We start from the raw sequence: 57,671 nt of genomic DNA, 5'->3' as shown, positions 1-57,671 counted from the left end.
GGTTTTAAACATCTTGCTATACAAGTGCATTTAATATTTAATTTTTAATTTTTCTGAAAATTTTTGATCAATTTTATTATATATAATTTTTTATTAAAAGTCAATATTTTTTTAATTGGAATTATTATTTAATTTCAATTACCTCATAGCCAGCTTCTGTAACTGCAGTTGACAGAACATCATTCTTTATATCTTTATTTAACTCAACAACTGCAGTTTTGCTGTTTAAATCAACTACTGCATTGTCAACACCGTCAATTCCTTTTAATGCTTTTTCTACTGCGGCTTTACAATGACCACAGCTCATACCTTCTACTTTTAATGTTTTTTTCATGTTATTTCCTCCATTATTTTTATTATTTTTACTATTTGAAAAGTCTTTTTTAATATTCGCATTTTCTTCATTATTTATAGCTATTGGTTCAAGTTTTCCTGATTCTATATCCTTTACCATTTTAGTAGGTTTAAAAAATTTAAGTCTCAATGCATTAGATACTACAGAAACTGAACTTAAACTCATTGCTCCTCCTGCAAACATAGGGTTTAGTTTCCAACCTAATATAAAATAAAATACACCTGCCGCTAAAGGGATGCCTACTGCATTATAAATAAATGCCCAGAATAAATTTTCTTTTATATTTCTTATAGTGGCCTTGCTCAATTGTACTGCAGTTACAGCATCTAATAAGTCGCTTCTTATCAACACTATATCTGCTGATTCAATGGCCACGTCCGTTCCTGCTCCAATGGCTATACCTACATCAGCTCTTGCTAATGCTGGTGCGTCATTTACACCGTCACCAATCATAGCTACTTTTTTACCTTGCTCTTGAATTTTTCTTATTTCTCTTTCTTTATCTTGAGGTAATACTTCTGCAATAGCTCTTGATATACCAAGTTGTTTTCTTATTGCTTTTGCTGTTTTTTTGTTATCTCCAGTAAGCATTACGACTTCTATACCCATAGCTTCGAATTCTCTTATAGCTTTTTGGCTAGTAGACTTAACTACATCGGCAACTGCTATAATACCCAAAACATCACTTTCATCCGCGAAATAAAGTGGTGTTTTACCCATTTCTGCAATCTTAACACTTTTTTCTTCAAAGTCATTTATGTTAATATTCTTTTCATTAACTAACTTTATATTACCTAAATAATATTTTTTATTGTTGATAACTGCCTCCAGTCCTTGACCAGGTATCGCTTTAAAATTTTCTACATTATATAAATCTAATTTTCTATTTTTTGCTTCTTCAACTATTGCATCTGCTAGAGGATGTTCAGAGCCCTTTTCTGCTGATGCAGCTATCTTTAATATTTCTGTTTCGCTTATTCCATTTGTCAATATATCAGTAACTCTTGGTTTACCTTCTGTAATTGTTCCTGTTTTATCCATTACAACTGTTTGTATTTTATGAGCAATTTCTAATGATTCTGCTGATTTTATTAATATTCCATTTTCAGCCCCTTTGCCTGTTCCAACCATTATAGCTGTAGGTGTTGCAAGTCCGAGTGCACATGGACATGATATAACTAAGACAGCTATCCCTATTGAAAGAGCAAATTCAAATGTTGCTCCTAAAATCAACCAAACTATTGTAGATACTACCGCAATTATAATTACAACTGGAACAAATATGCCACTAATCTTATCCGCGAGCTTTGAAATTGGCGCTTTAGATGAACTTGCTTCTTCAACTAATCGTATTATTTGAGAAAGTGTAGTGTCATCTCCTACATTTTGGGCTTCGAATTTAAAATACCCTGATTTATTTATACTTGCACCTATTACCTTATCTCCTACTTCTTTTTCAACAGGTATACTTTCTCCAGTTAACATTGATTCATCAATTGATGTCGTTCCAAATACAATAACTCCGTCAACAGGTACCGACTGACCTGGTTTAACAACTATTATATCTCCCTTTATAACATTTTCTACTGGAATTTCTTCTTCAATTCCTTTTCTTTCTACTAATGCTGTTTTTGGCGATAAGTCAATAAGCTTTTTAATTGCATCAGATGTTCTTCCTTTTGCCCTTGCCTCTAAAAACTTACCCAATGTAATAAGAGCTAAAACAATTGCAGCTGATTCAAAGTATAAATCCATAGAATATTTCATTACTAAATCCATATCCATATGTCCTAGCCCATATCCAATTTTATATATAGCATAAACCCCATATACAAAGGCAGCAGAGGTTCCAATTGCAATTAGTGAATCCATATTTGGTGAACCTTTAAATAATGTTTTAAATCCTACAATATAATACTTTTTGTTTATAATCATTACAGGTAAGCATAATAAAAACTGTGTAAATGCGAAGGTTAATGCATTCTTTGTACCATGAAATATACTTGGCAAAGGCATATTAAGCATGTGTCCCATAGCTATATAAAGAAGTGGAATAGCAAATATAAATGATACAATAAGTCTTTTTTTCATTTCCTTGAACTCTATATCAGAATCTGTCTTAACATCCTGACTTATATTAGATGAACTTTTACTATCTGCTAAACGTGCATCATATCCTGTATCCTGCACAACCTTTATTATATCATTTTCACTTATTATTGAATCATCATATTCTATCATCATGCTGTTGCTTAACAGATTTACATTTGCCTCTTTTATACCTTCAGTTTTATTAATATTTTTTTCTATTCTACTTGAACATGCTGAACATGTCATACCAGTAACATTAAATTTTTGGGATTTCATATATCACAACTCCTTTATTTCGAAATTTTATCTATTAGAGAAATTACTTCTTCTATTTTTTGAATTTCATTACCTTCTACAAAAGCTTCCTTAATGCAACCTTCCATATGTGCTTTAATAATTTCCTTATTGGCTTTCCTAAGAATAGATTGGACAGCTAAAATTTGATTAGAAACATCAATACAGTATCTATCATCTTCAACCATTTTTATTATTCCTTCTATTTGCCCTGACGCTGTTTTTAATAAACGATTTATACTTATTTTATCAGCCTTCATTGTATCCTCCAAACATATTTAAATTACTCCCCCCTACCGGGGGGTGTAGTATAATTGTAACCTCATTAACTTGTTTTGTCAACATACTAAATATTTTTTCTCATAAAATTATTTATTCATTATACATAATTCATTTACCCATGATTTATGTAAATAATCATTTAATTTGTTTTGTTTTATGCTATAATATATATTATTATTGTTAATTTAACTAAAAATATTAAGGAAAGTGGTGTTTTTTATGAATAAAAGGTACATAGAAAAACTTGGCATTGAAATTCCTCTATTAGCTTTTGGATGCATGAGATTTCCAACTATAGACAACAAAATTGATTTTGATGCTTCTAGAAAATTGATTCATCATGCAATGACTAATGGTTTAAATTATTTTGATACTGCATATCCTTATCATGATGGCGAATCTGAAACTTTTTTAGGAAAAGTTTTGCTTGAATTTCCAAGGGAAAGCTATTTTTTGGCAGATAAATTACCTATTTGGAAAATAGAAAGTGAAGATGATGCAGAAAAATATTTTAATGAACAACTTGAAAGGTGCCAAACAGAATATTTTGACTTTTACTTGCTTCATGCTATGGGATCTAAAAGATTAGAAATAATGGAGAAATTTAATTTATATGATTTTATTAAAAAGAAAAAGACTGAGGGTAAAATTAAATATATAGGATTCTCATTTCATGATACGAATGATGTATTAGAAAAATTAGTTTCTAATTACGAATGGGATTTTATCCAGCTTCAAATTAATTATTGGGACTATTCCGAAGATGATGCTAAAGAAGCATATGAAATCATTACAAACAAAAATATACCTTGTTTTGTTATGGAACCAGTAAGAGGTGGATTCCTATCTTCTTTTGCACCACAAGTTGAGAAGTATATGAAAAATTATGACCCAGATAAAAGTATTGCTTCTTGGGCTATACGGTGGGTTGCATCTTTACCTAATGTAGCAGTAGTATTAAGCGGTATGTCAAATATGGAACAATTAAAAGATAACTTAAAAACAATATCAAGTTTTAAACCTATAAATAGTGATGAGCTTAAAGTTATTGATACTGTTATCGAAGATCTCAGAAAAATAAAACCTGTTCCATGTACAGGATGCCGTTATTGTATGGATTGTTCATTTGGAGTAAATATCCCTCAAATTTTTGAAATATACAACAACTATAAAAAAACTGAAAATAAAGATTTAGCTTATAATGCCTATTTCGATTTTCTTTCGGAAAAATCTCAAGCACATAATTGCACAAAATGTGGTGAATGTATTCCAAAGTGCCCTCAACATATTAATATTCCAGAGGAACTCGAAAAAATTGAAAATGAATTATCTAAATTAATTCCAAATTAAGTTATTAAGAACATAATATAAATATTAAATTTAATAAATCCATCAATTATGGGACGTCTATGACGTCCCATTTATATTACATATATTTACCGCATTTTAATTGTATTATTAGCATATTATTATATGAAGCTACAATTAGAGGTGCACTATGAAAAAGGAAAATTTAATTTTAGGTACATTAATTTTAACGGTCGCTACAACAATAACTCGAATAATTGGATTTATATTTCGCATATATTTAGCAAATGTTTTAGGTGCTGAAGGTATAGGTCTATTTCAACTTATTATCTCTTTTTATATTTTAATGGTTACATTATCTACATCTGGAATTAGAATTGCTGTTTCAAGGCTAATGTCAGAAGAAATTGCTATGGGACATTATTCAAATGCAAAGAGGGTTTTACGTCAATCTATTGCTCTATCTTTTTTTACGGGTTTTTTTGCAGCATTTTTGATGTATTACTTCTCAAATTATGTAGGAACGAATATTTTAAAAGATGAAAGAACTGTATTGTCATTATTGTATTTAGTGCCTAGTTTGCCCGTAATTGCAGTTTCGTCTTGCTATAAAGGTTATTTTTATGCTGTTGGAAAGGTAACAAAACCAGCAAGTGCACAAGTATTAGAACAAGTAATACGAGTTTTTGTTATTTTCTCAATAATGAATTACTATTTACCAAAGGGACTTGGTTACGGATGTGCTGCAGTTTCAATAGGTATGACCATTGAAGAAATCTTTTCGCTAATATACATTTGGTTTTTATACATAACAGATAAAAAACCATACTCAAATAAAACCAAAACTAAACCAGATAATATGATTTTTAAAATTTTAGGAATAGCAATCCCCCTATCTGCTACAGCTTATGTTAATTCAATTCTACGAATGGTAGAGAATATTTTAATACCATCTAGACTCATTATTTACGGTTCTTCAACAGTTCATGCTATGAGTCTCTATGGTATGGTTAAGGGAATGGTTTTACCTTTATTATTTTTCCCATCTTCATTTTTAACTTCACTTGCTTCTATATTGATACCCTCTGTGGCCGGTGAAAATGCCATCTCTAATGAGAAAAAGGTAACTTACACCCTATCAAAAGTGTTACACTTTACTGCACTTTCAGGAATTCTAGTTGTCAGTATATTTCTATGTTTCCCCAATGAAATAGGGATGACTGTCTATAACGACCCACAAGTATGGGTTATGCTTAAAATTATTTCATTTGTATGTCCATTTATGTACTTAAATATGGTTATAGCTTCTATGCTTAATGCTCTTGGTGAACAGGTAAGTTCTTTTAAAATCAATATAGTAGAATCAATATTGAAAATTTCAATTATTTATTTTCTTATTCCACTATATGGATTTAACGCTTATATATTTGCACTCTTTATAACAACATTACTAAATACAATATTATATTTAATTAGACTTTTACAAGTGTCATGTATTATTTTTGATATTTCAAATTGGATTTTCAAACCTGTTATTGCAGCAATAATATCATCTATAGTTTCTAGAATTTTATTTATATTATTTTTATCGAACACTTCATCTGAAATGTTTGTTTTAATATCATCAATAATAATACTTTGTTTTCTCTACTTAATATTTTTAATTTTACTTAAAAGTATTAACACAACAACCATGAAAAATGTTAAAACATTAGTAAAACATTGAAAATGTATGCAGATATTTTATTGTATTTCTGAACAAATATTGGCATTTATATTTATATTTCTAAAGCATATTTTTATAAATTCTCCAAAGAATATCAGAACAAAGACAGCAAAAGTATCAGTAAAGGAGATTTAAAATATGCAATATAGTTTAATATATTTTATAATGTTTTTTTTAATATATGGGTTTGGAGGATTTATTTTAGAAAGCACATTTGGTACTATAATAAATAAAAAGAAAACAAGAAGAGAAGGATTTTTAACAAATTACTTTTGTCCATTATATGGTTTATGTGGAATTGTTATAATTCAATTATTCACAATATCTGAAATTTCATTAACTAATAGGTTTATCGCTATACTTACAGCTACAATAAGCTCAATAGTAGTGGTAACATTTTTTGAATATGTGGTAGGTTTTACTCTTGATAGAGTTTTTCATCATAAAATGTGGGATTATAGCAAAAACTATTTTAATCTGCATTCCTATATATGTTTAGAATTTTCTCTGATGTGGGGAATAGTTGCAATTGTTCTTTCAAGTTTTATACACCCCATAATTGAAATAATTGTCTTATCTATTTCCGAAACAGTAGCATACTTTATAGTTTCATTATCTATTTCAATTATTATAATAAATTCATCCTATAATTTACGTAAATTTTTTCACTTTAATAATATAATATTATAATATATGTGGTGCGCATTGTATACGCACCACAACAATATATATCACCCTTTTAATAAGAGTTCATCTATTGATCTGCCAGGAGGCACAATTGGATAAACACTGCATTCTGGGTTAACTTTACATTCTATAAAAATTGCTTCATCAATATTACATGTTTCTTCTAGTATGTCACTAAGCTCGATAAGTGATTCTGCTTTGTAACCTTTTATACCATAAGCTTCAACAAGTTTTTGATAATTTACATCATCATAATTATCTGTTTCTGAATACCTTGCTTGGCTAAACATCCTTTGCCACTGTCTAACCATGCCAAGAGTATTGTTATTCAACATAATAATTATTACAGGAATCTTATATTTTGAAATTGTAACAAGCTCTTCACAAGACATTCTAAAACTTCCATCACCAGTTATAAATATAGTCTTTTTATTTGGATTTCCTATCTTAGCACCAATAGCAGCTCCAAATCCAAATCCCATAGTTCCAAGTCCACCAGACGTTATGAACTCATTTGATTTATTGAATTTCCAAAATTGTCCCGTCCACATTTGATGTTGCCCTACATCAGTCACTACAATTGCATTTTCATCATATACCTTATTAATATAACCTAATATATTTTCTGGAACAAATTGTCCCTCTATATCATATTTTACTTTACAAGATATTATTTCATTTAACCAATTAATTCTGTCTTTTTTATCTACATTTTCTATAAGCTTAATTAAAATATCCTTCATATCTCCAATCAATGGTATACACTGAGAAGTATTTTTATCTACCTCTGTAGAATCTATATCTATGTGTATTATTTTAGCGCTTGGTGCAAATTTATTAGGATTTCCAATGACTCTATCACTAAATCTAGCTCCAATAGCTATTAACAAGTCACAATTTGTAACTGCCATATTGGTTTCTTTGAATCCATGCATTCCTACAAAGCCAAGAGACAAATCATTGCGCCTTGGAATTGTTCCAAGTCCCATAAAACTATTTGCAACTGGAATACCAGCCTTTTGTGCTAATTGTAACAAAAGGTCATCATTTTTAGATATTCTAATTCCACCTCCCGCATATATAATTGGTTTTTTAGCTTCATTTATTAACTCAACCGCTTTTTTAATTCTATCTTCATCTGGTACAAGTATATCACCATCATATTTTCTTGGTTTTCCTTTATACTCATATTGACTTACAAACACATCCTTAGGTATATCAACTAAAACTGGCCCAGGTCTTCCATTAACAGCAACATCAATTGCTTCTCTAATTACATCTTCTAAATTTTCAATCTTCCTTACTAAATAATTATGTTTTGTAATGGATAATGTTATTCCAGTAATATCAACTTCTTGAAACGAATCTTTCCCAATTAGCGTATTTGCAACCTGTCCAGAAATCACCAACAATGGTGTAGAATCCATATATGCATTTGCAATACCTGTTATAGTATTTGTTGCACCTGGACCTGATGTTGCTACAAAAACACCTAATTTACCTGTGCTTCTAGCATATCCATCGGCTGCATGAACACCATTTTGCTCATGAGCTGGTCTATACATTTTAAAGTAATCAAGCTCATCATACAGAGCATCAAAGAATGGTATCACTGCACCACCTGGATATCCAAACAAAGTGTCTATTCCTTTTTCTCTTAATATTTTTAAAATTATTTGTGAGCCTGATAGCTTCATATCTTCACCTTTTCTTAATTATTTTTCATCATCTTGAGCATTGTTACTTATCCAAGTCATCATGCCCCTTAACTTCTTACCTGTTTCTATTATTGGATGCTCTAACTCCATACTCTTAATTGCATGATACATAGGTTTACCTGCTTGGTTTTCTGAAATCCAATTGCTTGCAAAACGACCAGTTTGAATTTCTGAAAGAACTTTCTTCATTTCTTTTCTTGTATCATCATTTATTATTCTTTTACCTATCATGTAATCCCCATACTCAGCAGTATCTGATACAGAATATCTCATATTTTCAAAACCACCGTCATAAATTAAATCTACGATAAGCTTCATTTCATGTAAGCATTCGAAATATGCTATTTCTGGTTGATATCCAGCTTCAACCAATGTGTCAAAACCCGCTTTAATAAGTTCTGTAACACCGCCACAGAGTACAGCTTGTTCTCCAAATAAGTCTGTTTCCGTTTCTTCCTTAAATGTTGTTTCTATAACACCTGCTCTAGTTCCACCAATTCCCTTTGCATATGCTAAAGCTATGTCTTTACATTTTCCTGTATAATCTTGGTGAATAGCAAATACATCCGGAACTCCTTTACCATCTCTATATGTTCTTCTAACTAAATGACCAGGTCCTTTTGGTGCAACCATAAATACATCTACATTTGCAGGTGGTACTATTTGTTTGAAATGAATATTAAATCCATGTGCAAAAGCTATAGCATTACCTTCCTCTAAATTTGGAGCTATGCACTCATCATATATTTGTTTTTGAGCTGTATCAGGTGCTAATATCATTATTATATCAGCTTCTTTGGCTGCCTCGGATACACTTTTAACAGTTAATCCAACAGATTCTGCCTTTGCTATAGACTTACTTCCTTCTTTCAACCCAACTACAACTTCTACTCCACTTTCTTTTAAATTTAAAGCATGTGCGTGACCTTGGCTTCCATAACCTACTATGGCTACTTTTTTTCCTTCTAATAATTTTAAATCTGCATCCTTATCATAATACATTGTTCCCATCTTCTTTTTCCTCCTAGAAAATTTTATAGTTTTATTTATTTTAGATATAAAAAAACTTCTATCTCTATATATAAAATAATTTATATATAGGGACAGAAGTTGTTATCCGTGGTACCACCCTACTTCGCGGTAAAACCGCCTCATTGACCATTAACACAGGTCTGTGCTCTGCTTCAAAATTAAAATAATATCAGCAGAGTGCTCCGGAGCCGAGTTATTCATACAAATTAATATATCAGCTCTCACCAACGCTGACTCTCTTGAAAATTATATCTGTATCTTTATTCTCCATCATAGCTTTATAATAAAATATATTTTTCTTATTATAGTTACACAAATGTGTTTTGTCAAGACAACTTTTCTAAAAATGTCCCTTTTTTTTCATTATTCAATTTTTGTATATCTGTATTCCCATAATGTATGATGTCTTTATATTAAAAACAATATATGCCCATTGTTGTTATAAAGCAACCGTTTGTTATGATATTATTGCTGAACTTCCATTACATCATAAACATCTACAAGTTTTTTCATTTGAAGTATTGCTCTATCCAAACCTAAATTCTTCTCGTCAAATAAAGTTACCTTAAATTCAGATTTATTTGAATCAATCTCTATCATAGAAAAACCCCTGATGTCGAATTGCTTTCTTCTTAGTGTTGTTAAAACTCTAACTGCTGAATCCATGCCACTTGATACTTTAAAACTAACTACTTTACACACTTTATTTACCTCCCAATATTATTTTTACAGTTTTTTTCATACAAAAAATCAAGACCCCTCATCTCTATATACATGATATACATATATATAGGGACGAAAGGTCTTTCGTGGTACCACCCTATTTTACGATAAAAAAATATCGCCTCATTCAAGTCGAAAAAACATTGTTTTTTGAACTCTATCCTTATAACGCAGGAATACGGCCTCATCTACTCTATTTCGACTTGGAAGCTCTGGAGTGATCATTTTATACCCTCTAACACCGATTTTCACCAAACATCGGCTCTCTAAAGTTATTTCGGATATTTTTGTCTCCGTCAAAGCTTTTTGATTTACTTTGTATCAGTATACATAAATCTGATTTCTTTGTCAACAACTTTTTATTAAAAATAATAATAAAATTTTTATTGACAAACTTATTTTTTCGATATACAATCATAAACAAATTTAAAAAGCTATTTCATTGACGGAGACGGGTGTATTATATATACTTACAGAGAGCTGTTGATTGGTGTAAAACAGCAGTATAATTATTCACATATCACTCCTGAGAGCATTTCTGAATAATATATAACAAAAAAATATTAACTAAGAAATTGCGTTTGGCACCGTTAAAATGCCTATGTTTATTTGAACAGATAAAGAGGTGTTTTACACAACTAAGGTGGTACCGCGGGTTTTCTCGTCCTTTAAGGAAGAAGACCCGCTTTCTTTATGCCCAAAATAAAACTATTAATGGAGGAACTATAATGTCAAATAAATTTGATTTTGAAAATATGAATCATGAAGAAAAAATAAGAAAGGCCGCAAAGAATCTTAAAGGAACTATTAAAAAAACAGACTTAATATACAGCGATTTTTTTAGCAAGGAATATGGTAATGATGTTTATATTAAACCTGAAAGCTTACAAGTTACAGGCTCATTTAAAGTAAGAGGTGCTTATAATAAAATTGCAAATTTAACAGAAGAAGAAAAGACAAGAGGAGTCGTAACTTCTTCTGCAGGAAACCATGCTCAAGGTGTTGCTCTGTCAGCACAAAAATCAGGTATAAAATCAGTTATAGTTATGCCAAGTGTTACTCCGCTTATCAAAGTCGAAGGAACACGTTCGTATGGTTCTGAGGTTGTTATACATGGAAATGTGTATGACGAATCATACAAAGAAGCTTTAAGATTATCAAAAGAAAAAGGATATACCTTCGTACATGCTTTTGATGATTATGATGTAATCTGTGGACAAGGTACAGTTGGTCTTGAAATAATTGAAAAACTACCAGATATCGATGAAATATTGGTTCCTGTTGGTGGTGGTGGATTAATAAGTGGAATTGCACTTATAGCAAAAAGTCTAAAGCCTTCAATTCGAGTTACAGGAGTCGAACCATCAGGAGCACTTACTATGAAAACATCCCTTCACAAAGGACATATTGTAGAATTAGATTGTTGTAAAACAACTGCAGAAGGTGTAGCTGTAAAAAGACCAGGTGACTTAACATACAGTATAGTTAATAAATATGTAGACGGAATAATTGAAGTAACAGAAGAAGATATGACTGAAGCTTTATTAATGCTTGTAGAAAAACATAAACTCATAGCAGAAACTTCTGGAATTTTACCTCTAGCAGCATTAAAAAAATTAAACATAAAAAACAAAAAAGTTGCATGTATAGTCAGTGGAGGCAACATTGATGTTCTCACAATCTCTTCCTTAATAAACAAGGGACTCGTATCAAGAGGTAGAATTTTTTGTTTCTCTGTGGATCTGCCTGATACCCCAGGACAATTAATGAAAATTTCTCAAATATTAGCTGAAGCTAGTGCAAATGTTATAAAGCTTGAACACAATCAATTCAAGGCAATGGATAGATATATGAATGTTCAACTTGAAGTAACAGTTGAAACTAATGGCGAAAAACATATAAATCAAATATTAGCGCTCTTAAAAAAAGACAATTTCCATATAAAAAGAATTTATTAAGAAATATTAAGGTGATAAGAGAACAATTAGTTACAATTGTTCTCTTGTCATTACCCTATTGTTCTAATAGCATTTATTACACTTGGAACAATTTGTTTTTTCCTTGATACGCATTTATCCACATATATTCCTTCATAAACATCCTCTTTTTTAAATATAGTACTTACCAACTTTTCTTTAGTTGAAGTATAAAAAATATATGAACCTTCATTTACAATATCAGTCACAGCCATTATAAATACATAATAATCTTTATCTCCTGTAATTTTATCGATTAACCTTATATAATCGCTTTTTTTATTCATTATTTCATTTATATCCATTGTAAATACTTGTGAAATACCAACACTTTTATATTCTAAGTTAAATTTTTTAAAATCTTGGTAAATAATTTCCTCTATTGTTTTTGATTTTAAAGATGTCCCAACTTTAAACATTTCCATAGAATATTCATGTAAATTTATTCCTACTATATTTACAAGTTCTTCAACTGCAGCTCTATCTTTATCTGTTGAAGTAGGTGATTTTAAAAGCATGGTATCTGAAATTATTCCTGATAGCATAAGACCAGCTATATTTTTATCTATTTCAATATTATTTTCTTTGTACATATTATAAATAATTGTATTTGTACTTCCTAATGGAATGTTTCTAAAACTAATAGGTATTGCCGTTTTTATATCGCCGATTTTATGATGGTCTATTACTTCTAAAATCTCAGCTTCCTCGATTCCATTAGCACTTTGTCCTAGCTCATTGTGATCTACTAATATCACTTTTTTCTTTGAAGGATTAATAAGATGACCTCTACTAAGTAACCCTAAATACTTTTTATCCGCAGATATAATAGGGAACTTAGAATGCTTAGAATTTTCTATGTCCTCTTTACAATCATCAATGTAATCATCCTCTTTAAAACACATTAAGTTTTCTGATTTCATAGTGTAATTTACATATTTAGATAACCCTATATTCCTTGCAGTATGATAAGTATTATACGGAGTCCTAATAATATTAACTTTGTTTTGAAAAGCCATTTTGACTAAATCATGCGGAACATTTAAATCACCAGTTACTATTATAAGTTTTACACCAATTTCTATAGCATATTTAATTATATCATATCTATCGCCTACGATAACAATAGAGTTATTATTTAATACATCGGCCCGCCTTAGAGTTTTTTCTTCAAATGCCGCTACTGTAATTTTTCCATCTATTAGTTCATCAAACCTTATAATTTCCTTACCTAAAAGTGTTTCAATAATATTATCATAGGAAGTATTTAAATTTTTTTGATCTGTATTAATCAAACTCATCGCAATATCCTTCATTGTTATAATACCTACAAGATTATTTTCATCATCTACAATAGGTAATGTTCTCAACTTATTTTCGTTCATGAAAAAATAAGCGAAATGAATAGATTGTTCAGCTTTAAAAGGTATGATCTTATCATAGTTTAAATCTTTAATTTGAACCTTAACATTATCTAATTCTTCCGGAACATCTACATTGAAATATTTAAGTACAAAATCTGTTTCTTTATTGATTTTACCCAATATATATGGTTTTGACTTCTCATTTAGTTTATTTTTTAAATTAGCAAGCGTTATTGCTGAACACACACTATCTGTATCAGGCGTTTTATGTCCAAAAATTAAATTGTGTTTCATAATTATTTTATCCTTTAATTTATTTCATATTTTGTTAATTGGTTTATCTAGCTTCCCATCTTAAATCTTTACCATAAAATTTATGTGCAATATAGTTATTAAAAACTCTAGACATTATTCTATCAGAATATGTTTCTGCCAACTGCTCTAGGGATAAATTAGTAGAAATTATTGTTTTTTTATCAGAAATTAGTCTTTCATTAATAATATTGAATAGCTCTGCATTAGTAAATGAATTATTAAACTCTGTACCTAAATCATCAATAATAAGAAGCTCACTTTCAAACATTAAATTATAATTGATTCTATTTTCTTCTGTTTCATTTACTCTATTAAATTTATGATTTTCTAAAATTTCAAATAAATTAAATGCTGTTTGATACAAAACCGTCTTTTCTGAATCTATAAGAGCTTTAGCTATACAATTACACATAAAAGTTTTTCCTAAACCAGTCCCACCATAAAAGAGTAAATTCATATTAACTCTATCAAAATTATTACAAAAATCCTCACAGGTTTCCAATATATTGTACATATTTTGTTTAGGTGTATATATTTCGTTATTATATGGTTCATTACTAAATACGTTTATATCGAAATTATCAAAATTTTCTTTATTTAACATATGAACTATATTAGACATTTTATATAAATAATTAATAATTTGTTTATTAAAGCACTTACACCTCTTTCCATCAGTTGTATATCCCGTATCATTACATTTCTTACATTCATAATCATATTCTAAAAAATTTTCAGGAATACTATATTTTTTCAACATTTCTTTCTTTTCTCTTTTAAAATTCTCTATATTTTCACGCAATTTTATTACTTCTTTATTCATATTTTCATTATTAGACAATATTAATTTTGATAATTTTATACTTAAAAGCTTTATTTGTTTATCTGTATTTTCAAAATTAGGTACTCTTTCATATAGTTCTTCTTGTCTAACTTCAGCATCCTTTGCAGCTTTAAGCCTTTTTTTATTATAATTAGTCATAATATTTTCAATTATTTGCTTTTTCAACTTTTACACCCTCTTCTTCACCAGACGTTGAAAGCCCAAATTTATCTAATTTTTTATTAAGCCTTTTTTTGACAATCTGTTCTAGTTCTTGCTCAGAATAATTCTTAATTTTTTGTTCAAAATTATGAAACTTATTTGTTTTAGGTATTTGTTTAATTTTTTTATTTTCATCACTTTTTGTTTCTTTTTTATCATTTTTTAAATCTTCTATAGTTTTATAACCTTTTTTATGCCATTTATTCAAAATACTATCAAAGTAGTTTATGTTAGGGTTAGATATTTTAGTTGAATTCTCCAGGCACTTTAAAATCATTTCCATGGAAAAATTCATTTCATCAATCCATTTATCTATTGTTTTCATTTCAGCTTCTGTTAATATTCGATTGTTAAAACCTAGAGATTTACTTATCCTAGAATAAACAGAAAACCTATCATTTCTCTTTTCCAAATATTCAACCATTGACTCAACATCGCAAACACCTTCATCATACCAAGAAGAAACAACAGATTCTATATAGCTAAACTTCTTTATCTTTTTGTTATTAATACAATAACTAAAAGCTTGTGTCATAATTTCAGGTTTCATTTTATAATTGTTCATCCATGATACAATTTTCTGTTTTTCATTAATCTTAACAGGTCTTCCAAACATTTCTTCAATTTCTTCCATCATTTTTTTGTTATCTGCATTCCTATTAGAGTTTATTAACTCATCATTATCAATATAATCATCCTTTTCAACAGGAGAATTTGAAATGTGCTTATATACATTATCTATATACAATTGCTTAAGATTAACAAACTCGACTATATAATTATACTCATCCTCGATGTCCCGTCTAACAATAATCCCTTCATTTTCCCAGTAAATCCAAGCATTCAATACATCAGACAATGGGATTTTAAGGTTTCTTGCAATTGTTTCATTATTAAAATTTCCTTGTTTATCTTTCGCATATTTGTACCCTAAAAGATAGACCTTTACATAAGTTCCATCTGCTATAGGCATGTAATCAGTTATAAATATATTTTCAATAGGGGTATCTCCTAAATCAATTTTCTGTTCCTGTAAAATAAAATTCATATTTTACTCCTTTTTGTAAATAATATGTTGTAATATGTTTGTAATATATTTGTAATAAAGTTATTATGATTTTGTGAAAACATTTTTCTGTAATTTTGTTGACAGAGTTTAGTAGTTATAATATAATGTTACAAGATGATTAAATTTTAACTAACATAATATCAAACTAATATTTATTATAACATCATTTCCTCAAAATGAAAATTACATTTTTGTTTTATTGTATATAATAAATTGACAAACGAAAAACAAAATAAGGAAGTATGCTATGGAAAAATTAATTAGACCGTTAATTGAAAAATTAAACAAGAAAAAAACTAATGAAATTTTTAAAAAGTTACCTGAAGAAAAAATTAGACAAGGTATAGCAGCCATTAATTCTAATTTTAAAGATCAGATAAGAGGAACTATTTCACTTATTTGTGCAACTGCATTAGTTTTAAGTGCATCTTACTCTATAAATTATTTAGAGACTCATGAAAATAACGTGTTTTCCACAGAAAGTTATTCCATATTAGTAGATGGAAATGAAATTTGTAAAGTAAGGCAGCATAATATAATAGGACCCACAATTAAAAAGATAGAAGCAGATATAGAAGATAGATCTAAACATGATATAGTTATAGAAAACAAATTTGAAGAAATACCTTCAAAAGCTAAAGACTCAGAAATTACATCAACAGAAGATTTATATGGTGTAATTAAATCAAAAATCAATTACTCCCTTTTAGCTTATTCAATTAAAATTAATGGTAAAAGCATAGGAATTGTTGAAACAGAAAAAGATGCGCAAAATGTAATTGATGGCGTTAAATCATATTTTACTAATGATATTGAAACTGAAAGTATAATAGAAATTAATACAGCTGAAGATGTTAAGATAGAACAAGTTAAGGTTGCAAATTCAGATCTTCAAAACCCAGAAGATATTGAAAACTACATAATTAAAGGAACAAACAAAGAAGAGAAATATACAGTAGAAGAAGGAGATACTTATTGGACTATTGCAGAGTACTTCAATATGTCGCTTGATGATTTAATATCAGCTAACCCTTCATCTGATCCAAATTTAATACAAATTGGTGATGAATTAAATTTAGTAGTTCCACACCCTTTTGTAAATGTCCAAGTTAAAAGAAAAGTAAAAAAAGAAGAAAAAATCGACTATGAAACAAAGTATGAATACGTATCATATATGTATAATGATGAAGAAACAGTTGATACATCAGGAGAATATGGTCTATCAGAAATAGAAGCTATCGTTACTGAACAAAACGGTATACAAATAGCTAAAGATGTTATTTCAGAGAAAGTTATAGAAAAACCTAAAACTGAAGTTATTATTACAGGTACTCAAGATCCACCACCAAAAAAAGGTACAGGATTTTTCATTAATCCATTACCTGGTTCAACAATTTCATCTCGCTTTGGATCAAGAAGCGGAGGTTTTCATTTAGGTCAAGACATGGCTAAGGCTTATGGATCTTCAATAAAAGCTGCAGATGGAGGAACTGTAACCTTTGCAGGATATTCAGGAAGTTATGGTAAAATGGTAGAAATAGACCATGGAGGCGGATTTACAACAAGATACGCACATTGTAGTACACTTTATGTAACTACAGGCGAAAAAGTTTATCAAGGTAAAATAATCGGTTTAGTTGGTATGACCGGTGTTACATCTGGTCCACACGTACATTTTGAAGTAAGAAAATATGGTAATGTAGTCAATCCCGCAAGTTATATTGGGGTACAATATAGATAAAATATAAAGTTCATATAGATCATGGATTAACTTCCATGATTTTTTTATGTCTATAATATCATAATCCTAAGCTTGTAATGATTGTACCCCAAATTATGTTATTCTAAACATAATTTTAATTGAATTTTAACTTGCATTTTGATTAAAATTATAATAACATGTAGTAGTATTATAAAAAATTAAAGTTAGGATGATTAGATGGAATTTTATGATTATAGATTTATGGAAATTGCTCGTCCGATTATTGAACATAAAGAATATCAACAAATGAAATATATAAAGCATCATGATGAAAGTGTTTATGAACATTCAGTTAAAGTGGCATACAGCTCATATCAAATAGCCTACAAGAATAATTTAGACTGGGTATCTACGATTAGAGGGGCCTTGTTACATGACTTTTTTCTATATAAATTTAAAAAGAGTTTAAGTCCTAGAATAATTACCGATTCAATCAAACACGCTATTACTCACCCGCTTATTGCATTAGAAAATTCAAAAAAATATTTTGATTTAAATGATAAAGAAAAAAACATAATAAAGGGTCACATGTTCCCATTTGGTTTACCAAAGTCAAAAGAAGCATGGATTGTTAGCTATAGTGATAAGTACATTGCTACAATGGAGTATTATTCAAATTTTAAGAAAATTACAAAAAGAAAAATACATGCATTCAATGCAGATTAGTAAAATTAGATGTTAAAAAACATCTTTTTTTATTTATTTATTTGTATTATACTTAATAATAGTAACAGAATATTAAATTTCTCACCCCACATTTTTAGATTACCAACCTTGTTAGGAATTGTAGGTAATCATTTTATTCAATACGTTAACTACAATAAACAATAAGTAAAAAAGGAGATCATATGCGTACTATAGATACTAAACAAATAAAAGAAAAAGTCACTTCTCTCCTATTAGAATCAAACTATAATATTGGAGAAGAAACCTTTAAAATCTTAAATCAAAGCTATGAATTAGAAACTAATCCCATTTCTAAATCAGTTTTAAATCAAATTATAAAAAATGATGAAATTGCATTAAATGAAAGCATACCCATGTGTCAAGATACAGGAATGGCAGTAATATTTTTAGAAATAGGTCAAGATGTTTATCTTACAGGCAAAAAACTATATGAATCGGTTAATGAAGGTGTACGAGAGGCCTATAGCATAGGGTATTTACGTAAATCTGTAGTTGATGATCCCTTATTTCATAGAACAAACACCAAAGACAACACCCCAGCTATAATTCATACAGATATAGTTTCTGGAAGCCAAATTAAAATTACAGTTGCTCCAAAAGGTTTTGGAAGTGAAAATATGAGTGCTATTAAAATGCTTAAACCTTCAGATGGAGTAATGGGAGTAAAAAACTTTGTTATTGAAACAGTAAAAAAAGCTGGACCAAATCCTTGCCCACCCATTGTTATAGGTATAGGAATAGGAGGTACCTTTGAAAAATGTACCTACTTGGCAAAGATAGCTTTAACGCGCGAAATAGGACAGCATAATACATCTGGTGATTATTCAAAACTTGAAAGCGAATTATTAGAAGAGATAAACAATTTAGATATAGGCCCTGCTGGGTTAGGCGGAATAACTACAGCGCTAGCGGTCCATATAGAATATTTTCCAACCCACATTGCAGGTTTACCTGTAGCAATTAATATATGTTGCCATGCGTACAGGCATAAATCATCAATAATTTAATATAATTAATATAACAAACTATAATAATAAAAGAAAGTTGAGATACATAGTTATGGAGATAAAAAAGGTGACATTGCCACTTAATAATGAAATAATTGAAACCTTACATACAGGTGATAATGTTCTCTTAACTGGTTATATGTATACAGGAAGAGATGCTGCACACAAAAGATTGTGCCAACTTATTGAAGATGACAAAGAACTCCCCTTCGACATTAAAAATGAAGTTATTTATTATGTTGGACCCGCTCCAGCCAAACCTGGTTATGTAATTGGTCCTGCTGGGCCAACAACTAGCTACAGAATGGATTCATACACTGTTCCATTGTTGGAAAAAGGGTTAAAAGGCATGATAGGTAAGGGTTTGCGTTCCCCTGAAGTAATAGATAACATAAAAAAGTATAAGGCAGTTTACTTTGCTGCAATAGGAGGAGCTGCTGCGCTTATTTCTAAATCAATAAAATCCATGGAAATTATTTGCTATGATGACTTAGGAACTGAGGCAGTTCGAAGATTATATGTGGAAGATTTTCCTGTAATAGTTGTCATTGATTCTAAAGGTAATAATTTATATGTAAGGTAATAATTTTTAGTTATGTGATTAGTGTATACTTTTTTGGGTATCATTAAAGTATATTACAAATTTAATAAACTTGAAAGGAGTTGATTGCATGAAAGTTAATATTTATGGGAAAAACATGCAACTCACAGAAGCATTAAAGGAAGCTACAATAAAAAAGGTTGAAAGACTTGATAAGTTTTTTCAAACAGATGTCGAAGCTAAAGTAGTACTTAGTATCGAAAGAAAAAATCAGAAAGTTGAGGTTACTATTCCTTTCAATGGTAGGATAGCACGTGTAGAAGAGTCTTCAGATGATATGTACAATTCAATAGACGAAGCAGTAGAATCATTGGAACAACAATTAAGAAAATATAAAACAAAACTACAAGATAAGAAACACTCAAGCGAATCAATAAAATTTGAAAATTTTGAATCATTAGATGAAGAAGATAATGATTTTAAAGTAGTAAAAACCAAAAAATTTGCGATTAAACCCATGAACATAGAAGAAGCTGTTTTACAAATGGATTTATTAAAACATAATTTTTTCGTTTTTCTAAATGCAGATTCTGAAGAAGTAAATGTAGTATATAAAAGAAAAGATAGCAACTATGGGTTAATTGAGCCAGAATTTTAATATTGCTTATTATCCAATTACCTTTGGTATGTATGTATATAAACTTGTTTACCTAAAAAACAAAAATACGTAATCAACCCTCATGATTACGTATTTTTGTTTTTCAATTGTCAACTTAAATACTTTATCATTTTTTCCGTTCTAATATTCCCCCGAATATTCCCTTATTTCATTATTGTAATAAATCTACCCTTACTAAGTTTACCGATCAAAAGTAAGTATATTCTATTATCAATTGCATTTTCCCCCAAATGTATTCTAGAACAATATTATTATATAATACATAAATGTGCATGTATGTCGAAAGATGTCATGATCATCCTAATAATTTATCCCTAATAATTATACTTAATATTCATTTTTTTAAAAATAAAAAGTTGTCCACAATAGTTAATAACCTGTTGATACTTTTCTTTTTATATGTATTTAATTTTCAACGAAAAATAATTTGACTAAATTATAAAAAAACCTTGACAAACTATACTGTTACAATTTGCAACTTTAAAAGTTGTTAACAATTCTATCCACAGCTGTGGATAACATTCATATTAAAGGAACAAATTTTCTATTTACCTTTAGTTGTTACGATATATTAACATACATAAAGTTTTATTAAATTATTACCTAATAAATTTTAAATAATGCATTTAGTTAAATTTCTCAATTGTATAAATAATTATTTTCATATTAAGTTTAGATTTGTTTTATATATTAATTATATGAATAAATAATTATTTATCCATATAATTAAATTTTTCTTATTTCATATAACTGTATTGTATTTTATAATTCATTATATATAAATATTTGAAATTTGTAGTAAGAAGTTGATTTATATGTTATAATGTAAAATGTTTGATTTAATTATATTATAGGAGAGTAAATATGTTATTTATTTCTAGGGAATATCTTAAGCCTGGAATGATTTTAGCAAAAGATATTAATTTATATAGTGGTGATAGTTTCACAACAATATTGCTAAAAAAAGGGCAAATACTAAGTAATTTATATATAAATAAAATTATATATCACGACATTCCAGGAGTATATATCAAAAGTGATACTTTTAATGATCTAATTATTGAGTCTAAAATAAACCAAAAACTAGAATCAGAATCTATATCTCAAATTAAAGATGTCTATCAAAAATTTAAAAATACAATGGGTAAAATTGATATTGAAACTATAAAACAAATTTCTATTGTTGTTAATAAATTAATCTCAGAAATATTATCAAAAGAAAGTTTATCAAATAATATTATTGATTTTAAAAGTTATGATGATTATACATATCAGCATTGTCTTAATGTTGCTGTTCTAAGTATTTCAACTGGAATTTCGCTTGGATTTAGTGAATATGAACTACATGAATTAGGTATGTGTGGTCTAATGCACGATATAGGAAAAATGCTTATACCTCTTTCTATAATTAATAAACCAGGTAAATTAACTAAAGAAGAGTTTGAAATAATGAAAACTCACCCTATAAATTCTGTTAATCAACTTCAATACCTTGTTTCTTCAGATGTTTTGAGAGGCATAGAGAGCCATCATGAGAAAATTGATGGTACAGGATACCCATATGGTAGAAAAGGCAATAACATACATCGTTATGGCAAAATCTTATCAGTATGTGATGTATATGATGCATTAACTTCAACTCGTTCATATAGAAAATCTTGCTTTCCAAGTGAGGTTATAGAATATATTATGGGTTGTGCTGATACACACTTCGATTATGAAATACTATCTAAGTTTTTAAAAAATATAGTAGCCTATCCAGTTGGAACTTTTGTTAAACTCAGCAATGATAAAATAGCGGTTGTGGTTAAGAATTATTCAGATAATATTATGCGACCCTTAGTTCGTATAATCAATGATGATAATACTATTGGTGAAGATATAGATTTACTAAATGATCATGAACATATGAACATAATTATAACTGGTATGGGATATAAATATGGGCACATAGATTATAATAGTATAACTAAGGCAAATCCAAAACAAGGTGACTTAGATGGAAAGTAGTTATGAATATATAATAAGCGCATGCTTATGCGGTGAAAAATGTCGTTATGACGGAAAAGAATTTACATTAGAACAAGCTAAAGAGTTAATAGATAACGGTAAAGCATTAATAATTTGTCCAGAAGTTTTAGGTGGAATGAGTGTACCTCGCCCTCCATGTGAAATAGTAGGCGATAAGGTAATAAACATAGATAAAGAAGACAAAACAGATAATTTCAAAGTAGGAGCAATAAAAGTTCTAGAAATTGCAAATAAGTATGGAATAAAAAAAGCAATATTAAAAGAAAAAAGTCCATCATGTGGAAGTAAATTTATTTATGATGGAAGCTTTAACAAAAAACTTATTCCAGGGGAAGGAATAACCACTAGTTTACTTAGAAAGAACGGTATTCACGTAATTAGTGATGAAGACTACATAAAATAATCATAGCATTAATATTTAGTTTGCTATTTAAGAAAAAGGCATTTAGTTTAAAACTAAATGCCTTTAAATTTTTATTACTAATTTAATTGTTTTTTATTTCCTTTATAACTTCATTATCTACCTTATCAAGGTTATCATCCCATAGATATTCCTTTGTTTCTTTTACTATTACACCACTTAATGCTATTAGTGAAATTAAGTTAGGAACTGCCATTAGTCCATTGAATAGATCTGCTAAATCCCATACAAGAGATAAAGACATTATAGCCCCAAAGAAAATTGCTATTGTATAACATACTCTATATGGAAATACTGCTTTTTTTGTTCCGAAAAGATATTCAACGCATTTTTCTCCATAATATGACCATCCAAGAATTGTAGAAAATACAAATGTTAAAAGACCAATTGTAAGAACTATAGGTCCAATAGTACCAATATTTGCAAACGCAGCATTAGTTAATGCTCCACCATCAAGTCCTTGATTCCAAACACCAGCATTTATAATAGTTATACCTGTTATAGCACATACTATAACTGTATCCCAAAAAGTACCTGAAGAAGATACAAGTGCCTGTCTAACACAGTTTCTTGTTTGAGCAGCTGCAGCTACTATAGGAGCACTACCAAGACCAGACTCGTTTGAGAAAAGACCTCTTGCAACCCCAAATCTTGCAGCCATCATTACAGTTGAACCTGCAAATCCTCCAACAGCAGCTTGACCAGTAAATGCAGATCTAAAAATTAATGCAATAGTAGCAGGTATTGTTTTATATGTCATGCCTAAAATTATTATACAGCCTATAACATAAAACACTGCCATGAATGGAACAAGCTTATCACATACACTAGCTATTCTTTTAACTCCACCTATTATAACTATACCAGTCAATATAGCTAAAGTAAGTCCAGTTATCCAAGTAGGAATACTAAATTGATTAAACATCATTGTAGATATTGAGTTTGCTTGAACTGTATTACCAATACCAAAAGCAGCAATACTTCCAAAAAGTGCAAACGTTATTGCAAGTGGTTTATTTTTGAGTCCATACTCCAGTACATACATTGGACCACCAGCCATAGTTCCATCAGCAGTTTTAACTCTGTACTTAACTGCTAGAAGTGATTCAGAATACTTAGTAGCTATACCAAATACACCAGTAAGCCATGTCCAAAGAACAGCACCAGGTCCACCAAGAGCAATTGCTGTCGCAACTCCAACGATGTTTCCTGTACCAATTGTTGCAGCTAACGAAGTTGCCAAAGCACTAAATTGACTAACATCACCAGCAGCTAGTTCATCTTTTGTTACCGAAAGTTTAATTGCAGTACCAATGTGTCTCTGGATAAATTTGAGTCGGAATGTTAAAAAAAGATGAGTACCAAAAAGTAAAATAAGTAGCGGCCAACCCCAAACCCAGCCATCAATTGTTGAAACAATTTTTGCAAAAGATTCCATTTACTTACCTCCAAAAATATTTGTAAACGTTTTTACACGCCTTGATATAATTATATCATTTTAACATATTTTTGCAATATAAATTTTTGTAAAATAATAGAAAATTATAAATTATCTAATTAATTAAATTTTGTAATATCAACATTTTATTAATTAGATTTTTATTACAATGCTAAATAACGTTTGTGATATATTTTTAACCAGGAACGATCGGACAATGGGGACGGTTATTTTTGATTGATGTTGTTATGCTTTTAACTTTTTGCCGATTTCCGATACTTTATAAAATGATAAATTACAAATCTCAGCTATTTCTCTATAAGAAATAATATTCAATTTAATTAATTTTTCTGCTAGTTCTTCTCTTTTATCAATAGTTGTTTGGCTTTGATCTATTATTCCATACTCAATTACAAATTTTTCTATTAAGTTATTTACTATATTTCTAGTATTTTCACTTTCTTCTTCTTTTGTATCTATATATAAATTATCATCATTAATGCTATGAAATGACAAAAATTCATTTTCATTTCTAAATAAATTTGCTATTTCCTTTATATATTTGTCAATTACTATTTCTGAATACATATTACTATAATCTTTGGCACTACTCCACGGGTAATCTAGTATATTCTTTGTTAAACCTGCTTTAACAGGATTATTGTGTATGTATCTTAATGCGCCTAGCAAATATTTATCACTTTCTACTGCTTCACTTCTAAATCTGTCCTGAAATACATGTCCGTACCTTTTTTCTATTTTATTGTAATAAATTGCATATTTGATATTCAATTTCTTCATTAATGTTTCAAGTTTATCTTCATCCGCCTTTATCAATAAATGTAAATGATTGTCCATTATGCAGTAAGCTATAACATCAAATTCTATATCATCTCTTATGTTTTTTATTATTTCTATAATCTTATTTTTATGTACAACTCTACTAAATATCCGTTCCTTATTTATACCCCTTATCATTATGTGGTATATTCCTGTAGAACTTTTTATTCTCGCTTGTCTTGGCATTCCTTATACCCCCAAACTTAATCTTTTAAACATTCTACTATAACTTCAAAGGTTTGTCAATCAAAAAGAACCGTCCCTGTTTTCTGTGCCTTTTTTCTATTTTATTGTAATAAATTGCATATTTGATATTCAATTTCTTCATTAATGTTTCAAGTTTATCTTCATCCGCCTTTATCAATAAATGTATATGATTGTCCATTATGCAGTAAGCTATAACATCAAATTCTATATCTTCTCTTATGTTTTTTATTATTTCTATAATCTTATTTTTATGTACAACTCTATTAAATATCTGTTCCTTATTTATACCCCTTATCATTATGTGGTATATTCCTGTAGAACTTTTCATTCTCGCTTGTCTCGGCATTCTTTATACCCCCAAACTTAATCTTTTAAACATCTTACTATAACTTAAAAGATTTGTCAATCAAAAAGAACCGTCCCCTTTTTCGTCCAATTCGCCTCTAACCTAACCGTCCCTGTTTTCTTGAATTTTCAAATAAAAAAACACCCGAAGGTGTTTTTTTATTTCTTAATATTATTCAAATATGAACAATACTTCTATTACATTGTCTTCAATATTGTCTTCATCAAATGCAAATCCAGCTATTTCAGCATCAAAGTAAATTGAAGAAGCATCTCCTACTGAATCAAATTCGCCATCATCTAAGATATATACTGCTACGTCATCTGCTAATGTATACCAAGTACTATTAGCTTCAAATCTATCACCCTTAACTTTTGTTATGTTATCAGTAACGATAGCTGAATGAGTAGCTACATCACCTGTAACAATATCACCATCTAATTCTAATTCAGTAATTGTAGCTGTATCTACTAAGTTAGAACCTATTACATTTAATTCGTCTGCTTCATAGAATACTTCAACTCCATCTACATAAGCTATTAAACTTTGAACCTCATCATCATCATCATTCCACATAGTTCCTTTATCTACTATATAAGCATAAGTTGCTGAAGAACCTAAACCTTTAACGAACATTAATTCTATTTCACCATTTTTGTTATCTTCTGTAGATAATATAACAACTTCATCGCCTAATTTATCAGCTGATACAACTTCTACATCATCTCCATCAAGGTTAAATATAACAGCATTACTTGCAAGAACATATGATTTTCCAGTTATATCTGTTTTATCATCTTCTGTAGTATCCACATCATCAACTATTGTTACTTTTGATATGTCACCTTTGCTGTTTACTGTGTACTTAATAACTTGGTATTGTTTTAAGTCCGTATTTATATCTATACTATCAGCATCTTCAGTTATTATTAAATCATCACTATTTGTTATTTCTGCATCTTCATCAAAATTATAAGTTATTTCTTCGCCTTTTGCATTTACTACTGACATTTCAGCATCTGCAAGAGTTCTTGTTCCAGAAATTACACCATTCAATAATTCTGTTATTACAGCATAATCTTTTGGCTCATCAGCATCATCTTCTTCAAAATCAACTAAATCACCTTTTTGATCTAAGAAATATGTTCCTTCTTCACCTACTTCAAATGTATAATCAGCATATACACTTGCTGCATAGTAAGTTCCGTCTATATAGAATTCATCATCTGAATTAGTTCTAGTAATTTTGCCTTCTACTGTATTTCTTACTACTTCAATAGTTAACTTTTCTGTATCTGCGTCCGTAGATACTTCACCAGCGCCTGCAAACAATACTATTACATCATCTTCTTGAATGTCTTCTAATTTATCAACTTCACCAGTAACTGTTAATTTTGTGTAGTCAACTTCATCATCATCATCTAATGGTAAAGCAAAACCTTCAAATTTTGTTCTTCCATTATATTCATTTCCTACTCTTCTAGCTTCTGTATATTTGTCAGCTACGATTCCAACTATTTCATCATCGTCGTTTAATACAAATGTTGCTGCTGCTTTGTGTAAATCTACTATTTCTTTAGTTTTGCTAGCATCTCCATCTTCTCTTCCTATTTCCATTTCTTTTTCACTCATAATTACTTCAACGCCATTATAGAAAACAGGTGTTTCAGCTGAATCTTTAAGTGTGTACAATTTATTTTTTCCATCTATTCTTACATTAACTTTATTTAAATCATCTGTAGCATTTCTAAACTCGCCTACTTTTACATCTGACTCAACGTCATTAACATAAACAACTTCATCATCATCATTTTCATATACTTCAATTTCTTGATACATATATGGTGCTAAGTCAACTATGTTTCCTGCATAAAGTTTGCTGTCTTCATCTAAATAATCAGGTGTAACTTTAGCTATAGTTTTTGATGTTGCTAATCTGCTTAATAAAAGTACATATTTTGTAACTACTTCATCATCTGAATTTGTAGCTGTTGTTGTAGCTTTTATTACATCACCATCTGTATTAACAGTTACTAAAGCAGTTTTTAAAGCATTATTTATTAACTGAGCAACTCCACCTCTATCTGCTCCAGTAGAAGATAAAGTTACATCTTTAGTAAGTTTTAATTCTGCAGCTTTTACTTTGAAGTTTGTTGGCCATGTCATGTTCTTAAGTTCATTACAAGTATCTGTATAACCTAATCCTCTAACTAACATAGTTATAGCTTCATCATATGATACGATAGCGTCAGGTCTAAATTTACCATTACCATCTCCTTGAACAATTCCTTTTCCAGCAGCTAGAGCTATATAAGCATCTGCCCAGTGTCCTTGAGTATCAGCAAAGTTACTCTTTGAACCTGCTACTAAGTCGCCATAACCAAGAGTTATAACCATTAATTTGGCCATTTCTGCTCTTGTTATTGTTTTTTCTGGTCTAAATGTTCCATCTTCATAGCCTGCAACGATACCAAGACCAACCAATGTGTTGATTGCATCTTCGTAATCATTATCAACTATGTCATTCAAGTTGCTTGCAAATGCAAAGCTCATGCTTGATAATACCATTGCTAGTACTAATACAAGTGATAATACTTTTTTCATTCTTTATTTCCTCCTGTGGATTTTGTTTTTTCGAGTGTTTAGGTCCCCGTACCCTTTCATTGTGTTAGCACAACGATAAGCTATTATAACACCTTGAGAATATGTAGTCAATAACCTTACAATGTCTGTAATGTTTTTGTAATATTCAAGGTGTAGTGCCAACGATGTTTCATGTATATAATATAACATAGGTTTTGAAGTTTAACATTACAGAAATGTTACAGGTTTGGACGGGATGATGAATCAACTGATGATGAGGCAACACCGGTACATGGGGACAGTCCCCATGTACCTAATGTGCACCCCCTACGATTTAGATCACTTCTTATTTTTCAACTTCTTCTGCATTTTCGAAGCGATATTCATCATCGTTATCTAAACTCATATGATTATATTTAACAAATTTATTTGATTTTCTGTTTATATCAAAAGTTTCAAATAAAATTAAACAGCCTAATATTACAAATGCTATTCCTATAACTATTACAACTGTGTTAAGAGCTGCTCTTGAATTTATTATACAGTAAATTGAAAATAAGGTTCCTAGGGAAGATAATGTTATCATTATCTTGTCTGAGTAATCTTTATTTTTAATAGCCTTATATATAATAGGTAGGGATAGGATCAACATCACTATTCCTATAATAAACATAGTAAACTGAGGTTTAATGAAAACCAGCAGTGTACCACACATACTCAGTACCATATACATTTTATCCGTTGTAGATGAAAATGGGTATGAAATCTTAAAGTTAAATAAACTTAGCATAAATATAACAATCATTGCAATTCTTATGGCTATATTGCCTACATAGTTAGATGCAAGAATAAATACTATACCTATAAATGTCAAAATTAAACTACTAATCCTCAATGTTTTAGTTTCAATGTTTAAATTTGTAAAAATCATCATGGTTCAACCCCTTTTCCTTTTTAATTAATTATATCATCACTGAATATTTTTATCAATGCTTGTATGTCTATATTTTATAATGACAAATTTTTTAACATTGTTTTTTAAATTATTGTATAAACAATTGGTTTTATATTATAATATATTTATGAACAAATGATGAGGTGATTTTTTGTGTAATTTTTTAGTTGATACATCTGATACTTACTTTTTAGATGATATTTATAGAGATATAGAAAGACTGTGTGAGAGATATAACGGCATATTGAAAAAAGAAATTATAGGTAAGTCTGTTGAAGGAAGAAATATTGTAGCCTTGAGATTGTGTAATTCTAACAAAGTGAAGGCATCCGTATTATTAACTGGTGGCATCCATGCTAGGGAGGACTTTTCTGTAATGCTTTGTATGAAGATGATAGATTACTATTGTTATTATTATAGTAAAGAGAATTACTTAGATGACTATAATGTTAAAAGTATTGTAGACTCTATAGATATTTGTTTTATACCTGTTTCTAATCCTGATGGTTTAAATATAGTTCATAATGGTCTGGAATCATCACAAAATTATGAAAAGTTGAAAGACATGAAAATATGGGGAGAAGATCATACCTATTGGAAAGCAAATGCTAATGGTGTAGACTTAAATAAAAATTTTGATGATGGTAACTGGGATATAAGGCTTTGTGTCCCCGGTACCGATGTTCCATGTTCTGATAGATTTAAAGGGTTTTCTCCAAACAGTGAACCCGAAACTAGGGCTTTAGTTGATTTTTGTAATAAGAATAGCTTTTCTATGATGGTTTCTTATCATTGTTCTGGCAATTGCACTTTTTGGGCTGATAGTGGAACTCATGATATGTTTGAAGGTTTGGATGAAAAAATAATGAATGAACTAGATGAAAAATATATTTATAGAAAGACTAAAATTAGTCAAGACCCCGCTGTTTATGGATGCGGTTTTGAAAACTGGTTTAGAGCTAAAATTAAAAGACCTGCGTTTTGTATTGAGTTATCTCCTTTTATTGAGGGAGGTAAACAGCATGAAGACAGTTTATTTGATGAGTTGGTATGGAAATATGCAAGGAGCACAGGTTTGTTTTTTGCTAAAAAAGCAAGGAAAATTAATGAGGAGATATATGGTGATGTTGAGCGGTATGCGGCATTGACTAAATAGAGGTATAAATAGTTTTGTTTATTTAAATACTGAGAGTTACGCATATAAACTTATACTATATGTTTTGGATAAAATTTGTTTTATATAGAAAAAATAGAAATTTCTCTTGTTTAAATTAATTTTTTGTTCTATATTGTTAATGTTGTATATTCTATAATTTGGAGGAAATGTTTTATGAATGCTGAAATTTTGTGTGTTGGTACTGAGCTTTTGCATGGAGACATAGTTAATACAAATGCTCAATATATAGCTAAGAAACTTGCCGAGATTGGGATTGATGTACATTACCAATCTGTTGTTGGTGATAATCCTAGCCGTATGAAAGAAGGATTTCATTTAGGATTTTCAAGAGCAGATATTGTAATATGTACTGGTGGTTTAGGACCCACTAAAGATGATATAACAAAGGAAATATTAGCTAATTTTTTTAATCTTGAAATGGTTTATGACGAAGCCAGTTATGAACATGTAAAAACCATGTATGCTCGTTTTAGAAAGGATATGCCTAAGAATAACATGAGGCAGACATATTTCCCTAAAGGAGCTAAAATTTTAAAAAATGATAACGGTACTGCTAATGCTTGTATTTTGAGAGAAAAAACTGATGGTGAACAATATAAGATAGGAATATTGTTACCTGGTCCTCCTAAGGAAATGAAACCTTTAATGGATGAACAAGTAATTCCTTATTTAAAACAATTTTCTAATGAAGTTGTGTTTGGCGAAAAGGTCGTTGTTGTTAATATTGGGGAATCTGCTGCTGAAGAGATGATAATGGACTTGATTGATAATCAGACTAATCCTACTATAGCTCCTTATGCTAGTGCAGGTAAGGTTATATTTAGAGTTACTGCTAAAGCTAAAAGCAAGGAAGAAGCTCTTGAAATAATTAAGCCTGTTAAAGAGGAACTCTTTAAACGATTCGGAAACAATGCATATGTTACTGAATCTGGGTTAGTTGAGGATAGAACTGCTGAGCTATTATTAGAAAAAAATCTTACAATTGCTATATCGGAATCATGTACTGGTGGAATGGTTGCTTCTAGATTGGTTGCTTATTCTGGTATATCCAAATCATTTAGGGAAGGTTTTATAACTTATTCTAATGAAGCAAAAATGAGAACTTTAGGAGTAAAGAAGGAAACTTTAGATAAGTATGGTGCTGTTAGTGAAGAAACTGCAAAGGAAATGGCTTTTGGTGCTGCTAAGGTTGTTGGTACTGATATAGGTGTTGCTACTACAGGTGTTGCTGGTCCTGATGGTGCTACTGAGGAAAAACCAGTTGGATTAGTTTTTGTTTGTGTTTACTATAAAGATGAATATAATGTATTAAAAATTAATGCTACTGGTAATCGCGATACTATTAGGGAAAGAGCTTCTACTTCTGTTTTAAATTTAATTAGAGAGAGTATTGAAGGTTAGACGTGACATATTCAGGAATCTGAGGAATCAGTTTAGTACGAGTAGGCGGGAATCTGGGGACAGTCCGCTTTTGTCCAAAAAAGACTGGACAAAAGGGACAGTCCCCATTTCCCTTTTCACTATCCCTAGTTATTTATATTAATTTTCTTTCTACTATTTGGTTTACTATAAATGTAGCTACGTGGTTTGCAAAACTTCCTGTTCCAAAACCTGCATCATAACCTAATTCTTGAGCTAACTCATGTGATAATCGAGGTCCACCACAAATTAACACAACTTTTTCTCTTAGTCCTTCTGCTTCTAACATTTCAACTAGTTGAGTAAGGTTTGGAATATGAACATCCTTTTGAGTTACTATCTGTGATACTAATATAGCATCTGCTTTCATTTCAATTGCTTTTGCTACAATTTCTTCATTTGGAACTTGACTTCCCATATTTAAAGCTACCATTCCTTTGTATCTTTCAAGACCAAAGTGATGTGCATAGCCTTTCATGTTCATTATAGCATCTATTCCTACTGTATGAGCATCTGTTCCTGTGCATGCTCCAATTACTACTACATCTCTTTTTATATTTTCTTGAATATAATCTTCTACTTCTTCTTGACTCATAAATTCCATATCTACTTTAGGAACTTCTATTGTTGTATAGTCAACAGTATGTGTACATTTACCATACATTACAAAAAATGTATAACCAATACCTAAGTCATTTGAATATACTACTGCTGGATTATCAAAGCCCATTTTTGATACAAGCTGTTTTGCTGCTTCATTTGCTTCATCACCGTATGGTATTGGCAATGTAAAGCTCATTTGAACCATTCCATCATTTAATGTATCACCATATGGTTTTACTTTGGTTAAATCTACTTTTTCTATACCTGCCATTACTTTGCACCTCCAAGCATTAATTCTATAAATGGATTGAAGTATCTTTCATCTTTTTCTGTTACTCCATCTAACCCTTTACCGCCTGTAAAACTTCTCTTAACTCCACCGAACTTTCCTTTTTCTATAGTGTCGAATATTCCTTCTTGCTCTATATCTCTTAAAAGTTCTTCTGCCTTTGAAAGTACTTCTTGAGCTCTTTTTTGAATGATACCGTCTTTTTTATATTCAACTTCATCTCCGATATTTTTAGCATTGTTGAAAATGTATTTTGCATTTTCTATTGAAAGCATTCTATCGTGAAGATGTGGTGTGTGTATTGCTTCTGTTGGCATTCCTAAAAGTTGCAATCCTTGATGTGTCCAAATTGATACTAAATTAAACATAGCATCTTGCAAATGTCCTCTAAATATATTTCCTGTCATGAATTTTGTAGGAGGCATATATTTTAATGGTGCCGTAGGGAATATTTCTCTAGCCATTTGTGCTTGAGCTAACTCAAATAAAAATCCATTTTCTAAATTCGGCTCCATTTCAAATGCATGACCAAGTCCCATCTGTTCTTCTGGCAATCCAGCTTTTAATGCAAATTGCTCATTGATAATCTGTGATGCTAAAACAGTGTGAGCTTCTTCTACTGCATCGGCTGTTGTAAGGTAATTATCTTCACCTGTGTTTATGATGATTCCCGCAAAGCCATTAATTATTCTTGAGAAATATTGATCAACTAATGTTCTTTGCATATTTATATCTCTAAACAATATACCGTATAGAGCATCATTAAGCATTACATCAAGTCTTTCTATAGCTCCCATTGCAGCAATTTCTGGCATACATAATCCTGAACAATAATTACAAAGTCTTATATATCTTCCTACTTCTTCTCCAACTTCATCCAATGCTTTTCTCATTATTCTAAAGTTCTCTTGTGTAGCAAATGTTCCTCCAAAACCTTCTGTCGTTGGCCCATATGGAACATAATCTAATAAACTTTGTGCTGTAGTTCTAATAACTGCTATTATATCTGCACCTTGTTTTGCTGCTGCTTGAGCTTGGATTACATCTTCATATATATTACCTGTTGCAACTATTACATATAAGTATGGTTTTTCACCTTCACCTAATGTTTTTAAATAGTTATCTCTTGTTGTTCTGTTATTTTTAATTCTATCTACCATTTGCTGTGCAACTGAATATACTGCATCCATTATTTTTTTATCATCAGCAATTGGTAATTTTGTTATATCTATTTCACCTGTACTAACTTTTTCTGCGATTTCTTGAGGAGTGTTGCCTGTTTGAACTATTGCATTCCCTATCCAAAATGCTGCACCTCTTGATAATCCTCCACCTTCGATTATATTATCAATCAATACATTTGGCAGTGGTTTTTCTATTTCATCCACCCCGTCTACTCCTAAAAGTCTAGCTACTGTTCTCTCTACAGTTACTGTAGTGTTTTTGTCTACAAACTCCTGCACATTTTCAGCTATGTTTCGTGCGGCTGTTCTTGCACTATCAATTAACTTGTGATCGAGATTTAATTTGCTTTGCATATAATTACCTCCTTTGTTTAATAGAGAGTGATACCCTCATATGTATTTTTCTGCATCTTTTATTATTATATCTTCAATTCCTGCCATTTTTGCTATTTTTAAAGCATCTTTTGGTATGAAATTTTCATTTTTTACTTCTATGAGCCTATAGTCCATGTATTTTGAAATTTGGTCAATGTTACTTATTTTCATTTCTCCATCATTCCAACTTGGAAAATTCAATCCTGCTACCTGCAAATTTTGTACTTCATGGTCATTTGCAACATTATCATAATGTGTCGTAAGTATTGTTATACAATCTTTATTTTTTAGATAATTAACTACTGCTTTTGTAATAGCATATCCTTCCTTAGGATTTGTACCGCCTGCCAACTCGTCTATTAGTATGAGACATCTTTCTTTGGAATTTTCTAGGGCTTCCTTTAAATTCATTATTTCTGCTCCAAATGTACTCAAACCTTTTTCTATTGACTGGTCGTCTCCAACTGATATGTGAATATGTTCAAACAAGCACAACTTTGCATATTCGCATGGTACAAACATACCATAACTTGCAGTTGATGCAATTTGTCCAATCATTCGAAGACTTACCGTTTTGCCTCCCATATTGGCACCTGTTATACATGTCACATTAGTTTTTAATGATAAATCTATAGGTACATAATCTTTATGTTTTTCTTTTAATGTCTTTTCTAGCTTTAAATTTCTTCCATTTTTTACTTCTATCTCAAGCTCCGTTGTAATATCTGGTTTAACAGATTTTGTTTTTTGAGCATAGTTTGCTTTTGCAATAATATAATCTATTCTACCTATAGTTTTAGTACTTTTTAATAAATCCTCATAATTGCTCTTTACTTCTCCTGAAATGTTTTGCCTAATAACATATTCTTCCTGTTCCTCTTCTGCTGTCAAAGATTCAAGTTTGTGTTCACACTCATCAATTTTTTTGCTATTTTTAATTTTAAAAATTATACTTAAGTAGTTTTCTGCTGATACTTTTAGGTTAATTTCTTTAGTAAGCTCATCTAACTTTTCTTTATCAGATTTACTTATTGTAACTTCATCTCTTAAGTTAAACTTAATATTATATTTTTCTTGAATGTTGTTTTTAATTTCTTTTTTTAACTGTCTAATAAGAATATCTGTTTCTTTCTTCTTTTGTCTTAAATTTTTTAATTTTTCTGAATATTCATCATAAATATAAAATGTATACATTTTTTCATTTGCAGGGTCTAATGCTTTATAAAGCTGTGGTAAGGGCGTCAATCTTAAATCTTCATATATGGATATTAAAGTGCCTCTTAAACTCTTTTCCATTCTTTCAACCTGCATTATGAAGTTTTTTATTTCAAATAACTCAACTTCATCTAATACCTGATTATTTTTTGCCCTCTCAATAGTTTCAACTATATTTTTAATGTGCTTTAGAACATCAATTGCATCTCTTCTTTCTTTCATGTCTAAGAAAGCTTCAATTTTATTGAATTCCTCTAGAAGTTCAGCCTCATGCCCTTTTGTGAAAGGCTTTGCTTCTTGTTTAGCTTTAATACCATATTCGGTTATTGGTCTTATTTCATTAAAAATATAATCAAAATTTATATTTCTCTTTGTACTTTCAGTCATAAACTTTTTCAATTTTCTTCACCGCCCGATACCACATCAATTATTTTTATATTAGAGAGATAATGCGAAATTTTTGTTTTAAACTCCGCACTATCAAAAAAATATCCTGCTGGTGAAACTGGATTTAAAGTTACAGCTATTACATCTATTGGATTTAACGACTGTAATTTAAGCCCCTTACGTTTCAAATCATTCCATACATTAACTTCTATAAATATTTTAGTTCCATCTTCTATTACTATTTTTATATTTTTTATAAATTCATTTTGGCATAAATCTTTAAGAATTTTAGAAGTCACTGCACCTCTAATAAACACATGGGTAGTATTTTCATCTATTTGTTCAACAATTTTTTTGCCACCAGTTATGCTAGTTTCTATATTAGGTATAATAACACTCTCTGAATTCTGTATAATACAGGTTTTGTTATTTTTTAATATAAGTTTTTTTATATTACTATCTACTTCTTCGAATGAATAGCATTCTACAGCATGAGCAGTACGCTCAATAACTATTTTCATATCTCTACTTATGACTGCACCCGTCGCTATTATACATGCATCCGTTATAACAGGAGATGATACAGCCCTTCTATCAATAGCGCCATCTACTAACACAACATCTGCACCAAAAAAGGTTAATCTTTTGCAAACATATTTCATGTCCATTGTACTGACAGGCCCTGCAATCTGTATATTGCCATCCTGTCTAACCTTGACTATAATTACTTCCCCCATAGGTGTTTGTATTCCTGTGGTTTCAAGAATCTCCACTTTCGCATCCGATAACATCAACGCCTTTTTAGCCGTTGCCACATACATTCCTTCTCTAACAAAAACAGATGGTTTTTGAGTATTTGTTACAAGGTCTATATTTTCTCCATCCCTGCCTGTAGAGGTTATACCTATTATAATATTACTATTATTTGCTTCTTCTATGAGATAATTGAGTGCTACTGTTTTTCCTGCATTTTTTGCAAGCCCTATAATTGATATAGTTTTGTAGTTTTTTTGTTTTATTGTTTCAATTAGTCTCATATTAAAACCTCTTTTTTTAGTCGTGATGTACTCTGTCTCTTCTTGCTAATTTTGTTGGTTCTAAAGCTAAATCATTTCCAGCTAACAATCCTGCAACTCCTGTCAATGGGTCTTGTTTCTTACCTTGACATACATCACATGTACACTCTAATTCTGGTAGATGTGGCTCTGTATATGTTGTAATAACGCCTTCAAAGTTTCTAAGAATTACCTTATCACTTGATTGAGAAATTAAATAGTTTGGAGCCACTGGAATTTTTCCTCCACCACCAGGTGCATCAACAACAAATGTTGGTACTGCATAACCTGAAGTATGACCTCTTAAACTCTCCATTATTTCTATACCTTTACCTACAGAAGTTCTAAAATGTTCAATCCCTAATGATAAATCACACTGGTAAATGTAGTATGGTCTAACTCTATTTTTAACTAATTCATGTACTAAATTTCTCATGATATGAGGACAATCATTAATTCCTCTCATTAATACTGATTGATTTCCTAAAGGTATTCCTGCATCAGCTAATTTTCTTAAAGCTTCTATTGCTTCTGGTGTAAATTCTTTTGGATGGTTAAAATGAGTATTAAGCCAAATTGGATGATATTTTTTAAGCATGTTTACTAAATTATCAGTAATCCTTTGAGGACAAACAACTGGTGTTCTTGATCCAAGACGAATAATTTCAACATGTGGTATTTCTCTTAATTTTTTGATTATATATTCTAATTTATCATCTGAAACTAATAGACAATCTCCACCTGATAGCAATACGTCTCTAACTTGTGGTGTATTTCTTACATATTCTATACACTTATCTATATTTTCCATAGATACATCATTATCAGCTTGACCTGCAAATCTTCTTCTTGTACAATGTCTGCAATACATAGAGCATTGATCTGTTATTAAAAGCAATACTCTATCAGGATATCTGTGTGTTAATCCTGGTGCTGGTGAATCAGTATCCTCATGTAATGGATCAAGCATATCTGCAGAGCTTATATGAGTTTCTGCTATTGTAGGAACTGCTTGCATTCTAATTGGATCTCTTGGATCATCCTTATCCATATGTGCAGCATAATATGGAGTTATACCCATTCTAAATTTTTCAAGAACTTTTGCAATATCCTCTTCTTCTTGTGTTGTTATGTTTATAATTTCTTTTATTTTTTCTACTGTATCTATTCTATTTTCTATTTGCCATTTCCAGTCATCCCACTGATCTGGTGTAACATCTTTCCATAGTTCAATCTCGTTGTAATAAGCCATTTCATTACCTCCATTTTATGATACCTTAAAAATTTTAATAGTACTTACTTTAGTATAAATAGGCAAAATACTAATTAAATATATTTAATTAGTATCATGCCTAAATTATTATGCGTATAATTTTGTATATAAGTCGCTCAATGCTTTACTTTCTCTCATGATTTGAAGTGCAGTATCTGCATGTCCCTTAGTATATCCATTACCTATAATCATGTTAACGTCTTTGCCAACACCCTCTGCTCCTAAAGCAGCTTTAGTGAAGCTTGTAGCCATACTGAAATAGTAAACTGTTCCGTCATCCTTTGTTGCAAGAATTGCCGACATTTCACAATTTGGTCTACTTACACAGCTTATAACTAAATCGCAAAGTTTACCATCTGTAACTTCCATAACTTTTTCATAAACCTCTATAGCATTTGTAGCATCTCCTGCAATATACACATCAGCAAGTCCTAAAGCCCTAACTTTATCTAGAGAACTTTCTCTATGTGCCATACAAATTACTTTTCCAGTAGGCCCAACTAATTTCTTTGCTTCATATAAGCAAAGTATACCTGATTTACCAGCTGCTCCAAGAACTAAAACTGTATCTCCTTCTTTAACAAGCTTAACTGTTTGTGCTGGTGCTCCAGCAACATCAAGAACTGACAATGCAAGGTTTTCCGGAATGTCTGAAGGTAATTTTGCATATATACCACTTTCAAACAATATTGCTTTACCTTTAATGTCTACTTGGTCAATTTCTTTTCTTACATCAAGTATTTCTTCAATTACTAATGGTGTTAGAGATAATGATACAAGAGTAGCTATTTTATCCCCTACTTTTAAATCTGTTTTTCCTTCTAACGCAGTTCCTATTTGTTCAATAGTACCGATTAGCATTCCTCCAGATCCTGTTACAGGATTTTGATGCTTTCCTCTCTCAGCAACAATTCCTTTCATTATTTCTTTTATTTTTTCTACGTCTCCACCAGCTTGGTCAGAAATTTGTGTAAAACTAGCAGAATCTACATTTAATGTTTGAACATTAATAAGTATTTCATTGTCGTATATTTCCATATTGTTGTCAATTTTAATAGCTGGTTGTGGTAAAACTCCTTTAGGTTCAATTACTCTGTGAGTTCCGAATGGGTTTCCTTTTTTCAATTTAACGCCTCCTAAAAATTTTTTGTGGGTTTAACTTTTGTTTGATTTTTTGGGTTTTTTTTGAATATATTTTGGGTTTATAATTATTCACTACTCTATAATGCAATTACTATGCCAACTAATTAATATTTTAACAATCCACATTTTTCAATATTTAAATAGCTTTAATCCTATAATTTGTTTGACAAGTGCCTAAAAACAGGCATAAGCTATTTGACTTAATAAATTAAATTATTATGCATATATTATGCTTAATAAAAATAAAATTATAACTATTAAATTTTTATCGTGCAACTTAAGTATTGATTTTTCATATAATATATGGAATAATAATAAACATATTATATCATATATTAAAAGGAAAAATAAAATGGATAATAGACCTATTGGAATATTTGATTCAGGTGTTGGTGGCCTCACTGTAATGAGGGAAGTTATGGAGCAACTTCCATATGAAAACTTAATATATTTTGGTGATACAGCTAGAATTCCTTATGGTTCTAGATCTGTGCAAACCATAAAAAAATATGCATATCAATGCGCAAGTTTATTAAAAAGCAAAGATGTGAAGACTATAGTTATAGCTTGCAACACAGCGAGTTCTATCGCATTAGAACATTTGCAAAAAAACTTTGATATACCTATAATCGGTGTTATTGAACCAGGAGCAAGAAGTGCTGCAGCTGCAACGAAAAACAGTCGTATCGGTGTAATTGGTACCGTAGCAGCCATCAACAGCGGTGCATATCAAGCAAAAATCATGGAATATAGACATAATTCTGAAGTTATAGGGATACCATGTCCTCTTTTTGTTCCGATTATTGAAGAAGGTTGGGAATATTCAACAGTAGCTGAACTTACTGCAGAAAAATATCTCGGTGAGTTGATTGAACATGATGTTGATACTTTAGTATTAGGGTGCACACATTATCCAATACTTAGATATACTATAAAAAAAGTTATTGGTCCTAGTGTAAAGCTTGTAAATCCTGCATTTGAAACAGCAAGAGACTTAAAAAAAGTTCTTGCAGACCAAAACTTACTAAACGAAAACTATGATTTGCCTCAGTATGAATATTATGTAAGTGATGCACCTGAACGTTTCAGAAGAGTTGGAGGGAATTTCTTAAAAAAGGAAATCAACAACCTTTCAGAGATAGCAATAGATAATCTATAAAATATAGTAATTACAAAGGATGTGGTGTTTTGGAAGAAGTTAAAATTAAGATAACAACAATTCAAACTATTGATGATGCTGGCAATGAAGATAATATTGAAATGATTACAGAAGCTACATTAGATAAGATTGATGATTGTTTTATAATAAACTATGATGAAAGTGGCTTAACGGAAACAGAAGGTAGCAGAACTAGACTTAAAATATACAAAAATAAAATGCTGTTAACTAAAATTGGTTCTTTTTCATCTAAAATGAAATTTGAAGAAGGTAATAGCTACAGCGATTTTTATACAACTCCTTATGGTTCCTTCGATTTAGATTTTTTAACAGTTAGTTACATTAATAATCTAGATGATAATGGTAGAGGTAGTATTGAAGTAGAATATAAAATCGTTTTTGGAAAAACAGGAGAAAGCTATAATAAATTAAAAATAAATATTTATAATTAAGAACTCATCTGCATAATTTTCGGCATATGTGCATAATTTTTGGCGTTTACCTTATTTAAGTTGAAAATATATAAGGAGCTTACTATGGAAAAAAAATATTTTGATTCTCTTATACAAGCAATTGATTTGATTGGTGATGGTATACACATAATTGATGCTAGCGGCAAAATTGTTTATTATAACAGCGCAGCAAAGTTTCTTGATGAAATTGATGTGGATAAAGCTATAGGAAGACATATCCTAGAGGTTTATCCCTCCTTAACTTTTGATACAAGCACTCTTTTAAGTGTTATGAAAACTGGCAAACCTATTTATAATATTGAACAGAATTTTGTTAACTATAAAGGCGATAAAATATCTACAATTAACTCATCTCTTCCCATTGTTTATAACAACAAAATCGTTGGAGCATTAGAAATTTCTAGAAATATTACAAAGATGAGAGAATTGTCAGAACAAATTGTTAATTTACAAAGAGAATTGTATGAATCAAATAATTTTTCAAACGAAAATGAAATTGGTAATGAAAAGAAAAGAAAACCAAATGTTAGTTTTACTTTCCTTGACATCATAGGTCAAAGTAAAGAAATGCTAAAATTAAAGACACTTGCTACTAAAGCGGCAATGTCTGATTCACCGGTTATGGTATCTGGAAGTACAGGTACTGGTAAAGAACTTATTGTACAATCTATTCATAATTCTAGTCACAGAAAACACAAGCCATTTATTGCGCAAAACTGTGCTGCATTACCTGCAAACCTTTTAGAAAGTATTTTATTTGGATCTGTAAAAGGTAGTTTTACTGGTGCTGAAAATAAACCTGGACTGTTTGAACTGGCTAATGGTGGAACATTATTTCTCGACGAAATTAATTCTATGCCTCTAGAATTGCAAGCAAAACTTTTAAGGGTTTTACAGGATGGACGTATAAGACGTGTAGGGTCTAGTAATACTATCGATGTTGATGTACGAATTATTTCTGCTATAAATACTGATTTAAATACTGTACTAGAAGAAAAACAATTAAGGCAAGATTTATTTTATAGGCTAAATGTTATAGCATTAATTGTTCCCGACTTATCTAAGCGTAAAGAAGATATACCTATATTAGTAGATTATTTCATAAAAAAATATAATAAAAAGTGCAATAAATTTTTTATTGGTGTTTCAAAAAAAGTTTTAGATATTTTCTTAGATTATAGTTGGCCTGGAAATGTACGTGAGTTGCAACACGCTATTGAAAGCGTCATAAGTTTATATGATGGTGATATAATAAGGGAAGAACATTTACCTTTTCAATTTAAAAATTTTCACCCAAATAAATATTTTACATTGGATACAACCATAATACAACCTCTGAACGTTGCTGTAGACAAAGTTGAAAGAGAAATAATAACTTCAGCTCTTGTACAAACTGATTACAATATATCAAAAGCTGCTAAATTAATCAGTATACCAAGACAAACCTTACAATATAAAATAAAAAAATTAGATATACCTTTTGAGCAATAGATAAATAAAACAATAAAATATTTACAAGTTTTAGAAACATATGCATTTTAATGAAAGTAGGGAACGTATTTTATGCGTTCCCTTATTTATACAAAATTTTCTTATTCATTTAACGATAATGATTTTGCATACATTCTTTGCATATCACTAGAATACAACCCTGTATTTTCTATTTTTCCCTTCTCTATCAATTCAAATATTTTAGATTTTAGTTTTATATCTTTAAGCCCTCTTCTTGTTTTAATAGAATCAATTTCTTCTTGTGTAAGAACTTCTTGCAGTTTTTTTTCTGTATCAATATCAAATACTGGCTCTGAGTTATCTGTATTTCCAAAATCTACGAAACATAATGATGGAAACATGACACACCACCAATTCTGCCCTTCAGCTTTTCCAATTTCAATTCTCACAGCATCATAATTACCTTCTGGTAAAACTATTTCTTTATATTGCTTTCTAGGAAACTTATAATTTCCATAATAAACATTTATACTATAGTCATAACCATTTGCTTGAGTAGTTGATTCAGATATATATCTTATTTCATCTAGTTTCTCTAAAATTATTCTTTCACTTTCTTTTTTTGTTGAAATTAATTCAAATTCTTCATCAAAAGTTTTTATTATATTATTTCTTACTTCATATTTCAGTTGTTGATCTTCAAAAGTATCTGAATTTGCAATTACATGAAGTCTAATAACCTTGTCCTTAATCTTGTAAATACTTTCATAAGCTTCAACTGTGTAGGAAATTAAAAGAACTGATAATACTAATAAAAATGATAATGTAACTTTTTTATAATATGCCATAACGCCTCCATAATATGTTTTTACTATTATTTCCACATGTTATTATATTATACATTTATTTACATAATTATTTTACTAGTCCAGTACTCTTAATTTCAATACTGTAATGTACATTTATATTTGCATCTGAAAATACCTGTTCATAATTATCTTTTATTTTATCATAATCCGTTTTATGAAATTTATATAACTTATCTTTTATTTTAAGCAAGTCTGATTTATATATTTTTTGAAGCTTATTTATTGTATTAACTGTTTGCTCTGAAATTTGGTTTGTCGCAGTGACTTTTATTTGCTCTAGAAATTTCTGATCAGATAAGCTTTTATTTCCAAGTTCAAATGAATCTATATAACAGAACAAGTCGACATAATAATTTGCAGTTAATTTAGAATTTTCTAAATCTATTCTTTCTATGGTTCTAATGCTTACTGCACCTAGTGATATAGAAGAATCCTCCAGTTTAATATTAACACTTTTCATGTTAGAATTTGAAGGATCTAACAATAGCATTATTATTTCATTTTCTTCATAACTTAGGTTTCCTATATGCTGGTAGTTCTTTATAACGGCTGATTTTTCTATTTTTAGACCATCATCAATTTTTTCTACTAAAGGAATCATTTCACTATTAAAGTCCTTAAAGTTTAATAAAGCCTCATCAAATGTATAAATATCTTGATAGTTTTCTTTCTTAAGTTTAACTAATAGCTCACTTAAATATCTACCAACTATTGGGTTGCTAGGTATTTCTGTAGTTATTATATCTTTAGCATCTCCTTTTGCTACAGCAATCTTAACCCTCCTATTTATTTGTGGCGAACGTTCAATTTCATCAAAAATCCTTTTTATACAACTTGGGTCAGAAGCAGTACTTTCACCTATTACTATAACTTGCATCAACCTGTCTGATATTACCTTATCAGATCGCAAAAAACTATCATTATAAAAATTTGAAAAATTTTTACTTTCTGCTGTATATATTAGCCTTTCCTCTTCACTTCCTTCATTTATCTTAGGAATTTCTGCAGTAAATAAAAAGTTATCATCTTCACCTTTATCTATACCAACAGCAAATATATATTCTCTATCATTAATTTCTACATTATCCCAACATCCTGTCAATAATAATACTAGTACCAACGTGACTAATATTAATAAACTCTTTTTCATATGGCCTCCATACTTTATGCAATAAATTCATTAATTACAGTATCAATTTCTAGCTTTACCTTTTTTCTTTCCCTTAAATATTATCAATATAGGTATTAATAAGTTTAATCCACTAAAAACATATGCTGGAATTTTAACATATGGATATAACATGTACATTCCAGGCAATGCTGCCGCCATTATATACAATATAGGTATTTGTATAAATATAAAATACCCATTCTCCTTTGTTTCCAAGGTTTCCTGTATTGCAAGATTTGTAAAATACATAAGAATGCAAACACATGAGAATGTTACTATGATTTGAAATGACATTCCTACAATCTCAGTACTTTCAAAGAAAAATCCAGGTATATTAACAAACTTCATAACCGATAAAAATGGCCACACTAAATTAACAGCCTCTTCCATTCCAAATTTTATAATTATTAATATATAGCACCCTATATATATAGCCATACTTATAATAATAAATTTCTTATTTAACAACATATTCTTTTCAGTTTTTGAAACATGACTATTTGAAAACATCAAAATTGCATATCCAAAAAAACCAAACAAGGTATTTGGAATAGACTTAACTACTCCTTCTATATCTACAGGATAAATAGGAAATACATTTGTATAATTTGAGTAATAAGCCGAAAATATTATTACTGCTAAATATGGTATCAAAGCAATCAACACTGTAATATGGGCTATTTCAGAAATTGTTTGTATTCCCTTTTTAGCGGCATACGATGCAGTTAAAAGTATTGTTATTATAATAAAACTAATTGGTGTTTTAAAAAGCATCAATAGTTTTATTTGCTCTGCAAAGTCTTTCATTAACAAACTATTCGCAACAATAAACAAAATTATATAATATAAACCTATAGACTTAGCTATATACTTTGGAAGAAGATGACTTGAAATACCAACTATTGTATCTTCTTTATAATCATCCATTATTTTATTTATTGGCTTTATAGTTAAAATCAATATAATTGCCCCTATTATTATAGAAAGCCATCCAACAGGTCCATCAACTTCTGATAATATAATAGGCATCATTAAAGTTTGAAATGCAAATGAAACTAATATTAGTATTGAAACATTTTGATATGGTGTTATTCCTTTTTCAAACATTTATAACCCCTTCTCTTTTTTTGATCTTAGATATTGTGGTCTATGCACTAAATTATGTATTTTATGTCTAATAACCGTGTCCTTCAAATCTTTTTTGTTTTCAACAAAACTAGAAAATGGTGATAAATATGGAATACCAAAACTTTTTAGTGTACAAAGATGTATAATAAGAATACATAATCCAATTGATATTCCAAAAAGACCCATTGTAGCTGCTAGAAATATAAAAGCAAATCTTATCATTCTAAGGGATGTTGAAAAATTATAGCTTGGAATAGTAAATGATGCTATTGCTGTCAATGCAACTACTATAACAGCTAATGGAGTAATAAGTCCTGCTTCAACTGATGATTGACCTATTACTAAACCTCCAACCAAACCAATGGTGGATCCAACTGGTCCAATTATACGTATTGCGGCTTCCCTAATTAGCTCTATTACAAGTTCCATGAGAAAGGCTTCGAAATATGCAGGAAATGGAACATTAGCCCTAGATGCTGCCACATATAAAGCAAGCTCTGTGGGTAACATATTTGGGTGAAATGAAGTTATTGCAACATACATTGCTGGCAACAATATGGTGATTGGTAATGCAATATATCTAATTATACGTATCATACATGAAGACAACCATCTCTCATAGTAATCTTCAGACGATTGCATAAAAGCTGTAAAAATAGCTGGGGCCATAAGAACTGTTGGTGTATTATCCACAGCAATTACAACTCTCCCCTCTAATAATGCAGATGCAGCAGCATCTGGTCTCTCTGTATTTTCAATTTGTGGAAATGGTGAGTAGTTATCATCTTCTATAAGTTCCTCTATGTATGAACTTTCTAACACAGCTTCAATATTTATATTATTTAACCTTTTTTGTACTGCCTTTAATACATCTTCGTTAACTTTGTCTTCTATATACATTATTGCTATATCTGTTTTTGATACGCTACCGATTTGCATATATTTAACCTTTAACTTTGGATCACGAATTCTTCTTCTTATCAAAGTTAAGTTTACTTTCATTGTTTCGTTGAATCCATCTCTAGCACCACGTAAAACTGTTTCTGTTGATGGTTCAGAAACACCTCTCATCGGCCATCCTCTAGAAGATAGCATTATAGCTTTAGAACAAGTGTCTATAAAAAGAACAGTTTCTCCTGAAAGTATCTTGAGTACAGAATCCTCTATGGTTAGTATAGGTTTTACTTCTAGTACAGAAATACTAGTCTTAGCTATAGCCCCTTGCAACTCTTTTTCTGCATTTTTTTCTAGTTCTTCTAAATCTAGATTTTCAATAAGATTATCAATGGCATATTCACTCACAGAATCCTTATCAGTCATACCATCTATATATACAACACCCATTTTGATTTTCTGATTTTTACCACACTCAAGCCTTCTATATATTATGTCGTCTGCATCTTTAAGTATTTCCTTTAAGATAGCTATGTTTTTATTTAAATCTGTTTCAATTTTTCTTTCTACTTTATTTTCTTTCACTGTACCACACCCTTACATATTTAATATTACAGCAACAGCTATAGCTAATATTCCATAAAAAATTCCTGTAGTTTTCACTATTTTATAGTCCTTATGGTAATTCTTACGCTTAAGTTCCTTGCTGGTTCTAAAAATTAAAAAGTAGCTGATTACCAAAAAAAGTATTATTATTTCATTGCTCAATATTTGCTTTAAATAAATTATGAAATACATTATATTCGCACATTACCTCCCAATTTAAATATAAAAAAAGTTGCTATGCAACTTCCGCTAGGGGGACCTATGTCCCCCTTCGGCGTAATTGCTTATTACTAAGCATTTTTACTGAGCACCCCCCTTAACGGCAAGGACGTCCCGTCCTTTGCAATCCTCGTTTTTTATATACTAGGAGGAGAACTTTCCTAGTATATAAAAAACACCTTATTTACAATAATAGTAATATTTGCAAATTTAGGTGTTTTTATTCTAAATATATAAATTAAATTTTATATGATACTCCTACATTTTATATTTTTGTTTCTTTCTAACTAGTGTTGATATATCTATACCAAGAATTTCAGAAGCTTCTTTCATATTTTTTGTTAACAGTAGTGTTTTTTCAATTATTTCCTTCTCATATTCCTCTAATTTTTCTTTTAGGGATTTATTATCAAGTATTACAGATTTATTTTCTGAAACTTCAACTATATTTTCACCATTCATAAGGTTTTCTCTAAATAAACCAGTATCTATACATGCATTATCTGACATTAAAACTGTTCTCTCAATTATATTTTTCATTTCTCTAATATTTCCCGGCCATTCATAACCTAAAAAACTTTCTAGGCAACCTGCTGAAAAATAACAATTTTTTCCGTATTTATTATTATAATACTCTAAAAATTGCTGTGAGAGATGTATAATATCTTCTTTTCTTTGTCTTAGGGATGGAATAATTAACCTAACTACATTTAACCTATAGTACAAATCTGCTCTGAATTTTTTTTCATCTACTAATTTTTTTAAATCAACGTTCGTAGCAGCTATAATTCTAGCGTTAAATTCAACAGGTTTTGTTCCACCTATTCGGTAAAACATTCTATCATTTAGAGAACTAAGAAGTTTTACCTGCAAAGTATATGGCATATCCCCTATTTCATCTAAGTATAGAACCCCTCCATTCGCTTCCTCAAAGAGACCTTTTTTTCCTCCCTTTTGTGCTCCTGTGAATGCACCTTCCTCATATCCAAAAAATTCAGATTCTAATAGATGTTCTGGTACTGCACCACAATTAATTTTAACAAATTTACCTTTGTTTTTCCAATTGCATGTATTGTAAATGTACGATGCAATAAAATCCTTTCCAACACCAGTTTCTCCAAGTATTAGTACCGTACTATCTACAGATGCAATTTTTTGTGCCTTATTATAAATAATTTTCATGTTTTCATTATTTATTACAGGCTCTTTTTTATGTTCAATTGTTTCTGCATTATAAGTGTTCTTACTTTTAATAAATAAATTTTCCTCTTTTGCGATATTCTTCATCAAAATATCAAGTTCAGACACATCCCTAATTACGGCTATAGTCTTAGAAAGTTTTCCTTTTTCATCAAATATGGGAGACCCTGATACAAGGCACCTTTGACCCTTATAATAATTATTAATAGTAGAAACCGGACCTCTTGTTTCAATAACCTTAGCACAGCATGAATTTGGTAAAATATTGTGGTTTCTTAAATCATAAACAGTTTTTCCGATTATCTGATCTCTTGTAAGTCCGGAAAGATTTATAAAGGCATCATTTACATACTGCGTGCTACCCTCTTCATCTGTAACGTATATTCCATCATCTAACTTATTAAACATCTCATTATATAGGTATTGTTGCCGATTTAACCTAAGAATTTGTTTTTCTAGTTCGCTATCTAATGAAAAATCATAGAAGAAAAATGCATAGAGATCATGTTCGTAAAGTTTAAGTTCTTCAATCATTACATAATACACATAATTATCTATATACTTAACAGGATACATTTCTTGCTTTTTATCTAGCTTAATATCTTGAAAATATACTGTAATTTTTTTATTCAATATATCCTCATTGTTACTCACAAACTTTTTAAAATACTTATTAAAATAGATTATATTATATTTATCATCTGTTAGCAAATACCCCATATTCATACTATCATTGTTAATAACCTTCATTTTGCCTCCATTTTTTTACAACATTTTATATTATGTCGCATACTGATATTTTTTAAATACATTCTAATATAGTATTAATTATTGCATTTATGGAATAATAGGTATAATATATAATATATAGAATTATTTAATATAATTACATAGTACAACTATTTTGTTCTATTATAACACATTATATGCAATATTGCAATTACAATACATAACAATATGCATTAATGCATATTGTTATGTGTATAATTAGGTAATTTTTTTATAAAAATTTGTGTTTAAGAAATATTCGTTTATATTTCAGTGTTTATTAAGTAAATAAATTATTGGCACGATATTTGCTTATAATTTAACTATAAAATATTAGGAGGATAATATTATGAAAAAAGTTGTTATTGCATCTGCAGCCAGGACACCAATAGGTTCATATGGAGGAGTTTTTAAATCTATATCAGCTGTAGAACTTGGTGTTGCAGCTGCAAAAGAAGCTATAAAAAGGGCGAAAATTGAACCTTCAATGATTGATGAAGTATTATTTGGAAATGTTCTTGGTGCTGGTTTAGGGCAAAATGTAGCTCGACAAGTTTCACTAGGATCAGACATTCCTATAGAAATTCCTGCACTTACTATTAATATCGTATGTGGTTCAGGATTAAAATCAGTAAGCATGGCTGCTCAATTAATAGCTAATGGTGATGATGATATAATTCTTTGTGGCGGTTGTGAAAGCATGACAAATGCTCCTTATTTACTACCTAACGCAAGATGGGGACAAAGAATGAATGATGGTAAAATAATTGACTCTATGGTACATGATGGCTTATTCGATATTTTTAATGAATATCATATGGGGATTACTGCTGAAAATGTAGCTGAACAATATGGATTAACAAGAGAAGAGCAAGATAAATTTGCTGTAGCGAGCCAAAATAAAGCCGAGGCTGCACAAAAGTCTGGAAGATTTGTCGATGAAATAGTTCCAGTTATTATTCCACAGAGAAAAGGCGAACCATTAGTAGTCGATACTGATGAATTTCCAAGACATGGTTCAACATTAGAAAAAATGGCTAAATTACCTCCTGCTTTCAAAAAAGGCGGTACAGTTACAGCAGCAAATGCATCAGGAATAAATGACAGCGGTGCTGCATTAATTGTTATGAGCAAAGATAAAGCTGATGAGCTTGGCATTGAATATCTTGCAGAAATAACAGGTTATGGCACAGCTGGTGTTGACCCTAAGGTTATGGGTCTTGGTCCTATACCAGCAACTAAAAAAGCATTATCTAAGGCTAACTGGACTGTTGAAGATTTAGATTTAGTTGAAGCAAATGAAGCATTTGCCTCTCAATCTTTAGCTGTTGTTAAAGACCTTGGATTAAACCCCGATATAGTAAATGTTAATGGTGGAGCTATAGCGCTTGGACATCCAATTGGAGCTTCAGGAGCAAGAATTCTTATTACATTATTATATGAAATGCAAAAGAGAGATTCTAAAAAAGGTCTTGCTACATTATGCATCGGTGGCGGAATGGGAACATCATTATTAGTTGAAAGATAAAAAAATTAGTATAATATATGTAGGGTAGGAGAATAATCTTCTCCCTACAATTATTTATAAAATATTAACATTAATAAAATTATATTATGTAAAAAGAAAATAAGAAAGGGTGATTTAGTCTTGATTAACAAAATTATTTCTATTAACGAAGCAGCAGATAAAGTAAAAGATGGCATGACTATAATGGTAGGTGGTTTTTTAGCTAATGGTACTCCTGAAGACTTAATTGATGCTTTAGTAGTAAAAAATGTTAAAAATTTAACACTTATATGTAATGATACTGGATTCCCTGACAGAGGTGTTGGAAAAATGGTTGTTGCAAAACAATTTAAAAAAATGATCGCATCTCATGTTGGAACAAATCCAGAAACAGCTAATCAAATGAATTCAGGAGAAACAGAAGTTTGTTTAGTTCCACAAGGTTCACTAGCTGAAAAGGTAAGATGTGGTGGTACAGGCCTTGGAGGCTTTTATACACCTACAGGAATTGGAACAGAAGTTGAAGAAGGAAAAGAAAAAAAAGTTATCGATGGAAAAGAATATATATTAGAACTTCCATTAAGAGCTGATGTTGCATTATTAAGAGCAAAAATTGTAGATAAAAAAGGAAATATGATTTTTACAAAATCATGCAAAAACTTCAACCCTCTTATGGCAATGGCAGCTGATGTTGTTATTGTTCAGGCTGATAAAATAGTTGAGGTTGGAGAAATTGACCCTGAGGATGTAATGAGTTCAGGAATCTTTGTTGACTACATTGTTGGAGGTGACAAATAATGGATGCTAAAGCTGTAATTGCAAAAAGAGTTGCGGAATTTTTAAATGATGGTGATGTTGTAAATTTAGGTATTGGTCTACCTACTATGGTAGCAAACTATATTCCAAAAGATGTAGATATTACATTCCAATCAGAAAATGGATTTTTAGGTTTAGGACCTGCACCTGAAGCAGGCAAAGAAGATTGGGAACTTGTAAATGCAGGTGGTATGCCTTCTTCTATACTTCCTGGGGGTATGTTTTTTGATAGTGCAACTTCATTTGGTATTATTCGCGGTGGTCATGTTGATGCTACTGTTCTAGGAGCGATGCAAGTTGACCATCATGGAAATCTTGCTAACTGGAAAATTCCAGGCAAGATGGTTCCTGGAATGGGTGGAGCTATGGACTTAGTTGTTGGAGCTAACACAGTTATAGTTGCTATGGTGCATACTCAAAAAGGAAAACCAAAAATACTAAACAATTGTACTCTTCCTTTAACTGCTAAAGAACAAGTTAATTTAATAGTTACTGAAATGGCAGTAATTAGGGTTACAAAAGAAGGCTTAGTTCTTGAAGAGTTAGGACCAGAGGCTACTGTAGAAGATGTAAAAGCTGCTACTGAAGCTGAATTAATAATATCTCCTAACTTAAAAAAATTTGGATTAGATAATTAATTAAATATTGTATAAACTATAAAAGGGTATATGAAAATATATCCTTTTTTGTTATAATTAATTATAATCTTCACCTATTTGTCACAATTATGTTATATTATTATAGATAAACGGTAAGTGTAAAATATTTACACTACAACACAAAATAACATAGTTTAAATTAATAAACACTTCTAGAGAGGAACAAATAATGAGACTAAAATATAGTTTAAAAAATAAACTCTTTATGGCTATTATATTTGTACTAATTTTTAATATTTTTCTTTCACTTATTTTAGGAACCACTTTTTTTGATAAACTATATACTTTTGATAAAATTGACAGTTTAAAAAAGGGAGTAGATGAAATAAAGACATCATATCTTAAAAATAACTTGGACGATATTGTTAATACAATTATAAATCATGAAATTCAGAATATGTCAATTTGCATATTTTCATTAGATGTTAACACAGGTGAGGGTGAACTTGAATATTATTCTAGACAAAAATATTTTTCTGCAAATCCTTTTGAAAAAGATGTTCTTTACTTAATAGAAAAATTATACAATGAAAATACATTTAACAAACTAAACGATAAAAACAAATATTATATAATTAATGATGAAGAAAATCATATTGGAAACAATATAACAGTTGTATCTAACATAAATGAAAACAAATATATAATTGTGCAAACACCAAAAAAATTCATTAGAGATATTTCTAATTTGGCCGTAAAATATGGTTTATATATATCTATTTTTACATTTTTAATTGGAGCAATAATAATTTACTTTATAGCAGACCGCACAACTAAACCTATTCGTGAAATGCAAAAGACTGCAAACAATATATCAAACCTAGACTTTTCTTATAGATGCGATGTACTTTCAAATGACGAAGTAGGTCTACTGTCCGTCAGTATTAACAATATGGCTGTAAAGCTTCAAGATTATGTATCTCAACTAATGATTGCTAATGAAAAATTAAAAGATGACTTAACAAGGCAGGAAAAAACTGATCAAATGAGAAAACAATTTATTGCAAATGTATCTCATGATTTTAAAACTCCTTTAACACTAATTATGAGTTATTCTGAGGCCTTACTAGATATGAAGGACATGGACGAAACAACTAAAATAGAATATTTAAATATAATTGTAAATGAAGGAAATAAAATGTCTGAATTTGTTCAGGAATTATTAAAATTATCACAGCTTGAAAGTGGAATGATAAAACTTGAAAAAACAAATTTTAGTATCAATGAAATTATTAATGATACAATTAGAAAAAACAAAATAATTTCTAAATCTAAAAACTTAACCATTAATAAGGATATATCAAACAATAGTATTGTATTTGCAGATTATTATAGAATAACCCAAGTTGTTCAAAATTTATATGAAAATGCGATAAAATATGCACCAACTAACGGTGAAGTTAAAATATCAACGTCAATTAAACTTAATAAATGCATTGTTAGAATTTATAACACTGGTAAACCTATTTCAAATGAAGATTTGGAAAATATTTTTATTAGTTTTTATAGATCTGATAAGTCAAGAAAAAATATGGGCAGCTATGGTCTTGGACTTGCAATAGTTAAGGTAATAATGGATATGCACAATGAAAATTTTGGTGTACAAAACATAGATAATGGAGTTGAATTTTGGTTTGAACTTGAAAATATTGAAATAGATACTGATATGGAGGAATAATTTATGGAAAGCAAAATTTTACTAGCTGAGGATGAAGATAATATAAGGAAATTAATTTCAAGTTATTTGGTTAATGAAGGGTTCAAAGTTATAGCTGTAGCTGATGGTGAGGAAGCTATCTCTACTTTTGACAACAATTATGATTTTTCACTTATAATACTTGATGTTATGATGCCAAAAATAGATGGGTATGAAGTTAGTCGCTATATTAGGAAAAATTCTGAAGTTCCAATACTTATGTTAACAGCAAGAGATACTGAAACAGATGAAATAACTGGATTTAATTCTGGTGCTGATGAGTATATTGCAAAACCTTTCAGTCCTAGAATTCTTGTAACTAGAGTAAAAAATTTATTGAAAAGAACATCAATGAATAGCATGCAGGATATAGAATTGGAGGGTATATCTATTAAATACCGTGAGCGTTTAGTATTAATTGATGGTGAAAAAGCTATTTTAACCCCAAAGGAATTTGATTTGTTTTACTATTTACTTCAAAACAAAAACATAGTTCTGTCTAGAAGTCAAATTTTATCAACAGTTTGGGACTGGGACTATTTTGGTGATGATAGAACTGTAGATACACATATAAAATGCCTAAGATCTAAAATAGGAAAATATGGAAAAAGCATAGTAACAATAAGGAAAATTGGTTATAAATTTGAAATAACCTAACTTATAATTTATCTAAATATATCTTAAATAAAAAACAGGTATTTTATAATAGCAATAACTTAGGGGGGGTGGGTTGCTACGTACAATACCTATTTTTTATTATTTATTTAAAACCAATAAATGGTTAATGTATATTATTATTTGTTTTTTAGTAATTTGCTGGTTTTTGTTTTAATTTCATATCAATTGTATTTTCATCTCCACCTCTATTTATAGTAACTTTAACTACATCATTTTCTTTATATTGATACAACTGCCTTTTTAAATCTGCCATTGTTTCTATTTTATTACCATCAATTGCTGTAATTACATCACCCATCTCTAATCCTGCTTGAATTGCTGGTGAATCCTTTATGGCTTCTATTACAACTACTCCATATTCAGCACTTACATCTACACCAAGTGATTTCTCATATGTTGTAACATCTACTCCTTTAATACCGACGTAAAGTGATGAAACTGTTCCATTGCCTATAATTTGCTCTAAAATTGATTTTGCTGTATTTATAGGAATTGCAAAGCCTAGACCTTCTGCTGTACTCATTTTAGCAGTATTAATACCTATTACTTGACCTTCGGCATTAAATAGTGGTCCTCCGCTATTTCCAGAATTTATAGATGCATCAGTTTGTATAAGTGGTTTTATTGTTGTTCCATTTTCAAATTTTATAGACCTGTTTAATCCGCTTATAACGCCCTGGGTAACTGTTCTTTCTAAATCTAGTGTCATTGGATTTCCTATTGCAACAGCTGGTTCTCCGACCATTAATTCATCAGAATCACCAAGTTCAACTGCTGGCAACCCTGTTTTATCTACCTTCACAACAGCCAAATCAAGGGTGGCATCATACCATAAAACTTTACCTTCTATAGTTGAACCATCTATTAAAGATACTGTTATTTTATCGTATTCTCCATCTCCAATAACATGAGCATTTGTTAAAATATACCCATTTGGATCAACAATCATACCAGAACCCATGCTAGTTCCTTTTTGCGTTTGTGGTCCAAAAAATGTATTAATAGTTTGTGTCATATCTGTAGTGATTCCTACAACTGATTTCTGCGCCTTTTCAGCTACCGCAGCAGCAAAATACATGTTATCTGATAAATTAATATTTACTTGTTGTGCTGATGTATTTTTTCCGTTACCAGTCTGATTACTACCTGAATTATTTATTTGGTAATTTACAAGTACTCCTCCTGCTACTCCGCCAAGTAATGATGATATGAGAGCTACTAAAACAAAACTAGCAACTACTCTTTTTTTTATTTTATGTGGTTTTTTCTGTTTTTCTTTCTTGCTATATTGATTGTCGTCTCTAATTAAAAAGTTAACTTCATTTGAAAAATTGTTATAACCAGTTGAATTAGTTTTTTCTGATTGTTCCAATTGTTCTGATTGATAGATTTTTTCTTCAATTTTCTCGAAACTATCTTCTTGCTCATTTTGATTAAATATGTTTCTTTCATTATCATCCATTATTTTTTCCTCCTAATATTATATAACAATTATTTATTTATAATATAATATTATTATTATATTGTGATAGAAGTGTGTTTTTTGAGTGTAAATAATTTGAAATTTTTATATATTTAAATTTTTATATTTACTTTTTATTTATATTATTAAAGTCAAGAATAAAACTACTTTTCAGTTACTATTATTACTCTTATTCTTCCACCACTTGATTCTGACTTATCATAATACGCTTTTATATTATATCCGCCATTTCCTATAATATCAGATAATGGTATTATATCATATCCTGTGAACTTTGTATTGTCGTAAACAACAACATCACTGCTCAATAAATATATTTCACCTTTAGAAGTTTCTAATTGAACTCCATTTACATCTGTAATAGCCGTAGAAACCACTGATAGCGGCTTAATTGAAACTATGCTGGTACCATCTATGTAAAATGCTGCCGGCTGACCTAAATTTACATTTGTATAAGCTGAATTACTGCTTGAAAGAGTCATTGTTGTACCATTTACATCACATTCATATTTTGATGATATACTCATATCCACAGTGGTAACTTCTGCATCTAAAACTATTCCATATTTAAGTGAATCTCCTGTTACATTTTTCAATATTAAGTTGTCTATTTCACCATTTTTGTTTTTATTGTAATATAATATGTTTGAACTATTAATTTTTACATTGTTAATTCGTTGAGGATAAGTTATTACATATTTAGAATTCATACTTGAATCAACAGTTCCAATATCTATTATATTTATACCCGTTGCTATTGGTGTTAAACCAAGTTTTTTATTTTCCCAATCAAAAATTCCACTTAAGCTTCCTCCATTCGTTTTGCTTAAAACTGCAAGGCCATTTAAAAATTTAATGGTAACTACCGAATTAACCATGCTAGAATAATTTTTATTTGCTTCATATTCTAATATATCTCCATCTGTAGTAACTATTTCTACATAGTTTACATTGTAAGTATATCCTGAATCATTTGTAATGTTTTTTGTTCCACTACCAATTAAATATCCAATAATATTAATTTTCGTTTCAGTTGGTGATATAACATCTGCAATTTTGCCATCTTTACCAATTAGTAAAGTCACACTATCTCCAATACTAAATACACCTTTTGATGATAATTTATTGAATGCGTCTGCTGTTTCTAAAGAGTATTCCGTTCCTGATATAGCTACTGACGATGGTTGGTCTTTATTTGGTGATGCACTTTCGTATATTCCAGTTATTTTTTTATTGTACGCCCACAATATATTTAAAGATTGTGAATAGTACAAAACATCATATGTGCTTA

At 29.8% G+C, this 57,671-nt stretch carries 48 protein-coding genes and 3 other annotated features (1 of these 51 only partly in view); of the genes, 21 read left to right on the top strand and 27 right to left on the bottom strand.

The window, feature by feature from the left end; all coding sequences use genetic code 11:
* Positions 1-124: 124 nt before the first annotated feature.
* Together J2Z76_RS11060 and J2Z76_RS11055 are read right to left on the bottom strand one after the other, a co-directional pair.
* Positions 125-2,722 (bottom strand): heavy metal translocating P-type ATPase, encoded by a 2,598-nt coding sequence (locus J2Z76_RS11060; RefSeq protein WP_209512116.1) that lies wholly within the window; start codon positions 2,720-2,722, stop codon positions 125-127.
* A 14-nt stretch (positions 2,723-2,736) separates the two neighbouring features.
* Positions 2,737-3,000: a metal-sensing transcriptional repressor gene (locus J2Z76_RS11055; protein ID WP_209512115.1), complete on the bottom strand. Its 264-nt coding sequence runs from the start codon at positions 2,998-3,000 to the stop codon at positions 2,737-2,739.
* A 241-nt stretch (positions 3,001-3,241) separates the two neighbouring features.
* Here J2Z76_RS11055 and J2Z76_RS11050 point away from each other — a divergent pair, with 241 nt between their 5' ends.
* From J2Z76_RS11050 to J2Z76_RS11040, 3 genes are all read left to right on the top strand, one after another.
* Positions 3,242-4,372, top strand: coding sequence for an aldo/keto reductase (locus J2Z76_RS11050; RefSeq protein WP_209512114.1), 1,131 nt, complete (start codon positions 3,242-3,244; stop codon positions 4,370-4,372).
* A 148-nt stretch (positions 4,373-4,520) separates the two neighbouring features.
* Positions 4,521-6,056: a putative polysaccharide biosynthesis protein gene (locus J2Z76_RS11045; protein ID WP_209512113.1), complete on the top strand. Its 1,536-nt coding sequence runs from the start codon at positions 4,521-4,523 to the stop codon at positions 6,054-6,056.
* Positions 6,057-6,194: 138 nt separating this feature from the next.
* Positions 6,195-6,746 (top strand): putative ABC transporter permease, encoded by a 552-nt coding sequence (locus J2Z76_RS11040; protein WP_209512112.1) that lies wholly within the window; start codon positions 6,195-6,197, stop codon positions 6,744-6,746.
* Between the two features lie 41 nt (positions 6,747-6,787).
* On the opposite strand, the gene ilvB is transcribed toward J2Z76_RS11040, so the two are convergent.
* The 3 genes from ilvB to J2Z76_RS11025 form a co-directional block, all read right to left on the bottom strand.
* Positions 6,788-8,440: a biosynthetic-type acetolactate synthase large subunit gene (gene ilvB / locus J2Z76_RS11035; protein WP_209512111.1), complete on the bottom strand. Its 1,653-nt coding sequence runs from the start codon at positions 8,438-8,440 to the stop codon at positions 6,788-6,790.
* A gap of 18 nt (positions 8,441-8,458) precedes the next feature.
* A complete protein-coding gene (ilvC, locus tag J2Z76_RS11030; RefSeq protein WP_342455038.1) occupies positions 8,459-9,499 on the bottom strand; it encodes a ketol-acid reductoisomerase in 1,041 nt (346 codons plus the stop codon).
* Between the two features lie 58 nt (positions 9,500-9,557).
* Positions 9,558-9,776: a binding site (T-box leader), on the bottom strand.
* A gap of 182 nt (positions 9,777-9,958) precedes the next feature.
* A complete protein-coding gene (locus tag J2Z76_RS11025; RefSeq protein WP_209512109.1) occupies positions 9,959-10,195 on the bottom strand; it encodes a hypothetical protein in 237 nt (78 codons plus the stop codon).
* Between the two features lie 86 nt (positions 10,196-10,281).
* Positions 10,282-10,525 (bottom strand) — a binding site (T-box leader).
* 124 nt (positions 10,526-10,649) lie between these two features.
* Positions 10,650-10,888: a binding site (T-box leader), on the top strand.
* A 56-nt stretch (positions 10,889-10,944) separates the two neighbouring features.
* Here J2Z76_RS11025 and ilvA point away from each other — a divergent pair.
* Entirely contained in the window at positions 10,945-12,174 is a 1,230-nt protein-coding gene (ilvA, locus tag J2Z76_RS11020; protein ID WP_425347564.1) for a threonine ammonia-lyase, read from the top strand.
* A 50-nt stretch (positions 12,175-12,224) separates the two neighbouring features.
* On the opposite strand, the gene J2Z76_RS11015 is transcribed toward ilvA, so the two are convergent.
* Genes J2Z76_RS11015 through J2Z76_RS11005 form a run of 3 tightly spaced genes read right to left on the bottom strand, consistent with a single transcriptional unit; the run spans position 12,225 to position 15,964 of the window.
* On the bottom strand, positions 12,225-13,850 hold the full coding sequence (locus tag J2Z76_RS11015) for a putative manganese-dependent inorganic diphosphatase (RefSeq protein ID WP_209512108.1): 1,626 nt from the start codon (positions 13,848-13,850) through the stop codon (positions 12,225-12,227).
* 43 nt (positions 13,851-13,893) lie between these two features.
* The gene (locus tag J2Z76_RS11010; RefSeq protein WP_209512107.1) at positions 13,894-14,880 is read right to left on the bottom strand and encodes an ATP-binding protein; all 987 of its coding nucleotides are present in this window, start codon (positions 14,878-14,880) and stop codon (positions 13,894-13,896) included.
* A complete protein-coding gene (locus J2Z76_RS11005) occupies positions 14,861-15,964 on the bottom strand; it encodes a DnaD domain protein (protein ID WP_209512106.1) in 1,104 nt (367 codons plus the stop codon). The genes J2Z76_RS11010 and J2Z76_RS11005 overlap by 20 nt, the downstream gene beginning before the upstream one ends.
* Before the next feature lie 268 nt (positions 15,965-16,232).
* Between J2Z76_RS11005 and J2Z76_RS11000 the strand changes: the two genes are divergently transcribed.
* The 7 genes from J2Z76_RS11000 to J2Z76_RS10970 all read left to right on the top strand — a co-directional run bounded on the left by J2Z76_RS11000 (position 16,233) and on the right by J2Z76_RS10970 (position 23,095).
* Positions 16,233-17,726, top strand: coding sequence for a LysM peptidoglycan-binding domain-containing M23 family metallopeptidase (locus tag J2Z76_RS11000; protein ID WP_209512105.1), 1,494 nt, complete (start codon positions 16,233-16,235; stop codon positions 17,724-17,726).
* A gap of 198 nt (positions 17,727-17,924) precedes the next feature.
* Positions 17,925-18,413, top strand: coding sequence for an HD domain-containing protein (locus J2Z76_RS10995; protein ID WP_209512104.1), 489 nt, complete (start codon positions 17,925-17,927; stop codon positions 18,411-18,413).
* A gap of 182 nt (positions 18,414-18,595) precedes the next feature.
* Positions 18,596-19,441: a fumarate hydratase gene (locus tag J2Z76_RS10990; RefSeq protein WP_209512103.1), complete on the top strand. Its 846-nt coding sequence runs from the start codon at positions 18,596-18,598 to the stop codon at positions 19,439-19,441.
* Positions 19,442-19,493: 52 nt separating this feature from the next.
* On the top strand, positions 19,494-20,024 hold the full coding sequence (locus tag J2Z76_RS10985; protein WP_209512102.1) for a Fe-S-containing hydro-lyase: 531 nt from the start codon (positions 19,494-19,496) through the stop codon (positions 20,022-20,024).
* 88 nt (positions 20,025-20,112) lie between these two features.
* A complete protein-coding gene (hpf, locus tag J2Z76_RS10980) occupies positions 20,113-20,640 on the top strand; it encodes a ribosome hibernation-promoting factor, HPF/YfiA family (protein WP_209512101.1) in 528 nt (175 codons plus the stop codon).
* Between the two features lie 885 nt (positions 20,641-21,525).
* Entirely contained in the window at positions 21,526-22,671 is a 1,146-nt protein-coding gene (locus J2Z76_RS10975; protein WP_209512100.1) for an HD-GYP domain-containing protein, read from the top strand.
* Positions 22,661-23,095 carry a 2-thiouracil desulfurase family protein gene (locus J2Z76_RS10970; RefSeq protein WP_209512099.1) on the top strand — a complete coding sequence of 145 codons (435 nt, stop codon included), beginning with the start codon at positions 22,661-22,663 and terminating at the stop codon, positions 23,093-23,095. The genes J2Z76_RS10975 and J2Z76_RS10970 overlap by 11 nt, the downstream gene beginning before the upstream one ends.
* An 82-nt stretch (positions 23,096-23,177) precedes the next feature.
* Here J2Z76_RS10970 and J2Z76_RS10965 read toward each other — a convergent pair whose 3' ends face one another.
* From J2Z76_RS10965 to J2Z76_RS10945, 5 genes are all read right to left on the bottom strand, one after another.
* Positions 23,178-24,551, bottom strand: a complete 1,374-nt coding sequence (locus J2Z76_RS10965) for an alanine/glycine:cation symporter family protein (RefSeq protein WP_209512098.1) — start codon at positions 24,549-24,551, stop codon at positions 23,178-23,180.
* Positions 24,552-24,797: 246 nt separating this feature from the next.
* Positions 24,798-25,577 carry an REP-associated tyrosine transposase gene (locus tag J2Z76_RS10960; RefSeq protein WP_209512097.1) on the bottom strand — a complete coding sequence of 260 codons (780 nt, stop codon included), beginning with the start codon at positions 25,575-25,577 and terminating at the stop codon, positions 24,798-24,800.
* Between the two features lie 37 nt (positions 25,578-25,614).
* Complete coding sequence (locus J2Z76_RS10955) at positions 25,615-25,944, bottom strand: transposase (RefSeq protein WP_209512096.1); 330 nt, start codon at positions 25,942-25,944, stop codon at positions 25,615-25,617.
* Between the two features lie 171 nt (positions 25,945-26,115).
* Positions 26,116-28,548, bottom strand: a complete 2,433-nt coding sequence (locus tag J2Z76_RS10950) for an S-layer homology domain-containing protein (RefSeq protein WP_209512095.1) — start codon at positions 28,546-28,548, stop codon at positions 26,116-26,118.
* Between the two features lie 325 nt (positions 28,549-28,873).
* Positions 28,874-29,461: a hypothetical protein gene (locus tag J2Z76_RS10945; RefSeq protein WP_209512094.1), complete on the bottom strand. Its 588-nt coding sequence runs from the start codon at positions 29,459-29,461 to the stop codon at positions 28,874-28,876.
* 172 nt (positions 29,462-29,633) lie between these two features.
* Here J2Z76_RS10945 and J2Z76_RS10940 point away from each other — a divergent pair, with 172 nt between their 5' ends.
* Positions 29,634-30,638, top strand: coding sequence for a M14 family zinc carboxypeptidase (locus J2Z76_RS10940; protein ID WP_209512093.1), 1,005 nt, complete (start codon positions 29,634-29,636; stop codon positions 30,636-30,638).
* Positions 30,639-30,812: 174 nt separating this feature from the next.
* Positions 30,813-32,060, top strand: a complete 1,248-nt coding sequence (locus tag J2Z76_RS10935; RefSeq protein WP_209512092.1) for a competence/damage-inducible protein A — start codon at positions 30,813-30,815, stop codon at positions 32,058-32,060.
* Positions 32,061-32,193: 133 nt separating this feature from the next.
* On the opposite strand, the gene kamE is transcribed toward J2Z76_RS10935, so the two are convergent.
* From kamE to kdd, 6 genes are all read right to left on the bottom strand, one after another.
* A complete protein-coding gene (gene kamE / locus J2Z76_RS10930; RefSeq protein ID WP_209512091.1) occupies positions 32,194-32,952 on the bottom strand; it encodes a lysine 5,6-aminomutase subunit beta in 759 nt (252 codons plus the stop codon).
* Entirely contained in the window at positions 32,952-34,508 is a 1,557-nt protein-coding gene (gene kamD, locus J2Z76_RS10925; protein ID WP_209512090.1) for a lysine 5,6-aminomutase subunit alpha, read from the bottom strand. Before kamD ends, kamE begins: the two co-directional genes overlap by 1 nt.
* Before the next feature lie 36 nt (positions 34,509-34,544).
* Positions 34,545-36,143 (bottom strand): lysine 5,6-aminomutase reactivase ATPase KamC, encoded by a 1,599-nt coding sequence (gene kamC / locus J2Z76_RS10920; protein ID WP_209512089.1) that lies wholly within the window; start codon positions 36,141-36,143, stop codon positions 34,545-34,547.
* On the bottom strand, positions 36,140-37,168 hold the full coding sequence (kamB, locus tag J2Z76_RS10915) for a lysine 5,6-aminomutase reactivase subunit KamB (protein WP_209512088.1): 1,029 nt from the start codon (positions 37,166-37,168) through the stop codon (positions 36,140-36,142). Before kamB ends, kamC begins: the two co-directional genes overlap by 4 nt.
* A 16-nt stretch (positions 37,169-37,184) precedes the next feature.
* Positions 37,185-38,438: a lysine 2,3-aminomutase gene (gene kamA / locus J2Z76_RS10910; RefSeq protein ID WP_209512087.1), complete on the bottom strand. Its 1,254-nt coding sequence runs from the start codon at positions 38,436-38,438 to the stop codon at positions 37,185-37,187.
* 108 nt (positions 38,439-38,546) lie between these two features.
* Entirely contained in the window at positions 38,547-39,584 is a 1,038-nt protein-coding gene (gene kdd / locus J2Z76_RS10905) for an L-erythro-3,5-diaminohexanoate dehydrogenase (RefSeq protein WP_209512086.1), read from the bottom strand.
* Between the two features lie 370 nt (positions 39,585-39,954).
* On the opposite strand from kdd, the gene murI reads away from it, so the two are divergent.
* The 3 genes from murI to J2Z76_RS10890 all read left to right on the top strand — a co-directional run bounded on the left by murI (position 39,955) and on the right by J2Z76_RS10890 (position 42,725).
* Positions 39,955-40,761 carry a glutamate racemase gene (murI, locus tag J2Z76_RS10900; protein WP_209512085.1) on the top strand — a complete coding sequence of 269 codons (807 nt, stop codon included), beginning with the start codon at positions 39,955-39,957 and terminating at the stop codon, positions 40,759-40,761.
* 29 nt (positions 40,762-40,790) lie between these two features.
* The gene (locus tag J2Z76_RS10895) at positions 40,791-41,213 is read left to right on the top strand and encodes a YwiB family protein (protein ID WP_209512084.1); all 423 of its coding nucleotides are present in this window, start codon (positions 40,791-40,793) and stop codon (positions 41,211-41,213) included.
* A gap of 84 nt (positions 41,214-41,297) precedes the next feature.
* On the top strand, positions 41,298-42,725 hold the full coding sequence (locus J2Z76_RS10890; RefSeq protein WP_209512083.1) for a sigma-54 interaction domain-containing protein: 1,428 nt from the start codon (positions 41,298-41,300) through the stop codon (positions 42,723-42,725).
* Between the two features lie 101 nt (positions 42,726-42,826).
* Here the strand turns inward: J2Z76_RS10890 and spoIIR are convergent, their stop codons facing one another.
* The 6 genes from spoIIR to J2Z76_RS10865 form a co-directional block, all read right to left on the bottom strand.
* On the bottom strand, positions 42,827-43,534 hold the full coding sequence (spoIIR, locus tag J2Z76_RS10885) for a stage II sporulation protein R (RefSeq protein WP_209512082.1): 708 nt from the start codon (positions 43,532-43,534) through the stop codon (positions 42,827-42,829).
* Between the two features lie 67 nt (positions 43,535-43,601).
* Positions 43,602-44,705: a Ger(x)C family spore germination protein gene (locus J2Z76_RS10880; RefSeq protein WP_209512081.1), complete on the bottom strand. Its 1,104-nt coding sequence runs from the start codon at positions 44,703-44,705 to the stop codon at positions 43,602-43,604.
* A gap of 42 nt (positions 44,706-44,747) precedes the next feature.
* Positions 44,748-45,833, bottom strand: a complete 1,086-nt coding sequence (locus J2Z76_RS10875; RefSeq protein ID WP_209512080.1) for an endospore germination permease — start codon at positions 45,831-45,833, stop codon at positions 44,748-44,750.
* A complete protein-coding gene (locus J2Z76_RS10870; RefSeq protein ID WP_209512079.1) occupies positions 45,834-47,333 on the bottom strand; it encodes a spore germination protein in 1,500 nt (499 codons plus the stop codon).
* Between the two features lie 12 nt (positions 47,334-47,345).
* On the bottom strand, positions 47,346-47,546 hold the full coding sequence (locus J2Z76_RS17080) for a CLC_0170 family protein (RefSeq protein WP_425347563.1): 201 nt from the start codon (positions 47,544-47,546) through the stop codon (positions 47,346-47,348).
* Between the two features lie 285 nt (positions 47,547-47,831).
* Positions 47,832-49,523, bottom strand: coding sequence for a sigma-54 interaction domain-containing protein (locus J2Z76_RS10865; protein WP_209512078.1), 1,692 nt, complete (start codon positions 49,521-49,523; stop codon positions 47,832-47,834).
* 367 nt (positions 49,524-49,890) lie between these two features.
* On the opposite strand from J2Z76_RS10865, the gene J2Z76_RS10860 reads away from it, so the two are divergent.
* The 5 genes from J2Z76_RS10860 (at position 49,891) to J2Z76_RS10840 (ending at position 54,876) form a co-directional block, all read left to right on the top strand.
* On the top strand, positions 49,891-51,069 hold the full coding sequence (locus J2Z76_RS10860) for an acetyl-CoA C-acetyltransferase (RefSeq protein ID WP_209512077.1): 1,179 nt from the start codon (positions 49,891-49,893) through the stop codon (positions 51,067-51,069).
* Between the two features lie 123 nt (positions 51,070-51,192).
* On the top strand, positions 51,193-51,846 hold the full coding sequence (locus tag J2Z76_RS10855) for a CoA transferase subunit A (RefSeq protein ID WP_209512201.1): 654 nt from the start codon (positions 51,193-51,195) through the stop codon (positions 51,844-51,846).
* Positions 51,846-52,502, top strand: a complete 657-nt coding sequence (locus J2Z76_RS10850; RefSeq protein ID WP_209512076.1) for a 3-oxoacid CoA-transferase subunit B — start codon at positions 51,846-51,848, stop codon at positions 52,500-52,502. The genes J2Z76_RS10855 and J2Z76_RS10850 overlap by 1 nt, the downstream gene beginning before the upstream one ends.
* A 190-nt stretch (positions 52,503-52,692) precedes the next feature.
* The gene (locus J2Z76_RS10845; RefSeq protein ID WP_209512075.1) at positions 52,693-54,201 is read left to right on the top strand and encodes a sensor histidine kinase; all 1,509 of its coding nucleotides are present in this window, start codon (positions 52,693-52,695) and stop codon (positions 54,199-54,201) included.
* A 3-nt stretch (positions 54,202-54,204) separates the two neighbouring features.
* Positions 54,205-54,876 (top strand): response regulator transcription factor, encoded by a 672-nt coding sequence (locus tag J2Z76_RS10840; protein WP_209512074.1) that lies wholly within the window; start codon positions 54,205-54,207, stop codon positions 54,874-54,876.
* A 148-nt stretch (positions 54,877-55,024) separates the two neighbouring features.
* On the opposite strand, the gene J2Z76_RS10835 is transcribed toward J2Z76_RS10840, so the two are convergent.
* On the bottom strand, positions 55,025-56,359 hold the full coding sequence (locus J2Z76_RS10835; protein ID WP_209512073.1) for a S1C family serine protease: 1,335 nt from the start codon (positions 56,357-56,359) through the stop codon (positions 55,025-55,027).
* Positions 56,360-56,523: 164 nt separating this feature from the next.
* On the bottom strand, positions 56,524-57,671 hold the 3' portion of the coding sequence (locus tag J2Z76_RS10830; RefSeq protein WP_209512072.1) for an S-layer homology domain-containing protein. Its footprint extends 1,114 nt past the window's final position; only the last 1,148 of its 2,262 coding nucleotides appear in the window; its start codon lies off the right edge, out of view; it ends in the stop codon at positions 56,524-56,526.

It is taken from the genome of Sedimentibacter acidaminivorans (assembly GCF_017873955.1).
Lineage (GTDB): Bacteria > Bacillota > Clostridia > Tissierellales > Sedimentibacteraceae > Sedimentibacter > Sedimentibacter acidaminivorans.
This window is presented reverse-complemented; position numbering and strand designations above follow the sequence as displayed.

Excerpts from the sequence above, each read along its gene's own strand:
- J2Z76_RS11060 (WP_209512116.1), bottom strand. The coding sequence starts at position 2,722 with ATGAAATCCCAAAAATTTAATGTTACTGGTATGACATGTTCAGCATGT.
- J2Z76_RS11055 (WP_209512115.1), bottom strand. The coding sequence starts at position 3,000 with ATGAAGGCTGATAAAATAAGTATAAATCGTTTATTAAAAACAGCGTCA.
- J2Z76_RS11050 (WP_209512114.1), top strand. The coding sequence starts at position 3,242 with ATGAATAAAAGGTACATAGAAAAACTTGGCATTGAAATTCCTCTATTA.
- J2Z76_RS11045 (WP_209512113.1), top strand. The coding sequence starts at position 4,521 with ATGAAAAAGGAAAATTTAATTTTAGGTACATTAATTTTAACGGTCGCT.
- J2Z76_RS11040 (WP_209512112.1), top strand. The coding sequence starts at position 6,195 with ATGCAATATAGTTTAATATATTTTATAATGTTTTTTTTAATATATGGG.
- ilvB (WP_209512111.1), bottom strand. The coding sequence starts at position 8,440 with ATGAAGCTATCAGGCTCACAAATAATTTTAAAAATATTAAGAGAAAAA.
- ilvA (WP_425347564.1), top strand. The coding sequence starts at position 10,945 with ATGTCAAATAAATTTGATTTTGAAAATATGAATCATGAAGAAAAAATA.
- J2Z76_RS11015 (WP_209512108.1), bottom strand. The coding sequence starts at position 13,850 with ATGAAACACAATTTAATTTTTGGACATAAAACGCCTGATACAGATAGT.
- J2Z76_RS11005 (WP_209512106.1), bottom strand. The coding sequence starts at position 15,964 with ATGAATTTTATTTTACAGGAACAGAAAATTGATTTAGGAGATACCCCT.
- J2Z76_RS11000 (WP_209512105.1), top strand. The coding sequence starts at position 16,233 with ATGGAAAAATTAATTAGACCGTTAATTGAAAAATTAAACAAGAAAAAA.
- J2Z76_RS10995 (WP_209512104.1), top strand. The coding sequence starts at position 17,925 with ATGGAATTTTATGATTATAGATTTATGGAAATTGCTCGTCCGATTATT.
- J2Z76_RS10990 (WP_209512103.1), top strand. The coding sequence starts at position 18,596 with ATGCGTACTATAGATACTAAACAAATAAAAGAAAAAGTCACTTCTCTC.
- J2Z76_RS10985 (WP_209512102.1), top strand. The coding sequence starts at position 19,494 with ATGGAGATAAAAAAGGTGACATTGCCACTTAATAATGAAATAATTGAA.
- hpf (WP_209512101.1), top strand. The coding sequence starts at position 20,113 with ATGAAAGTTAATATTTATGGGAAAAACATGCAACTCACAGAAGCATTA.
- J2Z76_RS10975 (WP_209512100.1), top strand. The coding sequence starts at position 21,526 with ATGTTATTTATTTCTAGGGAATATCTTAAGCCTGGAATGATTTTAGCA.
- J2Z76_RS10970 (WP_209512099.1), top strand. The coding sequence starts at position 22,661 with ATGGAAAGTAGTTATGAATATATAATAAGCGCATGCTTATGCGGTGAA.
- J2Z76_RS10965 (WP_209512098.1), bottom strand. The coding sequence starts at position 24,551 with ATGGAATCTTTTGCAAAAATTGTTTCAACAATTGATGGCTGGGTTTGG.
- J2Z76_RS10960 (WP_209512097.1), bottom strand. The coding sequence starts at position 25,577 with ATGCCAAGACAAGCGAGAATAAAAAGTTCTACAGGAATATACCACATA.
- J2Z76_RS10955 (WP_209512096.1), bottom strand. The coding sequence starts at position 25,944 with ATGCCGAGACAAGCGAGAATGAAAAGTTCTACAGGAATATACCACATA.
- J2Z76_RS10950 (WP_209512095.1), bottom strand. The coding sequence starts at position 28,548 with ATGAAAAAAGTATTATCACTTGTATTAGTACTAGCAATGGTATTATCA.
- J2Z76_RS10945 (WP_209512094.1), bottom strand. The coding sequence starts at position 29,461 with ATGATGATTTTTACAAATTTAAACATTGAAACTAAAACATTGAGGATT.
- J2Z76_RS10935 (WP_209512092.1), top strand. The coding sequence starts at position 30,813 with ATGAATGCTGAAATTTTGTGTGTTGGTACTGAGCTTTTGCATGGAGAC.
- kamE (WP_209512091.1), bottom strand. The coding sequence starts at position 32,952 with ATGGCAGGTATAGAAAAAGTAGATTTAACCAAAGTAAAACCATATGGT.
- kamD (WP_209512090.1), bottom strand. The coding sequence starts at position 34,508 with ATGCAAAGCAAATTAAATCTCGATCACAAGTTAATTGATAGTGCAAGA.
- kamB (WP_209512088.1), bottom strand. The coding sequence starts at position 37,168 with ATGAGACTAATTGAAACAATAAAACAAAAAAACTACAAAACTATATCA.
- kamA (WP_209512087.1), bottom strand. The coding sequence starts at position 38,438 with ATGGCTTATTACAACGAGATTGAACTATGGAAAGATGTTACACCAGAT.
- murI (WP_209512085.1), top strand. The coding sequence starts at position 39,955 with ATGGATAATAGACCTATTGGAATATTTGATTCAGGTGTTGGTGGCCTC.
- J2Z76_RS10890 (WP_209512083.1), top strand. The coding sequence starts at position 41,298 with ATGGAAAAAAAATATTTTGATTCTCTTATACAAGCAATTGATTTGATT.
- spoIIR (WP_209512082.1), bottom strand. The coding sequence starts at position 43,534 with ATGGCATATTATAAAAAAGTTACATTATCATTTTTATTAGTATTATCA.
- J2Z76_RS10880 (WP_209512081.1), bottom strand. The coding sequence starts at position 44,705 with ATGAAAAAGAGTTTATTAATATTAGTCACGTTGGTACTAGTATTATTA.
- J2Z76_RS10875 (WP_209512080.1), bottom strand. The coding sequence starts at position 45,833 with ATGTTTGAAAAAGGAATAACACCATATCAAAATGTTTCAATACTAATA.
- J2Z76_RS17080 (WP_425347563.1), bottom strand. The coding sequence starts at position 47,546 with ATGTATTTCATAATTTATTTAAAGCAAATATTGAGCAATGAAATAATA.
- J2Z76_RS10865 (WP_209512078.1), bottom strand. The coding sequence starts at position 49,523 with ATGAAGGTTATTAACAATGATAGTATGAATATGGGGTATTTGCTAACA.
- J2Z76_RS10860 (WP_209512077.1), top strand. The coding sequence starts at position 49,891 with ATGAAAAAAGTTGTTATTGCATCTGCAGCCAGGACACCAATAGGTTCA.
- J2Z76_RS10850 (WP_209512076.1), top strand. The coding sequence starts at position 51,846 with ATGGATGCTAAAGCTGTAATTGCAAAAAGAGTTGCGGAATTTTTAAAT.
- J2Z76_RS10845 (WP_209512075.1), top strand. The coding sequence starts at position 52,693 with ATGAGACTAAAATATAGTTTAAAAAATAAACTCTTTATGGCTATTATA.
- J2Z76_RS10840 (WP_209512074.1), top strand. The coding sequence starts at position 54,205 with ATGGAAAGCAAAATTTTACTAGCTGAGGATGAAGATAATATAAGGAAA.
- J2Z76_RS10835 (WP_209512073.1), bottom strand. The coding sequence starts at position 56,359 with ATGGATGATAATGAAAGAAACATATTTAATCAAAATGAGCAAGAAGAT.